Raw genomic sequence first — 57029 nt, 5'->3', positions numbered from 1 at the left:
CTCCATTGAATTTGCATACTTAGTATGCGAATTCAGGAGGTGTTTTTTTCATGTGCCACTATTCGGGTTCACTTCAACCTTTCGTTCAGGTAATAGAGCTTTTTTTATCCCTATATTTTCATTCGTACAACTACCCTGCGTAAAAACTCTCTTAATTAGGCCGACTTACTCGTCTTTCCAATTAAACGATGTAATATAAGTAACTGATATGCATTACATAATAAAAGTGGTATCACCATTAAATATAACCAATCTGTATCATTAATTCGAAGTGCTGGTACCCACTCAAGAATTGTTACAACCACCATAAAGAACAAAGCTGGCACAAATGCCTTTTTATTCGTTTCCTTACTTTTTATATAAGCAACGATGGCACCAAACATAAATAACACACCAGCAACAAGTATGTTATTCCCTAATGAAATTTCCCCATTTGCAATCAATACCGATCTTAAATACACAAAATCAAATAAAACGAATGCAATGAAGAAGAGCTGGACTATATTCCATAAAGAAGGTGACCTGAACATCCCTAATCCAAAACGATGGATTGTTAAATAGGCAAAGAACCCCATTTGACTTATCACACTAAAAATAAATCCTACACCCATCAACCAGAAGGAAACTGCCAAAATTTCCTTTCCGTCGAAATTTTGAAAAAATTTAACATACTTGTCCCACTCTAAAACAAATCCAATAATGACTGTACTAACCCCACCAAGAAACAACGTCGTAAAAAATAGTCGAACCCACTTGCGGCTATTCACAACACATCCCCCATTATCCTTATATTTCTAATTAAATTGTATCAATGACAATTTCAAAAAGCTAGCCATGTTCATGTATAAATTCCTTAAAGATATTTATATTAAAAAGAGAGAACTGTGCTGAAAGGAGTTCCAACTTATGAAACGGATGCTGCTCGTTTTGACTTCTTCTTTTCTATTTCTTGTACTTGTAGCATGTGCACAAGAAAAAGAAGCAAAGTCCGAACTTGATTATGATCAAACGAAGAAAATGATTGTTGATATTTTAAAAACCGATCAAGGTAAGAAAGCCATTCAAGATGTGTTAACTGATGAAAAAATGAAACAAGCACTCATACTAGATGAAACAGTAGTAAAGAAAACGATTGAAGATGCAATGGTATCCGATAAAGGGCAACAATTCTGGGAAAAGCTCTTTAAAGACCCTGAGTTCTCATCGAAATTCGCTAAAAGTATGGGAAAAGAACAAACAGCCTTAATGAAAACATTACTAAAAGACCCTGAATACCAAGCAGGCGTTATAGAAATTATGAAAAACCCTGAAGTAGAAAAAATGATGTTACAAACAATGAAGAGCAAAGAATACCGTCAATATTTACAACAAGTATTAACAGAAACTGCTGAAAGCCCACTCTTCCAAGCTAAGATGATTGATATTATTAGTAAAGGTGTCCAAAAAGCCGAAAAAAGTGGTTCTGATAAAAAGGAAGCCGGCGGTGAAGGTGGTTCCCAAGAAGGTAAAAAGGAACAGCAGTAAAAATAATAACGATAATAATGAGTGGACAATACATGTATCATCCACTCATTATTATTTTATTTTTGCGCAACAGTTGTTTTATCAATTACCGCTTCAGCTATTGTGCGATAAATAAGACCTGTCGTATGCGTATCTTCATATACTGACGGCGCAAAATCTTCTTTATTCCAATCAGGTTGTTGAAGCGGGATTCGGCCAAGTACTTCTGTTTGAAGTTCTGTAGCTAATTTATCTCCACCACCTCTTCCAAACACATATTCTTTTTCGCCAGTTGTTTTACTTTCAAAATAAGCCATATTTTCAACAACACCAAGAATGCAATGTTCTGTACGTAAAGCCATTGCTCCAGCACGTGCTGCTACAAATGCCGCTGTTGGATGCGGTGTTGTGACAATAATCTCTTTACAAGCCGGCAACATCGAATGTAAGTCTAGCGCAACATCACCTGTACCTGGTGGTAAATCTAAAACTAAATAATCTAAATCGCCCCACTCTACTTCCGTAAAGAAGTGATTTAACATTTTCCCGAGCATAGGCCCTCTCCAAATAACCGGTGCATTATCTTCTACAAAGAATCCCATTGAGATTACCTTTACACCTAGACGCTCCACTGGAATGATTTTATCTCCTCTTACTACAGGGCGTTTTTCTATCCCCATCATATCAGGTACGCTAAAACCATAAATATCAGCATCAATGATACCAACTTTTTTCCCTAGACGAGCTAAAGCAATAGCAAGGTTAACAGAAACTGTTGATTTCCCTACTCCACCTTTTCCACTCGCCACTGCTAAAAATGTCGTTTTCGAATTTGGTGACAATAAAGATTCAGTTTGCTCTTCTTCTTGTTCTGGTGCAAACTGAGCTAATTCCTCTTCTGTAAATTCTGCAAAGCGAAGCCCTACTGTTGCTGCTCCTAGTTCTTTTACTAACTTTACAATTCCAGATTGCAATTGCATTTGTTCCGCGGTACCAGTTTTTACGATTGCAATTTTAACACTTACATGTTCCTTCTCAGGCTTGACTGTTACCTCTTTAATTGCCCCTGTTTCTTTTAACGTTTTATGTAAAAACGGATCTACAATCCCTTCTAACGCTTCCACTACTTGCTCTTTCGTTACCATAATTAGCCCAGCCCCCTGTATGAAAAATAACATAATGTTAATTAAATATATCTCTCTTTACTTTTGAAATAAATGCGTTTACATTTCCAGTATAACATATTTTCGGAAAACTTCGTTAACGAGAGGAACGCAAAAAAATCCTCCTTATTCTGGAGGATTTCCTTTTTCCGTGAAATAACGTAATATACCACGATATACAGCAGCTGCTACCTTTTGCTGATATTTCTCCGAATTTAACATATACCTTTCATTTACATTCGATAAAAAGCCAGCTTCAATTAAAGCACCTGGGTTTTTCGCATACTTTAATAAATACACATGAGAAATTGTTTTAGCAGAACGATTTGTATTCTCTAAACTCGTTCTCAACTCAGCTTGTATAAATTTCGCAGCACGTTCATTTTCAATTGAAGAACGGTAATAGAACGTTTGTGCGCCTTTTGATCCACTACTAGTTAAAGCATTTAAATGGATACTTGCAAAAAAATCTACATCGGGTTTATTAATAATCTCTACACGTTTTTTTAAATCTTCTGCTTTACGTCTACTATATGACTTTGTATCTTTCTGGGCTAAATCATAATCTCCCTCACGCGTTAAAATAACTAGTGCACCTTGCTCTTGTAAATAATCTTGCACCTTCTTTGTAATCTCAAGCGTAATATCTTTTTCTACAATATCCTTGCCACCAACAGCCCCTCCGTCTGGTCCACCATGCCCAGCATCTAATACGATTACTTTCCCTGATAAGGGTAAATTCCAAGCTCGCCACGATTTTGTAATTTGAAATTCTTGTTTGACTAAAAAAAACAAAATAACCGCAGCGAGTGCAAAAGAGATAATTCGAATTCTCTTCATACCTTTCCTCCTCCAGCTAGTCCCTCTAATTACTTATATGGGACAAGAGGAAAGTTTATGCTTGTCTTAATGAAGCTTTAATCGATATCTTCTTTCACCTTTTTCATATCCTTCCTGCCACCATAAGCCGATAAACTGCTGGCAAGATTCAAAAAGTAATTCCTCATCTTGTAACTTAATCTCCCGCATAGTCATGCTCGTTAAAAATTGAAATAGTGTTTCCGTTAATTGTTGCTCTTCTTCTAAGGCCCTATATTTCACATCAAAGAACGATTCGCCATAATAACCAAATTTGCTATATCTCGCTCCTAATAAATACGATTCTATCCCTAATTCAATGCAGTAATCTTCATACTGACGATGAAGTTCCTGCATCTGAAAGGCATCTCTAATATTTGAACGTAATGTTTTTAATGATAATTCCCGCAGCATCTTCCGCTCATATTTCAACTGCTTTTCTTTTTGTTTTTCTTGTAAGCTGACAATGACATTCATAGTACTTATAAACCTCCCTAATACGTATTAGTCTAAACTTCTAAAGAAGAAGCATACGCGAGAGGATAGCACTAAAATATTCCAAACTACAAAAATTTCAAAAGAGGAATGAAACATAAAAAACCCCAACCAAAATGGTTGGGGTTTGTAGTTCGCAAAAATTAACGTTTTGAGAACTGAGGTGCACGACGTGCGCCTTTAAGACCGTATTTTTTACGCTCTTTCATACGTGCGTCACGAGTTAATAGACCTGCACGTTTTAGTGTTAGACGGTATTCTGGATCAGCTTTTAATAAAGCGCGAGAAATACCGTGACGAATAGCACCAGCTTGACCAGTGTATCCACCACCATTTACGTTTACAAGTACATCGTAGTTACCTAAAGTTTCTGTTGCAACTAGAGGTTGTTTCACTACTTCACGTAATGCAGCAAATGGGATATAGTTTTCAAAATCACGACCGTTAATGATAACGCGTCCTTCGCCTGGAACTAGGCGTACGCGCGCTACTGAACTCTTACGACGTCCAGTGCCATAGTATTGAACCTGTGCCAAAGTAAGCCCTCCTTTAATTGATTATCCGCGAAGTTCGTAAACTTCTGGTTTTTGTGCTTGGTGTGGATGCTCTGCTCCAGCATACACGTTTAGTTTCTTAGAAACTTGACGGCCTAAGCGTCCTTTTGGAAGCATGCCTTTAATTGCAAGCTCTAACATTTGTACAGGGTAGTTTGTACGCATTTCAAGAGCTGTTCTTTGTTTAAGTCCACCTGGGTGGTTAGTGTGACGGTAGTAAATTTTATCGTTTAATTTATTACCTGTTAAATGAATTTTCTCAGCGTTAATAATAATTACATGATCACCCGTGTCAACGTGTGGTGTAAATGTAGGTTTGTTTTTACCACGTAAAATGGATGCTACTTCACTAGCAAGGCGACCTAAAGTTTGACCTTCAGCATCAACCACATACCATTTACGCTCAACTTCGTTAGCTTTTGCCATAAAAGTCGTACGCATGTGTTTCCCTCCTCGTTATCTTTTCCATAGAAAAAATCTATTGTTTATCTTAAACACGATTTCCTTCCGGGGCTAATCGTGGTTTTAGAAACAATACCATATGTTATGATATACTTTTGAGTTTCTAATGTCAAGCAAATGTTACACCAGGATTAGTTGTTATAGTTTACCTGCCATAAATAAAGCCCATGACCAGGAGCCATCTTTCCAGCAAACTGACGATTTTGTTTCGCTAAAATCTCTGGAATGCTATCCGGATCAAGCTTTCCTTGCCCTATGCTCAGTAACGTACCAACAATAATCCTGACCATATTATATAAAAATCCATTACCTACAAAACGAAAAATTAATTCGTCGTCCTGCTCAATTAGCTCGATTTCATAAATTGTTCTCACTTTATCTTTTTTGTCAGTTTTTGCCGAACAAAAAGAAGTGAAATCATGCGTTCCAATAAAATAAGGGATCGCTTTTCTTATAGCATTTATTTCGAGCGGATATGGATATTGATATACGTAATTTCTACGGAATACATCCGCAGTCTTTGATAATAATACACGATAACGATATTCTTTTCTCTCGACACCGTAACGTGCGTGAAATTCTTCTGTTTTTTTCTCTACCTGTGTGATAACAATATCATCTGGTAACATAGTGTTTAATGCATTGCTCCATTGCCACTCTTCAAGAGACAACGGTGTATCAAAGTGTATCACTTGTCCTTTAGCATGAACAGTAGAATCTGTTCTGCCCGATGCCTGAACACGAACAAGTTCCCCTTTATGCAATTTCTGCAAAGCTTTCTCTATCTCTTGTTGAACAGTACGATGCTGCGGTTGAATTTGATAACCACAAAAATGCATGCCATCATATGCAACCGTACATTTTATTCTATCCATTTCTTTATTCTCCATTACGATCGCACCCATGCCAAAATACAAGCTAAACAAAGTAAGCTTATAATCGTTACTGTATCGCTTGTTTTCCAGCGTAGTTGCCTAAATTTAGTACGTCCTTCGCCACTTTGATATCCACGGGCTTCCATAGCAATTGCTAAGTCTTCTGCACGCTTAAAAGCACTGATAAATAGAGGAACGAGTAGTGAAATGATAGCTTTCATCCTATCTTTTATCGGTCCCCCTGCAAAATCAATACCACGTGACGATTGTGCCTTCATTATTTTACTCGTTTCATCCATTAATGTCGGGATAAAACGAAGAGAAATTGACATCATTAATGCGATTTCATGAACAGGAACTTTTATACGCTTCAACGGCTTTAATAACGTCTCCAAACCATCTGTAATCTCAATGGGTGTCGTCGTTAACGTTAATAATGTCGTCATTAAAATAATAACGAAGAATCGTATAGAAATGTATATTCCTTGCTCTAATCCTTTTTCATGTATCGAAAACCAACCAAGCTGGAATAGTACTTCCCCTTCTTTATTTGTTAAAATATGCAGGAAAAATGTAAAAAGAAAAATCCATAGAATTGGTTTTAAGCCCGAAAGTACATAACGAATCGGCACTTTTGCAAAAAATAAAGCAATGAGTGCATATAAAAATAAAAATCCATATGAAATCGCATTATTTGCTAAGAAAACAACAAATACATATAAAAAGACAATCAGCAGCTTCGTACGTGGATCAAGTTGATGAATAAGAGAATTCCCTGGAATATATCTTCCAATAATCAACTGCTGCATGATTCATGACCACCTTTTCGTAACACCTGCACAACTTCATGAGTAAGATCCTCTAAAGATAAGGTAGCCTTTGGGATTGAAATGCCAAACTTCTCTTCAATTGCACGTTTATACTTTAAAGACATAGGAAGATCCACACCAATTTTCTCTAGTTCATCAGCATGTGAAAATACTTCCTCTGCACTTCCTTGCAAAAAGACCGTTCCTTTATGCATGACTACAATCTGCTCGGCATATTTAGCAGCATCCTCCATATTATGCGTTACAAGGATAACTGTAAGGCCTTTCTCCTTATGTAGCTTATAAAACATCTCCATAAGTTCATTTTGCCCTTTTGGATCTAGTCCTGCTGTAGGTTCATCTAATACAAGCACTTCGGGTTCCATCGCTAATACGCCTGCTATCGCAACACGCCTCATTTGCCCACCACTTAACTCAAATGGTGAACGTACTAACAGTTCTGGTTCTAACCCTACAAGTTGAATTGCCTCTCTTGCCTTTTGCTTCGCTTCTTCTACAGATACACCAAAATTAGTAGGTCCGAAGCAAATATCTTTCTCCACAGTCTCTTCAAACAACTGATGTTCTGGGAATTGAAAGACAACACCTACCTTTTTACGTAGTGGCTTTAGCTTTTTTTCTTTCTTTCCTGCCGAAATGAAATGTTCACCAATTTGAACTGTGCCATTTGTCGGCTGCAATAAACCATTTAAATGTTGAATCATCGTCGACTTACCTGAACCAGTATGACCGATAATGGCATAATAGCCCCCACTTGGAAACGACACGTCTACATCATAAAGTGCGCGTCTTTCAAATGGAGTTTTATATTGATAACGATGTTCTACTTTTTGGAATGTAATCTCCAAAGTTCGTTCACCAAGCTTTCCATTGTAAGATGCGTATTTTGCAAGAGAATTTCATTTCTTTTTAATAATTCTGCTATTTTCACTGAAAATGGTACATCTAATCCAATTTCTTGGAGCATATGAGAGGACTTGAAAATTTGTTCTGGAGTCCCTTCCTCTAATATCTCTCCCTTATTTAAAATAATGACACGGTCTGACTGTGCCGCTTCTTCTAAATCGTGCGTAATTGATAACACAGTAATACCTTTTTCATTAACAAGTTGTCTAACCGTTTCTACCACTTCACGTCTCCCTTGAGGGTCTAGCATTGACGTTGCTTCATCTAATATCAAAATAGACGGCTGAAGTGCTAAAACGCCTGCTATTGCTACTCGCTGCTTTTGCCCACCAGATAACGAATGTGGCTCATCATTAAGAAAACCTTCCATACGGACTAGTCGTAAGGCCTGATCTAATCTTTCTACCATTTGCTCTCTTGGCATTCCGATATTCTCTAAACCAAAGACAACGTCATCTTGCACTGTCGTTCCAACAAATTGATTATCTGGATTTTGAAATACCATCCCAATTTGTTTTCGAACATCCCATACCGTTTCCTCTGACAAAACCATTGTATCATTTACTGTAATTGTCCCTGCTTCCGGCAAAAACAAACCATTCAATAATTTTGCAAGTGTAGACTTCCCAGAACCGTTTTGTCCAATAACAGATACCCATTCTCCTTCATATAAGGAGAATGAAACATCTTTTAATGCATAAGTGGCTGCACCAGGATATTGAAATGATATATTTTCTGTCCGAAGTTTCTCTTTTTTCAATACAAGGCACCCTTTCCTTCGCCAAGTAAGCCTATTTTTATATTTAAAAAAAAGGGCCATGACCAGTTTCTTGAAAAGAACTGTCCTGCCCTTTTAATTATCATTATACTAACTCGATAATTACCATTGGTGCTGCGTCTCCGCGACGTGGACCAATTTTTGCAATACGAGTGTATCCGCCTTGGCGCTCAGCATAGCGTGGAGCTACATCAGCGAATAGTTTTTGAAGTGCATCTTGACCAGTCTCAGCGTTAGCTACTTCATTGCGAATGAAAGCTGCTGCTTGACGACGAGCATGAAGATCTCCGCGTTTACCTAAAGTGATCATTTTTTCCACTACAGAACGAAGTTCTTTTGCACGAGTTTCTGTCGTTTGGATGCGCTCGTTGATAATTAAATCAGTAGCTAAGTCACGTAACATAGCTTTACGTTGCGCACTTGTACGGCCTAATTTTCTGTATGCCATTCGTAGTTCCCTCCTTTGTTGATGGGTTTAAATCCTCAGTCGTCTTTACGTAAACCTAAACCTAATTCCTCAAGTTTATGTTTAACTTCTTCTAAGGATTTACGTCCTAAGTTACGAACTTTCATCATATCTTCTTCTGTTTTGTTCGCAAGCTCTTGTACAGTATTAATTCCTGCACGTTTTAGGCAATTATAAGAACGAACAGAAAGGTCTAGTTCTTCGATAGTCATCTCAAGAACTTTCTCTTTTTGATCTTCTTCCTTCTCGACCATAATCTCAGCATTTTGTGCTTCATCAGTTAAACCAACAAAGATATTTAAATGCTCAGTTAAGATTTTGGCACCTAAAGAGATAGCTTCTTTTGGCCCGATGCTTCCATCCGTCCATACATCAAGCGTAAGCTTATCATAATTAGCCACTTGTCCGACACGTGTCTTTTCCACTTGGTAAGTCACACGTGATACTGGAGTATAAATAGAATCAATAGGAATTACTCCTATTGGTTGATCTTCGCTTTTATTTGCATCAGCTGGCGTATACCCACGGCCACGCTTTGCAGTTAAACGCACGCGGAAATGCGCATCTTTTGCTAACGTTGCAATGTGTAAATCTGGATTTAAGATTTCTACATCACTATCGTGAGTAATATCAGCAGCTGTGACAATACCTTCGCCCTGCACATCAATTTCCAACGTCTTCTCTTCTTCAGAGTAGATTTTAAGAGCTAACTTTTTCAAGTTTAAGATGATCGTTGTAACGTCTTCTACTACGCCCTCAACTGTTGAAAATTCATGTAATACGCCATCGATTTGGATAGCAGTAACAGCGGCACCAGGGAGTGAAGATAAAAGAATACGACGTAAGGAGTTACCCAACGTAGTACCATATCCACGCTCAAGCGGTTCAATTACGAATTTACCATATTTAGCATCTTCGTTAAGTTCAACCGTTTCGATTTTCGGCTTTTCGATTTCAATCATTAACTAAACCCTCCTTCAAAACGTCGAAACCCCGGTTAAACAAAGGTATAACCCCTGTCTAACCGAAAGTCCCCCTTAGGCAGTTCCCGATTGTGCACAACAAGCGATGTTTCTGTACGAAATTTCTCGATAATGCATCATATCCATTATAGACAAAAGGGAAAATTCTATACAGAAAAATTACACACGACGACGTTTTGGTGGACGACATCCATTATGAGGAACTGGAGTAACATCTCTAATTGCTGTTACTTCTAGACCTGCAGCTTGAAGAGCACGAATTGCAGCTTCACGACCAGCACCAGGACCTTTAACAGTAACCTCTAAAGTTTTTAAACCGTGCTCCATTGCAGCTTTAGCAGCAGTTTCAGCAGCCATTTGCGCAGCGAATGGAGTAGATTTACGAGATCCACGGAAACCAAGTGCACCAGCACTAGACCAAGAAAGCGCGTTACCGTGAGTATCTGTAAGTGTTACGATTGTGTTGTTGAAAGTAGAACGAATATGAGCTACACCAGCTTCAATATTCTTTTTCACACGTTTTTTACGAGTGTTTGTTTTACGTGCCATTGTTAGTTCAACCTCCTTTACTTATTATTTCTTTTTATTTGCTACTGTACGACGTGGACCTTTACGTGTACGAGCATTGTTTTTAGAGTTTTGACCACGAACTGGTAAACCACGACGGTGACGAAGACCACGGTAAGAACCGATCTCCATTAGACGTTTGATGTTAAGAGATACTTCACGACGAAGGTCTCCCTCAACTTTAATACGATCGATGATATCACGGATACGTCCTAATTCGTCTTCCGTTAAATCACGAACTCGTGTTTCTTCAGAAACACCAGCTTCAGCAAGAATTTTTTCAGCAGTTGTGCGACCAATGCCGAATACGTAAGTTAAAGAAATAACAACGCGTTTGTCACGAGGAATATCTACACCTGCGATACGTGCCATTCCGAATGCACCTCCTTCTGATTAACCTTGTTTTTGTTTATGTTTAGGGTTTTCACAAATAACCATTACTTTTCCACGTCTACGAATAACTTTACATTTTTCGCAGATTGGTTTAACTGACGGTCTTACTTTCATGTCTCGAACCTCCTTAAAGATTACGGAGTGCTATATTATTTAAAACGGTACGTAATACGACCACGATTTAAATCGTACGGAGATAATTCTACCGTAACTTTGTCTCCTGGTAAAATACGAATGAAGTTCATACGGATTTTACCAGAAACGTGAGCCAATACGACATGCCCATTCTCTAATTCTACTTTGAACATAGCATTTGGCAACGTTTCAAGAACGGTACCTTCGACTTCAATTACATCATCTTTAGCCATTCAATAGTTCTCCCTTCTTCAAATCAGTAACATTTTACACTGCTCTGAAATCCCGGAGAGCCAGCTACTTATAAAGTGGTAAGGATTTCGTATCCTGCTTCTGTAAGAGCAATCGTGTGCTCAAAATGGGCACACCATTTACCATCTACCGTTACCACTGTCCAGTCATCAGATAGTGTTTTTACATATCGTCTTCCTTGATTCACCATCGGCTCAACACAGATGACCATTCCCGGCTTTAATCTAGGGCCTCTATTTGGTGGACCATAGTGCGGGATTTGAGGGTCCTCATGTAAGTCTTGCCCGATTCCGTGACCAACATACTCCCTAACGATCGAAAATCCATTCTCTTCAGCATGGGTTTGAACCGCATGTGAGATATTTGATAATCTCTCGCCTGGTTTTACTTGTTCTAGACCAAGATACAACGATTTTTCTGTGACATCAAGTAGCTTTTGAACAGATTCAGAAATGTTTCCAACTGGATACGTCCATGCAGAATCTCCATGGTACCCATTGTATTTCGCACCAATATCGATACTGATGATATCGCCCTCTTTGAGCTTGCGCTTCCCTGGAATTCCGTGTACAAGCTCTTCATTTACAGAAGCACATATGCTCCCCGGAAATCCGTTGTATCCTTTAAAAGATGGCGTAGCACCATATTTTTGAATCGTCTTTTCCGCTATTTGATCGAGCTCTTTCGTTGTAATTCCTGGAGTAATGTGCTGTTTTAACTCTTGATGAGTCAAAGCAACGATCCTGCCCGCTTCTCGCATGATTTCTATCTCGCGAGGAGTTTTGCAGATTATCATTACGCTAAGCCTCCGATGAGAACATCGATATCAGCAAATACTTTATTGATATCTTGCTCACCATTAATGCTTTGTAAGTAACCAAGCTCCTCGTAGAAATCAAGCAAAGGTTTAGTTTGCTTAATATTTACATCTAAGCGATTTGCTACAGTTTCTTCATTGTCATCAGAGCGTTGATATAACTCGCCACCACATTTATCGCACACGTCAGCTTTTGCTGGCGGATTGAATTCTAAGTGGTAAGTCGCACCGCACTCTTTACAAATGCGACGGCCTGTAAGGCGTTTTAATAACAATCCTGAATCCACATTAATGTTTAAAACATAGTCGATTTTTTTGCCAAGATCTTTCATAATCTCTTCAAGAGCTGATGCTTGTGCAACAGTTCGTGGGAAACCGTCTAATAAGAAGCCTCTTACGCAGTCTTCTTGACTTAAACGTTCACGAACGATTCCGATTGTAACTTCATCTGGAACAAGTGCACCTTTATCAATAAAGGATTTTGCTTGTAAACCCATTTCAGTTTCAGCCTTCATAGCTGCACGGAACATATCTCCTGTTGAGATGTGAGGGATGTTATACTTGGCAACAATCTGTTCGGCTTGTGTACCTTTACCAGCACCAGGAAGCCCCATTAAAATTAAGTTCATCCTTGTTCCCCCTCAGAGTACATGAGCATGTAGGGAAGACAATACTTCCCACTTACTCACTGCTTGATAAACCCTTTGTAATGGCGTTTTACCAGTTGGCTTTCTAGTTGCTTCATTGTTTCTAAAGCAACGCCGACAACGATTAACATACTCGTTCCACCGATCTGTGCAGATGGAGGAAGATTTCCCAGCTTCGTAAAGATAACTGGTAAGATTGCAATCGCTGCTAGGAAAATTGATCCTACAAAGGTCAAACGATACAAGATTTTTGTTAGATATTGTTCTGTATTCTTACCCGGACGAATACCTGGAACATATCCACCTTGTTTGTTTAGATTCTCTGACATTTGCTCTGGATTAACCTGAACAAACGCATAGAAATATGTGAAGGCTACAATGAGCGCAACATATATGATCATTCCCACTGGGTGAGAATAGTTAAAGTTTGCAATAATCCACTGCGATACATCATGTTTCGGGAAGAACTGCGCAATAGTCGGAGGAGTAATTAAGAATGAAACAGCAAAAATTACTGGAATAACACCAGCACTATTTACCTTAAGCGGTAAATGTGTGTTTTGTGCTCCAGCATAACCACCATTTCCTCCTGTTACACGCTTCGCATATTGAATTGGGATCTTTCTAACAGCCTGTTGAATGAAAATAACACCCACAATAACTGCTAACACAGCTAGTAAAATCAATGCAACTTTAACGATACTCATGAACAATTGATCTCCGATATTTTGAAACTGTTGCTGATACACTTGAGATATAACACTTGGGATCGCTGCGGCAATACCACCAAAGATTAGGATGGAAATACCATTACCTACACCTTTAGCTGTAATCTGTTCACCTAACCACATTAAAAATGCAGTACCAGCAGTCAGTACCGTAGCAATGTATAAATAAGTGCTCCAACCAGGATTCAAAATTAATTGTCCACCTACCATACCGTTAAAACCGATTGACATACCAAACCCCTGAATAAACGCAAGAACAATTGTAAAATAACGCGTGAATTGCGTTAATTTACGACGGCCCATTTCACCTTGCTTCGCCCATTCCGAAAATTTAGGAACAACATCCATCTGCAATAATTGCACGATGATGGATGCTGTAATATACGGCATGATTCCCATCGCAAAGATGGAGAAGTTTTTCAAGGCTCCACCGCCAAATGTATTTAGAATACCTAAAGCATTTAATTGATCTTGTGCCTTCAGTACGTCTCCATTTGTAAATGGCACGGGGATAAACGTGCCAATCCTGAATACGATTAACATCGCTAAAGTGAATAATATTTTACGTCTTATCTCAGCAACGCGCATAAAGTTGGAGATTGTACGAAACATTAGATCACCTCAACTGATCCGCCAGCTGCTTCAATTGCTTCTTTAGCACTTGAAGAGAACTTGTGCGCTTTAACAGTTAGTTTTTTCTCTACTGCGCCGCTTGCAAGAATTTTAACACCGTCGTTTAATTTGCTGATAACGCCAGTTTCCAGCAATAATTCAGGTGTTACTTCTGTACCATCTTCAAAACGATTTAACGTTGATAAGTTTACAATAGCAAACTCTTTACGGTTAATGTTTGTGAAGCCGCGTTTTGGTAAACGACGGAATAATGGAGTTTGACCACCTTCGAAGCCAAGACGAACACCGCCGCCAGAACGTGCGTTTTGTCCTTTATGACCTTTACCAGCAGTTTTACCGTTACCAGAACCGATACCACGACCGACACGGTTACGTACTTTACGAGAACCTTCTGCAGGTTTTAATTCATGAAGTTTCATTCCCAGGCACCTCCTTATATTAATGAGTTATCCTTAAGCTTCTTTTACAGTTACAAGGTGAGAAACTTTGTTGATCATACCAAGAATAGCAGGAGTTTCTTCCTTAACTACAGTTGAATTCAACTTTTTAAGACCTAAAGCTTCTACCGTCGCACGTTGATCTTGTGGACGACCAATTACACTACGAGTGAGGGTAATTTCTAACTTTTTCGCCATTTGTTTTCCCTCCTTAACCTAGTAGCTCTTCTACAGATTTACCGCGTAATTTTGCAACATCTTCAGCGCGCTTAAGTTCGCTTAATCCGTTCACAGTAGCGCGAATCATGTTGATTGGTGTGTTAGAACCAAGAGATTTCGAAAGAATATCTTGTACACCTGCTAATTCAAGGACCGCACGAACAGGTCCACCAGCAATAACACCAGTACCCTCAGCAGCAGGCTTTAAGAATACTTCACCAGCTCCAAAATGACCGTTGATTGTGTGTGGAATTGTTGTACCAACTAATGGTACAGCGATTAAGTTTTTCTTAGCGTCTTCGATAGCTTTGCGGATTGCGTCTGGTACCTCTTGTGCTTTACCAGTACCGAATCCAACATGACCGTTTTTATCGCCAACTACAACTAGTGCAGCAAAGCGGAAACGACGACCACCCTTAACAACTTTCGCGACACGATTTATCGTAACTACACGTTCTTCAAGTTCTAATTTACTTGGGTCAATGCGATGCATCAATTTTCCCTCCTTTGACCATTAAAATTGTAATCCAGCCTCACGAGCAGCTTCAGCTAGAGCTTTAACACGGCCATGGTATAAGTAACCACCGCGATCAAATACTACTTCTTTAACGCCTTTCTCTACAGCACGCTTAGCAACTGATTCTCCAACTTTCGTAGCAGCTTCAATATTGCTAGTACCGTTAAGAGCAAGGTCTTTATCAAGAGTAGATGCACTTACTAACGTTACACCATTTACATCATCAATAACTTGAGCGTAAATATGTTGGTTAGAACGGAACACGTTTAAACGTGGACGTTCTGCAGTACCAGTAAGTTTAGCACGTACACGCGCATGTCTTTTCTTACGAGTCGCATTTTTATCAGCTTTAGTGATCATTCTTGTCACTCCTTTCTCTCACCTAACGGGTTTACTTAGCAGTTTTACCTTCTTTACGACGAACAACTTCGCCTTCGTAACGAATACCTTTACCTTTGTAAGGCTCAGGAGCACGTACAGCGCGGATGTTAGCAGCGAATTCGCCAACACGTTGCTTGTCGATACCTTTGATTACGATCTTAGTTGGTGCAGGTACTTCAACTTCAAGACCTGCTTCCGGAGTCATTTCTACTGGATGAGAATAACCTACGCTTAATACAAGTTTATCACCTTGTTTTTGAGCACGGTAACCAACACCGACTAATTCAAGTCCGCGTGCGAAACCTTCAGTTACACCTTCAACCATGTTTCCGATTAAAGCACGAGTTGTACCGTGTAATGCACGGTGTTCCTTCTGTTCAGATGGACGCTCAACTGTTAATGTATTCTCTTCAATTTTGATAAGCATATCAGCATTGAAAGTACGAGTTAATTCACCTTTAGGGCCTTTTACTGTTACAGTATTGTCTTCTGCAACTGTAATAGTAACACCTGCAGGGATTTCAAGAATCTTTTTACCAATACGAGACATGTGGTCACACCTCCGTTCGTTTTAAATATATATTACCAAACGTATGCTACTACTTCTCCACCAGTTTGTAATTGACGAGCGTCTTTGTCTGTCATTACTCCCTTAGATGTAGAAACAAGAGCGATACCTAATCCGTTAAGTACACGTGGTACTTCGTCAGCTTTAGCGTAAACGCGTAAGCCAGGTTTACTGATACGTTTTAATCCAGTGATTACACGTTCGTTGTTTGCACCATATTTCAGGAAAATACGAAGGATACCTTGTTTGTTATCCTCGATGTATTCTACATCACGAATGAAACCTTCACGTTTTAAAAGTTCAGCGATCTCTTTTTTGATTTTAGAAGCAGGAACCTCTAATTTCTCATGACGTACCATGTTCGCATTACGGATGCGAGTAAGCATGTCTGCAATTGGATCTGTCATCACCATGTGTTTTACCTCCTTCCCATTTGTGGGTTTTACCAACTAGCTTTTTTAACACCAGGAATTTGACCTTTATATGCAAGTTCACGGAAACAAATACGGCAAAGTTTAAATTTGCGGTATACAGAATGCGGACGACCGCAGCGTTCGCAACGTGTATACTCTTGTACTTTAAACTTAGGAGTACGCTTTTGTTTCGCAATCATAGATTTTTTAGCCACGTTTTCGCCTCCTCTACTTAGCGTTGGCTTCCATTATTTTTGGAATGGCATACCGAATTGTGTTAAAAGTTCACGAGCTTCTTCATCAGTGTTCGCTGTAGTAACGATTACGATGTCCATACCGCGGACTTTGCTTACTTTATCATAATCAATCTCAGGGAAAATAAGTTGCTCTTTAACACCTAATGTATAGTTTCCACGACCATCGAATGATTTCTTAGAAACACCACGGAAATCACGTACACGTGGTAAAGAAACTGATACTAATTTATCGAAGAACTCATACATTTGCTCGCCGCGTAAAGTTACTTTCGCACCGATTGGCATACCTTCACGAAGACGGAAACCAGCGATTGATTTTTTAGCACGAGTTACAACAGGTTTTTGACCTGCGATTTGTGTTAATTCTTCTACTGCGTTGTCTAAAGCTTTTGAGTTAGATACCGCGTCACCAACACCAGTGTTGATTACGATCTTTTCGATTTTTGGTACCTGCATTACAGATTTATAGTTAAACTTGCTCATTAGAGCAGGAGTAATTTCCTTTTGGAACTTCTCTTTAAGGCGATTCAATGAAGTGACCTCCTTTCTTAAGAAAATTATTTATCTAATAATTCACCAGATTTTTTTGCAATACGAACTTTTTTACCATCTTCTACCTTGAAGCCTACGCGAGTAGGTTCACCTGTTTTCGGATCTAAAATCATAACGTTAGAAACGTGAATAGGTGCCTCTTTAGTAATAATTCCACCTTGTGGATTTAATTGAGATGGCTTAGAGTGCTTCTTAACGATGTTAACACCCTCAACGATAACACGGTTTTGCTTTGGGAAAGCCACAAGGATAACGCCTTGTTTTCCTTTGTCTTTACCAGTGATTACCTGTACTTTATCACCTTTTTTTACATGCATCTTAATTCTGCACCTCCTTAGCAAGGCAATACCTTAAATTATAGAACTTCTGGAGCTAAAGAAACGATCTTCATGAAGTTGCTATCACGTAATTCACGAGCTACTGGTCCGAAGATACGAGTACCACGTGGGCTCTTATCGTCTTTAATGATAACCGCTGCGTTTTCATCAAATTTGATGTAAGAACCATCCGGACGACGAGCACCGCTCTTCGTACGTACTACTACTGCTTTAACAACGTCACCTTTTTTAACAACGCCACCTGGTGTTGCTTGTTTTACCGTAGCAACGATAATGTCACCAATGTTAGCATATTTACGACCAGAGCCGCCTAATACTTTAATTGTTAAAAGTTCACGTGCACCAGAGTTGTCAGCAACTTTCAAACGAGATTCTTGTTGGATCATGTTATGAAACCTCCCTTCGGACTAAAAATTCCGATTCGTCTATTTAGATAATAACCGCTTCTTCAACGATTTCAACTAAACGGAAACGCTTAGTAGCAGAAAGCGGGCGAGTTTCCATGATTTTTACGATATCGCCAAGTTTCGCTTGGTTTTGCTCATCATGGGCTTTGTACTTCTTAGAATACTTAACACGTTTTCCGTACAAGGAATGAGTTTTGTAAGTTTCAACTAAAACTGTAATCGTTTTGTCCATTTTGTCAGACACTACACGACCAGTATAAACTTTGCGTTGGTTACGTTCGCTCACTATGCAAACCTCCCCTCAATTTATCGATTAATTCCGATCTCTCTTTCACGAACTACAGTTTTCATACGAGCAATTGCCTTACGCACTTCACGAATGCGAGTTGGATTCTCTAATTGTCCTGTAGCAAGTTGGAAGCGAAGATTAAACAACTCTTCCTTTAAAGCTTTAACTTTTGTTTCGATTTCGGCAGTGGTTAATTCACGAATATCATTAGTTTTCATTAGATTCACCACCATTTTCTTCACGTTTTACGAATTTACATTTCACAGGTAACTTGTGAGCTGCAAGACGTAATGCTTCGCGTGCTACCTCTTCAGATACACCCGCGATTTCGAACATAATTTTCCCAGGTTTTACTACTGCTACCCAGCCTTCTGGTGCCCCTTTACCGGAACCCATACGTACTTCTAGAGGTTTTGCAGTGTAAGGTTTAGAAGGGAAAATTTTAATCCATACTTTACCGCCACGTTTCATGTAACGAGTCATTGCACGACGAGCAGCTTCGATTTGACGGTTTGTAATCCATGAAGCAGCTTGTGCTTGTAAACCGAATTCACCGAAAGCTACTTCAGTTCCACCTTTAGCACGACCACGCATTTTACCACGATGCTCTCTACGATATTTTACGCGTTTTGGCATTAACATATTATTTTCCTCCTTCCTCAGAAGCTTTCTTTTTTGTAGGAAGGACTTCTCCACGGTAGATCCATACTTTTACGCCTAATTTACCGTATGTTGTATCAGCTTCAACTGCTGCATAGTCAATATCAGCGCGAAGTGTATGAAGTGGAACAGTTCCTTCACTGTAAGATTCTGCACGAGCGATATCAGCTCCGCCAAGACGACCAGAAACCTGTGTTTTAATACCTTTAGCACCTGCACGCATAGCACGTTGAATAACTTGCTTTTGTGCACGACGGAATGATACACGGTTTTCTAATTGACGAGCGATGTTTTCGCCTACTAATTTAGCGTTAAGATCAGCTCTCTTAACTTCTAAAATGTTGATGTGTACACGCTTGCCTGTTAATTGGTTAAGAGCTTTACGAAGTGCTTCAACTTCAGTACCACCTTTACCAATTACCATACCAGGTTTTGCAGTGTGAATTGTAACATTTACACGATTTGCTGCACGTTCGATTTCTACTTTAGCAACAGCAGAATCTTTTAAGCGTACATTAATGTACTCACGGATTTTGATGTCTTCATGTAATAATGTAGCGTAATCTTTCTCAGCGAACCAACGAGATTCCCAGTCACGGATAACGCCGACACGAAGACCAATTGGATTAACCTTTTGACCCATCGATTATCCCTCCTTCTTTTCTGATACCACAACTGTGATGTGGCTTGTGCGTTTGTTAATTTGGCTTGCACGACCCATTGCACGTGGACGGAAACGTTTTAACGTTGGACCTTCGTCAACGAAAACTTTCTCAACAACTAGGTTGTTAATGTCCATTTCATAATTGTGCTCTGCATTTGCGATTGCAGATTTTAAAACTTTTTCTACAACTGGAGAAGCAGTTTTTGGTGTGTGGTTAAGGATAGCAATCGCTTCACCCACTTGCTTACCTCGGATTAAGTCTACAACTAAACGAACTTTACGAGGAGCAATACGAACTGTTCTCGCTACTGCTTTAGCTTGCATTGAAGTGCCTCCTCTCATTATCTTCTAGTTTTCTTATCGTCAGCATCATGACCTTTATACGTACGAGTTGGTGCGAATTCACCTAACTTGTGGCCTACCATGTCTTCAGTAACATATACAGGTACATGTTTACGACCGTCATATACAGCGATTGTGTGACCGATGAACTGAGGGAAGATCGTTGAACGACGAGACCAAGTTTTAACAACTTGCTTTTGCTCAGTTTCATTTAGCTTTGCAATTTTACTCATTAAATGATCATCGACAAATGGTCCTTTTTTCAAGCTACGAGCCATTTTGGTGCCTCCCTTCGTGATTGCCGTACGGTTCTCAAAGTGAACCGTACTACAATCCCATTATTTTTTACGACGACGAACGATGAATTTGTCAGACGCTTTGTTTTTCTTACGAGTTTTGAATCCAAGAGTTGGTTTACCCCATGGAGACATTGGAGACTTACGTCCGATTGGTGAACGTCCTTCACCACCACCGTGTGGGTGATCAACTGGGTTCATTACAGAACCACGAACAGTTGGGCGCTTACCTAACCAGCGAGAGCGACCAGCTTTACCGATCTTGATAAGTTCGTGTGACTCGTTACCAACTTGACCTACAGTTGCACGGCAAGCAGATAATACAAGACGCACTTCACCAGAAGTTAAACGTACAAGAACGTATTTACCTTCTTTACCAAGTACTTGTGCAGATGTACCAGCAGAACGAACTAATTGTCCACCACGACCTGGTTTAAGCTCGATGTTATGAACAACAGTACCTACTGGAATGTTGATTAATGGTAATGCGTTACCGATTTTAATGTCAGCTTCAGCGCCAGACATAATTTCCATACCTACTTCTAAGTTCTTAGGAGCAAGAATGTAACGTTTTTCACCGTCAACGTAGTTAATTAATGCGATATTCGCAGAGCGGTTTGGATCGTATTCGATCGTAGCAACGCGTCCTGGAATTCCATCTTTGTTACGTTTGAAGTCGATGATACGGTATTGACGCTTATGTCCGCCACCTTGATGACGTACAGTGATTTTACCTTGGTTATTACGACCAGCCTTTTTGCTTAAAGGAGCAAGTAAAGACTTTTCGGGTCTGTCAGTCGTGATTTCAGCGAAATCATTCGTAGTCATGTTACGACGACCGTTAGTAGTTGGATTATACTTTTTAATTCCCATCTCAATTTCCCTCCTTCTTTAGTAAGAATTAAACGCCTTGGAAGATTTCGATTTCTTTGCTGTCAGCAGTTAGCTTAACGATTGCTTTACGACGACGGCTAGTAAAACCAGCGTGACGACCAACGCGTTTTGCTTTCGGCTTGTAGTTCATGATGTTCACTTTTTCTACTTTAACACCAAAGATCGCTTCTAGAGCATCTTTAACTTCTGTTTTATTAGATTTAACGTCCACATCGAACGTGTATTTTTTTTCAGCCATCATTTCCATAGAACGTTCAGTGATAACTGGGCGCTTAATGATATCACGAGGATCTCTCATTATGCAAGCACCTCCTCTACTTTTTCCACTGCCGCTTTTGTCATGATTAGCTTATCATGATGAAGCACGTCTAAAACGTTTACGCCATCAGCAGTGATTACTGTTACTCCAGGGATATTGCGAGCAGATAACTCTACAGATTCATTTGCATCAGCAGTTACGATAAGAGCTTTCTTCTCAACAGTTAATCCTTTAAGTACTGCTAGCATATCTTTTGTTTTTGGTGCATTTAACACTAGGTCTTCAAGAACTACAATGTTGTTCTCAACTACTTTAGTAGCTAATGCAGATTTGATTGCTAAACGACGAACTTTCTTAGGAAGTTTGTACGCATAGCTTCTTGGTGTAGGTCCGAATACCGTACCACCACCACGCCATTGAGGAGAGCGGATAGACCCTTGACGAGCACGTCCAGTTCCTTTTTGACGCCATGGTTTACGACCACCACCGCGAACTTCAGAGCGAGTTTTTACTTTGTGTGTACCTTGACGTAAAGATGCACGTTGCATCATTACAGCTTCGAAAAGTACAGCTTCATTTGGTTCGATACCGAAAATAGCTTCAGCTAATTCGATTTCACCAACCTGTGAACCAGTTTGGTTATATACAGTAACTTTTGGCATTGGAATTCCTCCTTCCTATTGTGAATTATTTGCTAACCTTCACAGCGCCTTGAACAACTACAAGAGATTTCTTAGCACCTGGAACGTTACCTTTTACTAGTAATAAGTTGCGCTCAGTGTCAACTTGAACGATTTCTAAGTTTTGGATAGTAACTTGGTCTCCACCCATACGTCCAGCAAGTTTTTTGCCTTTGAATACACGGTTCGGAGCAACTGGGCCCATTGAACCTGGACGACGGTGATAGCGAGAACCATGAGACATAGGTCCGCGAGATTGTCCGTGGCGTTTGATAACACCTTGGAAACCTTTACCTTTAGAAATTCCTGTTACATCAACGATTTCACCTGTAGCGAATACGTCAACTTTTACCTCTTGACCAACCTCTAATCCGTCCACGTCTGCATCGCGGATTTCGCGAATGAAGCGCTTAGGAGTTGTAGATGCTTTAGCAGTGTGGCCTTGTTCAGGTTTGTTAGTTAACTTTTCACGCTTATCTTCAAATCCTAACTGAATTGCGTTGTAGCCATCAGTTTCAGTTGTTTTCTTTTGAAGAACAACGTTTGGATTAGCAGCGATAACTGTTACTGGGATTAACTCACCGTTCTCAGCAAATACTTGAGTCATACCGATCTTTCTTCCTAAGATTCCTTTGGTCATGAGTTACACCTCCTACATTTTTAAGTTATATAAATTATAGTTTGATTTCGATATCTACACCAGATGGTAAGTCTAAACGCATTAATGAATCTACTGTTTGTGGAGTAGGACTCACGATGTCGATTAGACGTTTGTGCGTGCGCATTTCGAATTGCTCACGAGAATCTTTGTACTTATGAACAGCACGAAGAATTGTGTAAACAGTTTTTTCAGTTGGTAATGGGATCGGACCAGAAACTGTTGCCCCAGAACGCTTAGCTGTTTCTACAATTTTCTCAGCTGACTGATCAAGAATACGGTGATCGTAAGCTTTTAAACGGATACGAATTTTTTCTTTTGCCATTATTTTCCCTCCTTCGTTCGCCTATTTCTAAAATAGACCTTCTCCATGGAAATTTCCTCACACCATGCCATGGCAAAGCGGCCGGGTGTGTCAGCAACCTTCCACTTCATCGCAGTCAAAGACCAACATTGTCTATTATACAATGTTATTCGTCTAGATGCAAGCATCTTTTTGTTTGCATCTGCTTTTCTCTACTTTTGCTATTATACATGGCACTTTAAAGAATTTCAAGTTTTCATCTAGCAGAATTCATTTTACAGTTTCTGGATTTCGGTTTTAATGATTTCACATTATTATAGAAGAAACTCGTCAAAACATGAAACAATCATTTTGTTCATTATATAAATGCAAACAAAAACCCCAAGGGAAAATCCCTCGGGGTTTTTTATATCAGTTAAGATTACTCAACGATAGTAGCAACTACGCCGTAACCTACTGTACGTCCACCTTCACGAATAGAGAATTTAGTTCCCTCTTCGATAGCGATTGGAGCGATAAGTTCGATAGTCATTTCTACGTTGTCACCAGGCATTACCATTTCAGTACCTTCTGGTAATTGGATGATACCAGTTACGTCAGTTGTACGGAAGTAGAACTGTGGACGGTAGTTAGCGAAGAATGGAGTGTGACGTCCACCTTCTTCTTTAGATAATACGAAAACTTCAGCTTTGAATTTAGCGTGAGCTTTTACAGAACCGCTTTTTGCAAGTACTTGTCCACGTTGGATGTCTTCACGAGCAACCCCACGAAGTAAAGCACCGATGTTGTCACCAGCTTGAGCTTGGTCAAGAAGTTTACGGAACATTTCTACACCAGTTACAGTTGTAGAAGCATTTTCTTCAGCAAGACCGATGATTTCTACAACGTCACCAACTTTAACGATACCGCGCTCAACACGACCAGTAGCAACTGTACCACGACCTGTGATAGAGAATACATCCTCTACAGGCATTAAGAATGGTTTGTCAGTTTCACGTTCTGGAGTTGGGATGTAAGCATCAACTTCAGCCATTAATTCAATGATTTTTGCTTCCCAATCAGCTTCTCCTTGAAGAGCTTTAAGAGCAGAACCTTTGATTACAGGAATGTCATCGCCTGGGAATCCGTATTCAGATAATAGGTCGCGAACTTCCATTTCTACTAATTCTAATAATTCTTCGTCGTCTACCATGTCACATTTGTTTAAGAATACAACGATGTAAGGTACACCTACTTGACGAGAAAGAAGGATGTGCTCACGAGTTTGAGGCATTGGGCCATCAGCAGCAGATACTACTAAGATACCGCCGTCCATTTGAGCAGCACCAGTGATCATGTTTTTAACATAGTCAGCGTGACCTGGGCAGTCAACGTGTGCATAGTGACGAGTTTCAGTTTCGTACTCAACGTGTGCAGTTGAGATTGTGATACCGCGCTCTCTTTCTTCTGGAGCAGCATCGATTTGATCGTATCCGCGTGCTTCAGCACCACCAGCTTTTGCAAGTACTGTAGTGATCGCAGCAGTTAATGTAGTTTTACCATGGTCAACGTGGCCGATTGTACCGATGTTAACATGGGGTTTAGAACGTTCGAATTTAGCTTTAGCCATTCTAAATTCCTCCTTAGTTTATATAGGTTATTTTATATTTAGGCTAGAAAGCGAAACTTGCGTCCCACTTTCTAAGCTTACATAAGTAGTTATACGTGAAGAATCGATAAAAATCAATTATTCACCTTTATTTTTTTTGATAATTTCTTCAGAAACAGACTTTGGTACTTCCTCATAGTGATCAAACACCATAGAGAATGTTCCGCGTCCTTGAGTGTTAGAACGTAATGACGTTGCATAACCGAACATTTCAGAAAGTGGAACCATAGCGCGAACAACTTGAGCGTTACCGCGAGCTTCCATACCTTCTACACGTCCACGACGAGATGTTACGTCACCCATAATGTCACCCATGTACTCTTCAGGAATTACAACTTCAACTTTCATCATTGGCTCAAGAATTACTGGGTTACATTTAGAAACCGCAGCTTTAAGTGCCATAGATGCAGCGATTTTGAACGCCATCTCAGATGAATCGACATCATGGTAAGATCCGTCAACTAATGCAGCTTTAATGTCTACTACTGGATATCCAGCAAGTACACCATTTTTAAGTGCATCTTCAAGACCTGCGCCTACAGCTGGGATGTATTCACGTGGAACAACACCACCGACGATCTTGTTTTCGAATTCGAATCCTTTACCTTCTTCATTAGGTTCAAACTCAATCCAAACGTGACCGAATTGTCCACGTCCACCAGATTGACGAGCGAACTTACCTTCAACTTTCGCAGCAGAGCGGAAAGTCTCACGGTATGCTACCTGAGGAGCACCAACGTTTGCTTCAACTTTGAACTCACGGCGCATACGGTCAACGATGATATCAAGGTGAAGTTCACCCATACCAGCGATGATTGTTTGGCCAGTTTCTTGGTCAGTGTGAGCACGGAATGTTGGATCTTCTTCAGAAAGCTTAGATAATGCTGTACCCATTTTATCTTGGTCAGCTTTTGATTTTGGTTCGATAGCTACAGAGATAACTGGCTCTGGGAATTCCATAGACTCAAGGATAACAAGGCTCTTCTCGTCACAAAGAGTATCACCAGTAGTAGTATCTTTTAAACCTACAGCAGCAGCGATATCACCAGCGTAAACTGTTGAGATCTCTTCACGGCTGTTAGCGTGCATTTGTAGGATACGACCTACACGCTCACGCTTACCTTTAGTTGAGTTTTTCACGTATGATCCAGAGTTTAACACACCAGAGTACACACGGAAGAATGTTAACTTACCAACATAAGGGTCAGTCATGATTTTGAATGCTAGAGCTGAGAAAGGCTCTTCATCGCTAGACTTACGTTCTACTTCTTCATCTGTATCCGGAAGAGTACCTTTGATTGCAGGTACATCTAATGGAGATGGTAGGTAGTCGATAACTGCGTCTAACAGAATTTGAACACCTTTGTTTTTGAATGCAGAACCACAGATTACTGGGAAGAATTCTACAGAAGTTGTAGCCTTACGGATACCAGCTTTAAGCTCTTCTACAGTGATTTCTTCACCTTCTAGGTACTTCATCATCATTTCTTCATCAAGCTCAGCTACCGCTTCAATAAGTTTTCCACGGTATTCTTCAGCTAGTTCTTTATGCTCTTCAGGAATTTCAACACGTTGAATGTCTGTTCCTAAATCGTTACCGTACATGTAAGCACATTCTTCAACAAGATCAATGATACCATTGAACTCATCTTCAGCACCGATTGGTAACTGAATTGGGTGTGCGTTTGCTTGTAAACGATCGTGGATTGTTCCTACAGAGTATAAGAAATCTGCACCGATTTTATCCATTTTGTTAACGAATACGATACGAGGTACGCCGTAAGTAGTAGCCTGACGCCAAACAGTTTCTGTTTGTGGTTCTACACCAGATTGTGCATCAAGTACTGCTACTGCGCCATCAAGTACGCGTAAAGAACGTTCTACTTCTACTGTGAAATCTACGTGACCTGGAGTGTCAATGATGTTTACACGGTGACCTTTCCATTGTGCTGTAGTTGCAGCAGAAGTAATTGTGATACCACGCTCTTGCTCTTGCTCCATCCAGTCCATCTGAGATGCACCTTCGTGAGTTTCACCGATTTTGTGAATACGTCCTGTGTAGTACAGAATACGCTCAGTAGCTGTTGTTTTACCAGCATCGATGTGAGCCATGATACCAATATTACGAGTGTTTTCTAAAGAGAACTCTCTTGCCATTTGGTGTCTTGCTCCTTCCATATATGGATTGGATTTTTTATTTTAAGTAGCAAAAAAGCCACTTTATATTGTTACACATGTCAGTATGTCCAGTACCCTCATTATGTAAAACGAGCGCCCAACGAAAGGGAGAGGCATTCTCCCTCTCCACACTTCCATAAGCGACAAATAAAGCGGTTTATGCTTACATTTATTTTACGTTGAATCCTACCAACGGTAATGAGCAAATGCTTTGTTAGCTTCTGCCATTTTATGAGTGTCTTCACGTTTCTTAACAGATGCACCAGCGTTGTTAGCTGCATCTAAGATTTCGTTAGCAAGACGCTCTTCCATAGTTTTTTCACCACGAAGACGAGCGTAGTTTACTAACCAACGAAGACCTAAAGTTGTACGGCGTTCTGGACGAACCTCAACTGGAACTTGGTAGTTAGCACCACCAACACGACGAGCGCGTACTTCAAGAACAGGCATAATGTTCTTAAGAGCTTGCTCGAATACTTCCATTGGCTCTTTACCAGTACGTTCGCTTACGATATCGAACGCATTATAAAGAATTGTTTGAGATTTACCTTTTTTACCGTCAACCATCATTTTGTTGATAAGGCGTGTTACTAGCTTCGAATTGTACATTGGATCTGGTAACACGTCACGTTTTGCAACAGGTCCTTTACGAGGCATATTGAGTTCCTCCTTTCATTAAAAAGTTATTATTTCTTAGCCGCTTTAGGCTTTTTAGTACCGTATTTAGAACGACCTTGCATACGCTTGTCAACACCAGCTGTATCAAGCGCACCACGAACGATGTGGTAACGTACCCCTGGTAAGTCTTTTACACGACCACCGCGAATTAATACTACGCTGTGCTCTTGTAAGTTGTGACCGATACCTGGGATGTATGCTGTTACCTCAATACCATTTGTTAAACGAACACGAGCATATTTACGTAACGCTGAGTTAGGTTTCTTTGGAGTCATTGTACCAACACGAGTACATACACCACGTTTTTGAGGTGCAGAGATATCAGTTGATTTTTTCTTTAAAGAGTTAAAACCTTTGTTTAACGCAGGTGATTTAGATTTCCATACTTTATCAGTACGACCATTTCTCACTAATTGGTTAATAGTAGGCATTTGATTATCCTCCCTTCGCATGTTTGTATGACCACATATCCAGGTGGTTCATTATTAGTTGAAAACAAAGTTTTTGCAAGGGAGAGCAAATGCTCTCTCCTCACAAAAACAGTTTTAACTTATTATTCCTATTGCTGAAGCTCCCACTTGAATCCCCGCAACTTTTCCAAGTTTACGAACTGATTCAACTTTGGTTATGGGTATGTTATGTTGCAATGCAGTGCGAATGATAACATGGGTTAACCGCATATCAGCATCTTCTGCAATGACAACTTCTTTAACTATACCATTTTTGATTGCTTCCAATGTACGTTTATGACCAACGACTACATTTTCAGCATTTGACACTTTTTGATAAGACATATAAATATCCTCCAAAGCATCGTTCAGGAGCAACCTTGCTTATAGTAACATTTTGACTCATACAATGTCAACTAGGATTAACTGTTTTTATACAAAATTTACGACGGAAAATTTTACTGTTCCACATAAACTTCATCGTTTTCTACATTCATGTCATCTTGTGTTGTTTTAACAAGATCCACTTTGCGATAACGATTCATACCTGTTCCAGCAGGAACAAGTTTACCGATAATAACATTTTCTTTCAATCCTAGAAGCTCATCGCGTTTACCCTTAATCGCTGCATCCGTTAAGACACGAGTTGTTTCTTGGAACGATGCTGCAGATAAGAATGAATCTGTTTCAAGTGAAGCTTTTGTAATACCAAGTAGAACTGGTCTAGCTGTTGCTGGTTGTTTACCTTGCAGTAACACCTTCGCATTCGCATCAGTAAACTGATGGATATCTAGTAATGTTCCTGGTAATACATCTGTTTCACCTGCATCACTCACACGTACTTTACGTAACATTTGGCGTACCATTACTTCTACGTGTTTGTCACCAATTTCTACCCCTTGCATACGGTATACTTTTTGAACTTCACGTAATAAGTATTCTTGAACTGCCGTAATGTCCGTTACTTTTAGTAATTCTTTCGGATCGATAGAACCTTCTGTTAACTCTTTACCGTGGCTAATTTTCTGTCCTGGAATTACTTTCAGACGAGCACCGTAAGGAATAGCATACGTACGAGCTTCAACTTCACCCTGTACAACTACTTCTTGGCGATCTTTAACATCGTTGATCGCTGCGATAACACCGTCGATTTCACTGATAACAGCCTGACCTTTCGGATTACGAGCTTCGAAGATCTCTTGGATACGAGGTAAACCTTGAGTAATATCATCTCCGGCAACCCCACCTGTATGGAACGTACGCATCGTTAACTGTGTACCTGGCTCACCGATAGATTGAGCTGCGATAATACCTACCGCTTCCCCTACTTCTACGTCTGTTCCAGTTGCTAAGTTACGACCGTAACACTTCTTACATACACCATGGCGAGTGTTACACGTAAACGCTGAACGAATGTTTACAGTTTCAACACCCGAATTTTCAACGATATGAGCGATATCTTCAGTAATTAATTGATTTTCAGCAACTAATACTTCACCTGTTTCAGGATGTTTTACAGTTTTTCTTGCAAAACGTCCAACAAGACGATCATATAATGACTCAATAACTTCATTACCCTCTTTAATCGCACCAATTAATAAACCGCGATCTGTTCCACAATCATCTTCACGAACGATTACATCTTGTGCAACGTCAACAAGACGACGTGTTAAGTAACCAGAATCGGCAGTTTTCAGTGCTGTATCGGCAAGACCTTTACGCGCACCATGCGTAGAGATGAAGTACTCAAGTACTGTTAAACCTTCACGGAAACTTGATTTGATTGGAAGTTCGATGATACGACCAGATGGATTGGCCATCAGACCACGCATACCAGCAAGCTGAGTAAAGTTCGATGCGTTACCACGGGCACCGGAATCACTCATCATGAAGATTGGGTTGCGTTTATTCAAGGACTTCATCAGTTTTCCTTGGATAACATCTTTTGCATTACTCCAAATAGAGATAACGCGATCGTAACGTTCTTCTTCCGTGATTAAACCGCGACGGAATTGTTTAATTACATTATCTACTTTTGCTTGTGCTTCGTGGAGAATTTCATCTTTTTCACCTAATACAAGAATGTCAGATACCCCAACTGTAATACCAGCTTTTGTAGAGTACTTGAATCCTAAGTTTTTCATACGGTCAAGCATGCGAGACGTTTCTGTAATTTTGAAACGTTTAAACACTTCCGCAATGATGTTACCAAGGATTTTCTTGCTGAATGGCGCCACTTCTTCGCGACTAGCAATAATCTCTTTAATGTTCGCACCTTTTTCAACGAAATATTTCGCTGGTGTTTCTTTTTCAAGGTTTGAATTTGTTGGTTCATTAATATAAGGGAACGACTCTGGTAAGATTTCGTTAAATATTAATTTACCAACTGTTGTTAATAGAAGCATACTCTTCTGCTCTTCAGTAAATGTTGCGTTGTTTACTGCGCTTGCAGCTACTGCAACACGTGTATGAAGATGTACATATCCATTTTGGTATGCAAGTAATGCTTCGTTCGCATCTTTGAAGACCATACCTTCACCGATTGCACCTTCACGCTCAAGTGTTAAGTAGTAGTTACCTAATACCATATCCTGAGATGGAGTAACAACTGGTTTACCGTCTTTCGGGTTCAAGATGTTTTGTGCCGCTAACATAAGAAGACGAGCTTCTGCTTGTGCTTCTGATGATAAAGGTACGTGAACGGCCATTTGGTCACCGTCAAAGTCCGCGTTGTATGCAGTACATACAAGTGGGTGAAGACGGATTGCGCGACCTTCTACTAATGTAGGTTCAAACGCCTGAATACCAAGACGGTGAAGTGTTGGTGCGCGGTTTAGAAGTACTGGATGTTCTTTAATCACAGATTCTAAAACGTCCCAAACTTCAGGTTGTACACGCTCGATTTTACGTTTCGCACTCTTAATGTTGTGTGCTAATCCTTTTTCAACTAACTCTTTCATTACGAAAGGTTTGAACAATTCAAGCGCCATCTCTTTCGGTAATCCACATTGATACATCTTTAAGTTCGGTCCTACAACGATTACAGAACGACCAGAGTAGTCAACACGTTTACCTAATAAGTTTTGACGGAAACGTCCTTGTTTACCTTTAAGCATGTGAGATAGTGATTTTAATGGACGGTTACCTGGTCCAGTAACTGGACGGCCACGACGACCATTATCGATTAATGCGTCTACAGCTTCTTGTAACATACGTTTTTCGTTTTGAACGATAATGCTTGGTGCACCTAAGTCCAATAGACGTTTTAAACGGTTGTTACGGTTAATTACACGACGGTATAAGTCGTTTAAGTCAGAAGTAGCAAAACGTCCACCATCTAACTGTACCATTGGGCGTAGTTCTGGTGGGATTACTGGTAGAACATCTAAGATCATCCAAGATGGCTCATTTCCAGAGTTACGGAATGCTTCTAATACTTCTAGACGTTTAATAGCACGAGTACGGCGTTGTCCTTGTGCTGTTTTTAATTCTTCTTTTAAGAAGTCTACTTCTTTATCTAAATCGATGTCTTGTAATAGCTTTTTAATCGCTTCTGCACCCATAGCAGCTTGGAATGTGCTACCATATCGATCACGATATGCACGGTATTCTTTTTCAGAAAGTAATTGCTTCTTATCAAGTGGTGTATCTCCACTTTCTGTTACAACATAAGAAGCGAAATAAATTACTTCTTCAAGCGCGCGAGGGGACATGTCTAAGACAAGTCCCATGCGGCTCGGGATACCTTTGAAATACCAAATATGAGATACAGGAGCAGCTAATTCGATATGACCCATACGTTCACGACGTACTTTCGCACGCGTTACTTCAACACCACATCGATCACAAACTACACCTTTATAACGTACACGTTTGTATTTTCCGCAATGACATTCCCAGTCCTTTTGTGGTCCGAAAATACGCTCACAGAACAAGCCATCTTTTTCAGGCTTTAACGTACGATAGTTAATTGTTTCTGGTTTCTTAACTTCACCGTATGACCAAGAACGAATCTTGTCAGGTGAAGCAAGTCCAATCTTCATATATTCAAAGTTATTTACATCTATCAAGGGGCCTACCTCCCTTTTAGTCTACAGGTTATCCCAATTATTCCTTAGTTGTCTCAACTTCGACATTCAATTTGTCTGCTGATTGATGATCATCGTCATCTTCCGTATCACGCATTTCAATTTCTGTATCGTCGCTAGACATCATTTTAACGTCCATACCTAAACTTTGCAGCTCTTTAATCAATACTTTGAATGATTCAGGAACGCCTGGTTCTGGAACATTTTCGCCTTTAACAATTGCTTCATACGTCTTAACACGTCCAACAACATCATCAGACTTCACTGTTAAGATTTCTTGAAGAGTATAAGCAGCACCGTAAGCTTCAAGTGCCCAAACCTCCATCTCACCGAAACGCTGTCCACCGAACTGAGCTTTACCTCCAAGAGGCTGCTGCGTTACAAGTGAGTATGGTCCAGTAGAACGAGCATGAAGTTTATCGTCAACCATGTGCGCAAGTTTGATCATATACATGACACCAACAGATACACGGTTATCGAATGGTTCACCAGTACGTCCGTCATACAGGATTGTTTTCGCGTCATTTGCCATACCAGCTTCTTCAATTGTGCCCCAAACATCTTCCTCACGAGCACCATCGAATACTGGTGTTGCAATGTGAATGCCAAGGTATCTTGCTGCCATACCAAGATGAAGCTCTAATACCTGACCGATATTCATACGAGATGGTACCCCTAATGGGTTTAACATGATATCGATTGGCGTACCGTCTGGTAAGTAAGGCATATCTTCTTCTGGTAAAATACGAGAGATAACACCTTTGTTACCGTGACGTCCGGCCATCTTGTCACCTTCAGAGATTTTACGTTTTTGAACGATATATGCACGCACAAGTTGATTCACGCCTGGTGGCAATTCGTCGCCATCTTCACGGTTGAATACTTTTACGTCTAAGATAATACCGCCACCACCGTGTGGTACACGTAGTGATGTATCACGTACTTCACGCGCTTTTTCTCCAAAGATAGCATGTAATAGACGTTCTTCAGCTGTTAATTCTGTTACACCTTTAGGTGTTACTTTACCAACAAGTAAATCTCCATCTTTTACTTCCGCACCAACGCGAATGATACCGCGCTCGTCAAGGTTACGTAATGCATCTTCCCCAACGTTTGGAATATCACGTGTGATTTCTTCTGGTCCAAGCTTCGTATCACGAGCTTCTGACTCATATTCTTCAATATGAATAGAAGTATACACATCATCTTTTACAAGGCGCTCACTCATAATGATCGCATCCTCGTAGTTATAACCGTCCCAAGTCATGAAGCCAACAAGCACGTTACGTCCAAGTGCTAGTTCACCTAATTCCATAGAAGGACCATCCGCAAGGATTTCACCTTTTACAACTTCATTTCCAACACTTACGATTGGACGTTGGTTGTAGCAAGTTCCTTGGTTAGAACGAATGAATTTTTGCATTTTGTAGCGATCTAAGTCGCCTTTTACTGTTTGACCGTCAACTTCTACATAGCGACGTACCCAAACTTCACGTGCTTCTACGCGCTCAACAATACCAGGGTGTTTACAGATTACTGCAGCACCTGAGTCTTTTGCTGATACGTACTCCATACCTGTACCTACAATCGGTGATTCCGGATTCATTAACGGAACCGCCTGACGTTGCATGTTCGCTCCCATAAGTGCGCGGTTAGAGTCATCGTTTTCTAAGAACGGAATACAAGCTGTCGCTGCCGACACTACTTGTTTTGGTGATACATCCATGTAGTCGATGCGTTCTTTATTTGTGACAATGTTTTCACCACGGAAACGAGCTACGATATCTTCATCAAGGAATTCTCCTTCTTCAGATAATTTCATATTCGCTTGGGCTACAACATAATTATCTTCTTCATCTGCTGTTAAATAATCAACATGCCCTGTTACAAGACCAGTTTCTGGGTCAACACGACGGTATGGTGTTTCAATGAAACCAAACTCATTTACTTTCGCGAATGAAGATAATGAGTTAATCAAACCGATGTTTGGTCCCTCTGGTGTTTCAATCGGACACATACGACCATAGTGAGAGTAGTGAACGTCACGTACTTCAAAGCCTGCGCGCTCACGCGTTAAACCACCAGGTCCTAATGCAGATAGTCTTCGTTTGTGAGTTAACTCTGCTAATGGGTTTGTTTGGTCCATGAACTGAGATAACTGAGAACTTCCGAAGAACTCTTTAATAGATGCAATAACAGGACGAATATTAATTAATGCCTGTGGTGTAATTGCATTTGTATCTTGGATCGACATTCTCTCACGAACAACACGTTCCATACGAGAAAGACCGATACGGAATTGATTTTGTAATAGTTCTCCAACAGAACGCAGACGACGGTTTCCTAAGTGGTCGATATCATCTGTATCCCCTACTTTGTATAGTAGGTTGAAGAAGTAACTGATAGAAGCAAGGATATCACCTGGTGTGATGTGTTTTACATCGCGAGTAATATTTGCATTACCAATTACGTTAATTACGCGCTCGCCTTCTGACTCAGGAGCATAAATCTTAATAGATTGCAGCTCAACATCGCCTTCTACCACTCCACCCATTGGTTTCGCTGTTTTGAATCCAATGTTTTTCTCTAAGTAAGGTAAAATGCGATCAAGTGTACGACGATCTAAGATTGTTCCTTCTGCCGCTAAAATTTCACCAGTTTCTGGATCCACTAATGTTTCAGCTAAACGTTGATTAAACAATCTGTTTTTAATGTGTAACTTTTTGTTGATCTTGTAGCGACCTACATTTGCTAAATCGTAGCGCTTTGGATCAAAGAAACGAGACACAAGTAAGCTCTTAGCATTTTCTACTGTTGGTGGCTCACCAGGACGTAGACGCTCATAAATTTCAAGCAATGCTTTTTCTGTGCTATCTGTGTTGTCTTTTTCTAATGTGTTGCTTAAGTATTCGTTATCACCTAAAAGCTCGGTGATTTCTTGATCAGAGCCAAACCCTAATGCGCGTAACAAAACAGTTACAGGAAGTTTACGCGTACGGTCAATACGCACATATACAACATCCTTAGCATCTGTCTCATACTCTAACCAAGCTCCGCGGTTTGGAATTACAGTAGCAGTAAAACCACGTTTTCCGTTTTTATCCACTTTGCCACTATAGTATACGCTTGGAGAGCGAACTAACTGGGAAACGATAACACGTTCTGCACCGTTAATTACGAATGTTCCAGTCTCTGTCATGAGTGGGAAATCTCCCATGAACACATCTTGTTCTTTTACTTCACCAGTTTCCTTGTTGATTAGACGCACTTTTACACGAAGTGGTGCTGCATACGTCACATCACGCTCTTTGCATTCGTCTACAGAGTATTTAGGTTCACCTAAGCTGTAGTCGATAAATTCAAGCGATAGATTTCCCGTAAAGTCTTCAATCGGAGAAATGTCTTGGAACATTTCTCGCAAACCCTCATCAAGAAACCACTGATAAGAAGAGGTTTGAATTTCGATAAGATTTGGTAACTCTAATACTTCACTAATACGGGCATAACTTCTTCGTTGGCGGTGGCGTCCGTATTGAACTAGTTGACCTGTCAACTGCTTCACCCCTCAAATCATGAGTATTATAAATGCACAAAAAAATTTGTGCAAAATCACAAATAAATACAACTACTGCTATTTAGCGTAGTCTTTTTCTCTTAAAGATAAATACGTTGAGTCTTTCTACCTGTTCAAAAAAGAAAAATGGCTTCTATAAGAAAACCATCATTCTGTTTCATAATCTGCTGATTTTACTATCTTTTCCAAGAGAAACAAAAATATACATCTTTCTCAACGCAGAAAATCATATATTGGCATTGTATAATGTTAACATAGCCAAAAATAACCGTCAACGTTTTTTTGATTTTATGATATAATATCCTTTTTTCTTTTCTACAACTTCGACTTCAGAAAATACTTCTTCTAGTTTCTTCAGCGCAGATGGTGCACCTTGTTTCTTTTGAATAACAATCCACAACTCCCCACCTGGAACTAAATGTTCTATAGCTTTTTCTAAAATCTCATGCACGATATCTTTACCTGCACGAATTGGAGGATTAGATAGAATAGCAGCATACATACCATCTACATTTTCATAGACGCTACTTTGAAAAATGTGCACATTTCCAACTCTATTGTTAGCGGCATTTTCTTTCGCAAGCTCAAGTGCCCTTTCATTCACATCCACCATGTGAACTTTACGGTCTTGAGACTCTTTCGCCAACGATAAACCAATTGGTCCATATCCACAACCTACGTCTAATATGTCACCTTTAATATCTGGCACTTGAAACGCTTCAATTAAAAGACGAGAACCAAAGTCCACTTCGTTTTTCGAGAACACCCCACGGTCAGATAAGAAAGTAAATTGAGATCCACGAAGCGTAAATTCCCATCGCTTACGATCACTTTTACTAGAAGGGTCATTAGAAAAATAATGGTCTGCCATATGGCCACCTCTTTTCTTTACAGTTAAAAAAAAAGCTCGCATGAGAGCGAGCTTTTTTTAAAGCATCAAAAGTTAATTACTTAACTTCTACAGCAGCGCCAACTTCTTCAAGTTTAGCTTTGATTTCTTCAGCTTCTTCTTTAGCAGCAGCTTCTTTGATTACTTTTGGAGTGTTGTCAACTAATTCTTTAGCTTCTTTTAAGCCAAGACCAGTGATTTCACGAACAACTTTGATAACTTTGATTTTTTGTGCACCAGCGCTAGTTAGTTCCACATCAAATTCAGTTTTCTCAGCAGCAGCTTCTCCAGCGCCACCAGCAACAGCTACAGGAGCAGCAGCAGTTACGCCGAATTCTTCCTCGATAGCTTTTACTAAGTCGTTAAGTTCTAATACAGTCATAGATTTAACTGCTTCAATGATTTGTTCTTTAGTCATTGTAAATATCCTCCCTTAAATAGGTTTGTATTGTTTTATCGATAATACGTAATTATCTTTTAAAAAATTAAGCGCCTTGCTCTTCCTTTTGGTCTGCAACTGCTTTAGTAGCAAGTGCAAGGTTACGGATTGGAGCTTGAAGAACGCTAAGAAGCATAGAAAGTAAGCCTTCACGTGATGGAAGAGTAGCGATAGCTTTAACCTCATCAAGTGTTACAAGTTTACCTTCGATTACGCCTGCTTTAATTTCTAAAGCTTCATGATCTTTAGCGAAGTCGTTTAATACTTTCGCAGGAGCAACTACATCCTCGTTACTGAACGCGATTGCGTTTGGTCCTGTTAAGAATTCATTTAACTCAGCCATTTCAGCAGATTCTGCAGCACGACGAGTTAGAGAGTTTTTGTAAACTTTGAACTCAACGCCAGCTTCACGTAATTGCTTACGTAATTCTGTTGCTTCAGAAACTGTTAAACCACGGTAGTCAACAACGATTGTAGATTTACTAGCGCGAAGTTTGTCCGCGATTTCAGTTACAACTTGTTGTTTAGTTTCGATTACTTTGCTCATGTTATTACACCTCCTGTAGATTATATAGAAGATGTACCGAAAGTGCACTAAAAACCTCCATGCCCAACTTGTAGACATGGAGGCATATAGTCACAGAAAAAAATTCCGCTTCGTATATTAACACCTAGGTAGGAAATTAAGTCTATTGACACCTACTGTCTACGGTACACTAATTAAATTCACAACATAAATGATTATATTAAAACTTCTTTATGAAGTCAACTTCCAAAATTTACGCTAATGTAGAAACGTCTACACGTACGCCAGGTCCCATTGTAGAAGCAACTGTTACGTTCTTCATGTAAGTACCTTTTGCAGCAGCTGGCTTAACTTTTTGTAAAGTGTCAGCGATTGTTCTGAAGTTTTCTACTAATTTAGCATCTTCGAAAGATACTTTACCGATTGGAACGTGGATGTTACCAGCTTTATCAACGCGGTATTCAACTTTACCAGCTTTGATTTCGTTAACAGCTTTAGTTACATCGAAAGTAACTGTTCCAGTTTTAGGGTTTGGCATTAAACCTTTAGGTCCTAATACGCGACCAAGTTTACCAACTTCACCCATCATGTCAGGAGTTGCTACTACTACATCGAAATCGAACCAACCTTGTTGGATTTTACCGATGTAATCAGCATCGCCTACGAAGTCAGCTCCAGCAGCTTCAGCTTCTTTAGCTTTTTCACCTTTAGCGAACACTAATACACGTTGTACTTTACCAGTACCGTGTGGAAGAACAACTGCACCACGGATTTGTTGGTCAGCTTTCTTAGGGTCAACACCTAAACGGAATGCAGCTTCTACAGTTGCATCAAATTTAGCTGTGTTTGTTTTCTTTACTAATTCTACTGCTTCTGTTGCAGAGTAAGCAGCTGCACGATCAACAAGCTTTGCAGCTTCTACGTACTTTTTACCTCTTTTAGCCATTTTTATTTCCTCCTCGAATGTGGTTTTAGCGGAATAACCTCCCACGTTTACGCTTATTTTCAGGTATAACCTGAGGATGCGCGCCACCCATTTATTTAAAAACGATAATCATTTACGATAATAAAGGTTGCGAATTGGAATTCCAGACCCGCAACCTTTTTTAAAAAACAAATCGAATTAGTCTTCGATAACGATGCCCATACTGCGTGCAGTACCTTCAACCATACGCATTGCAGCTTCTACGCTAGCAGCGTTTAGGTCAGGCATTTTAGTTTCAGCGATTTCGCGTACTTTATCACGCTTAACAGTTGCCACTTTATTACGGTTTGGTTCACCAGAACCAGACTCAATACCAGCTACTTTCTTAAGAAGAACAGCAGCAGGAGGAGTTTTAGTAATGAAAGTGAATGAACGGTCCTCAAATACCGTAATTTCAACAGGGATGATAAGACCAGCTTGATCTGCTGTACGAGCGTTAAACTCTTTACAGAAGCCCATGATGTTAACACCTGCTTGTCCTAATGCTGGACCAACTGGTGGAGCTGGGTTAGCTTTACCTGCAGGAATTTGAAGCTTTACCATTTTAATTACCTTTTTAGCCACGAGACACACCTCCTTAAGTCCGTGATGTGGTCAATTGGACAGTGATTTGCCCTCCCACGTCATATTTTATCTCTAAGGATAAAATCTTTCAAAAAACGTCTCCGATAACGAAGACGTACTGACTTAAAAGATATTATCACTTTTTACAATTCATTTCAAGTTTCATTTTATAATTTTTCAATTTGATGGAAGTCAAGTTCAACTGGAGTCTCGCGACCAAACATGTCCACAAGCACGCTAACCTTCTTCTTCTCCACATCAATTTCTTCGATAGCACCTGTATAATCTGCGAATGGTCCCTCATTTACACGTACTGTCTCATGAAGTTCAAAGTCGAAATCAACCACTTCGTTGTCCATTCCCATATGTTTCATAATGGTAACAACTTCCTCTTCTAATAGAGGTGATGGTTTAGATCCAGAACCAGAAGAACCAACGAACCCAGTTACACCTGGCGTGTTACGTACAACATACCAAGAGTCATCAGTCATGATTAATTCTACTAATACATAACCTGGGAACACTTTTCTTTTCATTAATTTTTCTTTACCGTTTTTCATTTCTACTTCTACTTCTTCCGGGACAACAACACGGAAAATTTTATCTTGCATACCCATTGATTCTACACGTTTCTCTAGGTTTGCTTTTACTTTATTTTCATATCCAGAATAAGTATGGACAACATACCAACTTTTTTCCATTCATTTAGGACGAGCGTCCTTCCCTCCCTGACGTACATTTTTTTGCGCAAATGAAAAAACCCGTTCACCGGGCTTTTACACAGTTCTTATAAATAACATTATATCATGGATAAGTGCTTCTTATTCAAGAATTAACCAAGAATTAACCGAATTAAAGAAGAAATGCCCATATCAACTACTGCGAAGAAAATCGCAAAGAAGACAACTGTAGCGATAACAGTCGCTGTTGAACGGAGTAATTCATCTTTTTTAGGCCAACTTACTTTTTTCATTTCGCGACCTACATCGCCGAAAAAGTTCGTTAAACGCATCTACGGGACCTCCAGTGTATTATTTCAATTATTTATTTTGTTTCCTTGTGAACTGTATGCTGATTGCATGTTTTACAAAATTTCTTTATTTCAAGTCGCTCTACTGAGCTCGTATCTTTCATCGTAGAGTAGTTTCGATTTTTACACTCTTCACATGAGAGTACAACTTTTTTCCTCATTAGTTACACCAACCTTGTAACATTATGTCCCTAAAAATGTATCATACAATAAAAGACAATGTCAATGACATGCCTTTTGTACTCGCTACAAAAAGAAAACAGGTGATTTTTTACACCTGTAGCTCTTGTTATTAATTTGAAGTGGTACTCTCTCTCATTTCCATATATCGTTCCAATTTCCGCTTCACTCTCTGTAAAGCGTTATCAATAGATTTCACATGTCTATTTAACTGTTCCGAAATCTCTTGATAAGAACGACCGTCTAGATATAAAGAAAGCACTTTTCTTTCTAAATCGCTTAATAATTCAGATATTTTAGATTCTATGTCGGTATATTCTTCCTGACTTATAATCATTTCTTCAGGATCAGTTACCTTCGCTTCCGAAATAACATCTAATAATGTCCGATCAGATTCCTCGTCATAAATCGGTTTATCTAAAGACACATATGAATTTAACGGAATATGTTTTTGCCTGGTTGCTGTTTTAATAGCGGTAATAATTTGTCGAGTGATACACAGTTCAGCAAATGCTTTGAATGAAGACAGCTTGTCCTCTTTATAATCACGAATCGCTTTAAACAATCCAATCATACCTTCTTGAACAATATCTTCTCGATCGGCACCCACTAAGAAATAAGATCTCGATTTCGCGCGAACAAAGTTCTTATATTTGTGAATCAAATATTCTAGAGCGTCAGTATTACCTTTTCGAACTAACTCAACGATTGCCTCATCTTCTAAATCACGAAATGTAACGTCGCCTACACTTACGAAGCCTGCTTCCACCTTGATCCCTCCGACCGCTATTTATTTAGAAATATTATACAGTAAAAAGACAAAGAGCGTCAATGCTTCAACGCTCTCCTCTTCTTAATTTTTCTAACTTTTCTGTAATATCTTTACTAAATATCTTTCGCATAGCAGGTTGCTTTTCTTTTGTGTCTTGTGTACGCCTTCTTACTTGTTGCTCCATCGCTTGTACTTCCAACTCTAATTCCCGCGCAGATTTCCGGAGCGCACCTTGAGCAAATATAACCCATTGTTCCGTATAATCAGAAGTCGCAACATATATTTGCGTATTTATATTTCTAAGCTCAATTGCAAGTTGCTCTATCTTTTCATCTGCAGTTTGATTCTTCCTCGTGAATATAACTTCCACACGTGATTGTTTCATCTTTTTTTCAATACCGTGGACTGTATAAGCATCAAAAACGATCATTACCTTTGTACCTGTGTAACCTTGGTAATCCGCCATCTTATCAATCAGTGCATCTCTTGATGATTGCAAATCTACATCCCGTAGTTTTTTCAAGTCTCCCCAAGCTCCAATAATGTTGTAACCGTCAACGATTAAAATATCGTTCATTTTTTATTTACCAATTTCGTTACGTTTACGATATACCTCATACATTAACAAACTTGCGGCCACTGAAGCATTTAAGGATGTAACTTTACCAACCATCGGTAAAGTAATTAAGAAATCACATTTTTCACCAATAATACGACTCATACCTTTTCCTTCACTTCCAATTACTAATCCAATTGGCATTTTACCATCTAAATTACGGTAATCCGTTTTTCCTTTTGCATCTGTACCAGCAATCCAAAGTCCACGTTCTTTTAATTCATCGATTGTACGAGATAAATTCGTTACACGTGCAACAGGAATATATTCAATTGCCCCAGTAGATGCTTTCGCAACTGATGCAGTAAGTCCCACAGCTCTTCTTTTCGGAATTATAATTCCATGAGCTCCTGTCGCGTCCGCAGTACGCATAATAGAACCGAGGTTATGCGGGTCTTCAATTTCATCTAAAATTAAGAAGAATGGATCTTCATTACGCTTCTCTGCTACTTTGAATAGATCTTCTAGCTCAGCATATTGATATGCGGCCACTTGAGCAATTACACCTTGATGGTTCCCCTCAACTAATTGATCTAACTTCTTTTTTGGTGCATGTTGCAAAATAATTTTATTTTCTTTCGCTAGTGCTAGTACAATTTGTACTTGTCCTTTGGCAGCACCTTCTGCAATCCAAATTTTATTAATATCTCTCCCTGATCGTAACGCTTCAATTACAGGGTTACGTCCGATAATATATTCACTACTCATGATGATGTGCCCCCTTCCTTTTCTTCTAGAACAGCAATTGCCTTATATACAATTTCGTCTAATCTTTCACGATTATTTAATAAGTGATGATAGCCAATTAACGCTTCAAAGGCTGTACTATGTCGATATGTTTGTACATCTGTATTTTTCGGAACAGTACCTGAATTTGCATTACGCCCTCTTCTTAGTACTGCCTCTTCTTCCTCAGTTAAAAACGCTGTCTCTAATAAATGATAAACAACTTTCGCCTGTGCTTTTGCCGAAACAAAGCTTGTCCCTAATCGATGCAACTGATTAGGACGAACCTTCCCTTTTTGAAGTAGGTGATAGCGGATATATTGTTCATATACCGCATCACCCATATATGCTAACGCTAAGCTGTTTAATTGCTTTGCATCAATCATTCTTATCCTCTTTTCCATCTTGTACCTTGAGCGGTATCTTCTAAAATAATATTACGATCTTTTAAATCATCGCGAATTTGATCTGATAATGCAAAATCACGATTTTTACGAGCTTCAATACGTTTTTGAATAAGCGCTTCAATTTCTTCATCTAGTAACTCTTCTTGCGCTAATTCTAACCCTAGAATATCAAATAATGTTTCAAGTTGTTTTACGTATGCTTCAATTACCACTGTAGACGTATGTTCTTCCAGTAAATATTGATTTGCATGATTTGCTACATTATATAACTCAGTGATTGCATTGGCAGTATTGAAGTCATCATTCATCGCTTCTTCAAATGCAGTTTGGAATTTTTTCAGGTCAGCTAACCACTTCTCATCATGATCTGTTAAATCCGTACTACTTTCCATACGGTGTTTTAAATTACCGTAAGCTGTTTTAATTCTTTCCAGTCCGTTATTTGTGCTTCGTAATAACTCTTCACTGAAATTAATTGGGTGACGGTAGTGTACTGATAGCATAAAGAATCTAATTAACTGCGGATCATATTGCTTAATGATATCGTGAACTAAAATGAAGTTCCCAAGTGACTTAGACATTTTCTCATTATTAATATTAATATATCCATTGTGCATCCAATAACGTGCAAATGTTTTTCCTGTTAACGCCTCAGACTGCGCGATTTCATTCTCGTGATGAGGAAATGCCAAGTCTTGACCACCAGCGTGAATATCAATTGTATCCCCTAAGTATTTACGCGCCATTGCCGAGCACTCGATATGCCAGCCTGGGCGACCTTGACCCCAAGGGCTTTCCCAGAAGATTTCTCCTTCTTTCGCAGCTTTCCATAGTGCAAAATCAAGAGGGTCTTGTTTCTTTTCTCCTACTTCAATACGCGCACCGTGACGTAAGTCCGCGATCGGTTGATGTGATAACTTACCGTACCCTTCGAATTCCTTCGTTCTAAAGTACACATCCCCTTCTGATTCATATGCATATCCTTTATTCACAAGTTCTTGAATAAATTCAATAATGATATCCATATTCTCTGTTACACGCGGATGAACTGTTGCATGTTTGCAACCTAGTGCCGTTACATCTTCAAAATATGCTTCCACGAAACGGTCCGCAATTGTCGGCACATCTTCACCTAATTCATTTGCCGCTTTAATTAATTTATCATCTACGTCAGTAAAGTTAGATACATACTGCACATCGTATCCTTTATATTCTAAATAACGGCGCACTGTATCAAATACCATAGGTGGTCTTGCGTTCCCGATGTGAATATAGTTATAAACTGTAGGTCCGCATACATACATCTTTACCTTATTTTCTTCTAATGGAATAAACTCTTCCTTTTGACGTGTTAACGTATTATAAATGTGAATAGTCATTTTTATCCTTCCTTTCTACCTTTACTTCAAGTTGTTTTTTCAATTTATCAAGTTCTACTTCCATGACCTTTAATTTATCAAAAATTGGGTCTGGAAGGTCGGAATGATTCAATTCTTGACCAATCTTTACGCCATTTTGAATAACGACTCGGCCAGGTATACCTACAACTGTAGAATGTGCAGGGACTTCTTTTAATACGACAGAACCTGCTCCAATTTTAGAATTCTCTCCAACTGTAATAGAACCCAGTACTTTAGCACCTGTGGCAATTAATACATTATCCTGAATTGTAGGGTGCCTCTTTCCCTTTTCTTTACCCGTACCACCTAATGTAACTCCTTGATAGATCGTTACATTATCACCAATTTCGCACGTTTCTCCAATTACAACTCCCATTCCATGGTCAATGAAAAAACGACGACCAATTGTTGCTCCTGGATGAATCTCAATGCCAGTAAAGAAACGACTAACTTGTGAGATCCAACGTGCAATAAAGAAGAAATTCTTTTTATAAAAAGCATGTGCAATTCGATGGGCCCAAACTGCATGTAATCCAGAGTAAGTCAAAATGACTTCGAAATAACTTCTTGCCGCTGGATCCTGTTCAAAAACGACTTCAATATCTTCCCGAAGCCTCTTAAACATCGACGTTCCCTCCCCTTTATGGGCTGCTTTTTCGAGTGAACTAACTCCCTACTTATCCCCCTAAATCTTTATACACGTGGATAAAACTTATACTCATACCCAATTTTACGGTATAAAAAAAGGCGTCTCTGTCATATTGACAGAGACGCCTTATAAGCGCGGTTCCACTCTGTTTAGGCTAAAAAAAGCCTCAAACTCATCTCTGATAACGGTGTACACCGCTTCTGCTTACTTTACGTCCTAAGACGTTTCGCAAAACAATTTGCTGTTCAGCAGAAGACTCGAAGGGGCATTTCAAAAATCCGCTTATAAACCACTTCCAGCCTAAGGTGGTTCTCTCTGTAAAAAGCCTGATTTTCTACTTCTCCTTCTCGTCGCTTTTCCTTATTAGGTTTTAAGTATACTTATTATATTTCTAAACCTAGAAAATGTTAACCAATTACTTTTTGAAGACGATTTAAAACTTTTTCTTTTCCAAGAAGTGCAATAGCATTAGGAAGCTCTGGACCGTGTGTTTGACCAGTAGTTGCAACACGGATTGGCATAAATAAATTTTTACCTTTATGACCTGTTTCCTTTTGAACTGCTTTAATAGCCGCCTTAATTGCTGCCGGTTCCATAGCTTCTAGTGCTTCTACTTGACCAGCAAATGCACGAAGTACTTCTGGTACTTGTTCACCTTTTAATACTTCTTGTCCTTCTTCTTCATAATCAACATGATCTTTGAAGAACATTTCAGAAAGCTCTACAATTTCAGCTCCAAAGCTCATTTGTTCATGATATAACGCAATTACATCACGAATCCAAGCTTGTTCTTGTTCACTTAAAGTTTCACCTATACGTCCAGCCTTCACTAAATGCGGTAAGCTTAATTCTACCACCGTATCTAAATCTTGCTTTTTCATATATTGGTTGTTCATCCATTTTAGTTTTTGAGAATCAAATAATGCAGGTGATTTTGATAAACGAGCTGCATCAAACATTTTGATAAACTCTTCTTGAGAGAAGATTTCTTCTTCTCCTACTGGCGACCAACCTAGTAGTGCAATAAAGTTAAAGATTGCTTCTGGAAGATATCCAAGCTCTTTATATTGCTCAATAAATTGAATAATAGATTCATCACGCTTACTTAATTTTTTACGGCTTTCATTTACAATTAAAGTCATATGACCGAATTGCGGAATATCCCAACCGAAAGCTTCATAAATCATCATTTGTTTTGGCGTGTTTGAAATATGGTCATCACCACGAAGTACGTGTGTAATTTCCATTAAGTGATCATCTACTGCTACTGCAAAGTTATAAGTTGGAATTCCATCTTTTTTCACGATAACGAAATCACCGAAATCATTTGAATGGAATGCAACTTCATCTTTTACAATATCTTTAAATGTGTAATCACGGTCAGCTGGTACGCGGAAACGAATACTTGGAATACGTCCCTCAGCTTCAAATTCTTTCACTTGCGCTTCAGTTAAATCACGGTGGTTACCTGCGTAACGAGGTGTTTCACCACGAGCAATTTGCCCTTCGCGTTCTGCTTCTAGCTCTTCTTCTGTCATATAACATTTGTAAGCTAAACCACGCTCTAATAAATCTTCATATAACTTTTTATAAATATCTAAACGCTCTGTTTGACGATATGGTCCAAATTCACCACCAACATCAACACCTTCATCCCAGTCCATACCGAGCCATTTCAAGTATTTTAATTGGCTTTCTTCTCCACCAGCAACATTACGTTTTACATCAGTATCTTCAATACGAATAATAAACTTACCATCTTGATGACGAGCAAATAAATAATTAAATAATGCCGTACGCGCATTTCCGATATGTAAGTGTCCTGTTGGACTTGGCGCATAGCGCACTCTCACTTGCTTTTCCATAATTGGTACACCTTCCATTCTTAATGTCAACACATTCTATAATTGTACACCAAAAAAATGTGATTATCCATCTTACGAATTAAAAACCATTATTTTTTCTGTAATAAAACAACTGCTTGAGAAGCAATTCCTTCTTCTCTACCTGTAAATCCTAATTTTTCTGTTGTTGTTGCCTTTACATTGATATTATCGATAGACGTTTCTAATAGCTCACTAATACGTTTGCGCATACTTTCAATATGTGGTGCCATTTTTGGCTTTTGAGCAATAATTGTACAATCTAAATTCCCTAATTCATAACCTTGTTCACGCACAAACTCCCAAACCTTTTGCAATAATACAGCTGAATCAGCATCTTTAAAGGCAGGGTCTGTATCAGGAAAATGTTTCCCAATATCTCCTGCTGCAATTGCACCTAAACACGCATCCGCGATTGTATGTAACAATACATCTGCATCAGAGTGACCGATTAATCCTTTCTCATGTGGAATTGTAATTCCGCCAATAATTAACGGTCTACCTTCCGCGAATTCATGCACATCAAAACCTTGTCCAATTCGAAACATTTTTTACATCCTCCTCGAGCTAAACTACTGAGCTTTATGATTCTATATTATATCGCTATCCTTATAAAGAAAAGCCCGGCCTTTGCCGAGCTTCTCTTCGCTATAATCATTGCTATCATTTCTTTTGAACGTGAAGAAAACTTTCAGCAATTAGTAAATCCTCTGGGGTCGTCACTTTAATATTATAGTAACTCCCCTCTACTACACCTACTTGCTTCCCGATACGTTCTACGAGACTTGCATCATCTGTACCAAGGAAACAACTCTGCTTCGCACTTCTATGAGCTTCTAACAAAAGAGAAACAGAGAACCCTTGCGGTGTTTGAACAGCTTTAAGTTGAGATCTTTCTACCGTTTCGACAACAACACCCTGCTCTACTTTCTTAACAGTATCTTTCACTGGCACCGCACAAATGGAAGCTCCATATTTTTCTGCTGCCGTTAATACATCTTGGATCACTTTATTCGTTACGAACGGGCGCGCACCGTCATGTACAAGAACATACTCAACATCACTCGTATGCTGAATCGCATTATATACACTATCTTGTCTTTCAGCTCCACCTTGAATAAATTGTACTGGCTTTGCAACCGGATACTTTTGCATTAACTCTTCAAAATACGGACGCTCTTCTTCGTTAATTGCCATAATAATATTTTTACATGCTTTATCCTGTTCGAAAGCACGTAACGTATGCACAATAATCGGTACTTCATTAATAAGTAAGAACAACTTATTTTTGCCAGCACCCATCCGCTTTCCTTGACCAGCTGCTGGAATAATTAATGTATACATATTAATAATCCTCTACTTATAATGCTTTTTCTAATAATTTACGTTTGGCAAAAATCATGCGCCCAGCCGACGTTTGTAACACACTCGTAACGAGTACATCGAGTTGTGAGCCTACATATTCTCTACCATCTTCTACTACAATCATCGTGCCGTCATCTAAATATGCTACACCTTGATTTTGTTCTTTTCCATCTTTTACAACATACACACTTAATTCTTCACCTGGGAGTACAACAGGTTTAATTGCATTAGCTAAATCATTAATGTTTAACACCGTTACCCCTTGTAATTCAGAGACTTTGTTTAAGTTGAAGTCATTCGTTACTACCGTTCCACCAGTGATTTTCGCCAACTTTACAAGTTTGCTATCCACTTCCTGAATATCATCGAAATCGCCTTCATAAATTTCTACCGGGATCGGCATCTCTTTTTGAATACGATTTAAAATATCTAATCCTCTGCGACCACGATTACGTTTTAAAGCATCAGAAGAATCGGCAATGTGCTGAAGTTCTTCTAACACGAATTGCGGAATGACAATTGTTCCTTCTAAAAACTTTGTTTGGCAAATATCAGCAATACGTCCATCGATAATTACACTTGTATCGAGAATTTTCCAATGCGCTAAAGATTCTTCTACCTCATTTTCTGGTTCTTCATTCTCACTATTATTATTTTTCTTCTTCCCACGTTGTGGTAATGTAAATAATCCTAGCAATTCATTCCTCTTTTTAAACCCTACTTGGAATCCTAAATATCCTAGTAAAAGAGTAAAGAACACTTGCAACACTGTACTAATAACTGGAATTGTAAATTCACGAATTGGTATTAAAATTAAATACGCAACAATAAGCCCAGAGATTAAACCTAATGTACCAAACAAAACATCTGCTACAGGCGCTTTTACAAGAGCCTCTTCAATATGCTTAATAAGTTGAACAATATAATCTACAAGCCAAAATGTTGTTAAAAATAAAATAATTGCACCAATAATTGCACGAACATACGATCCTTCCAATAAAGGAACGGCACCGATGTCTAATACATTAATAACTTTTGGGATTAAGTAAATCCCTAACGCTCCCCCGATTACTAAAAAGAAGAGCTGTACAATCCGTTTTAACATCCAACCACCTCCTACTCATTATTAACCATTGTTTCGCTAATCAAAACGCCGAATGCAAAAGCGGACGTGTTTTTTTATAAATAGTTTTATTTACCAATATATCATATCATATACCAAAAATGTTCTAGTGTCGTTATATTATGGAATCAATGTAATATTCTTAATTGTGTCTACTCATATAGAGATGCTCTTGAATTCTTTTTAGGCCTTCTCGTATTTTCTTCGCCCTGACTTCTCCAATTCCTTCCACATCATCTAATTCATTAATAGTTGCACGACAAACACCTTGCAAAGTTTTAAATCGATTAATTAAATTTTCAATGATAAGTGGTGGAACACGCGAAATTTTGCTTGTGATTCGGTATCCTCTCGGCGTCACACTTTCTTCTAAACTCGTTTGTCCTGGGTATCCAAGCAATTTAACTAAATCACTGTCCTCTAGAAGTTGTGTATTCGCAAGTTCTTGTAACTTTTTCAAAATTTGATGATGGTCTTGTGTTTTTTCTTGATAGTAATCTTTAATTAATAGCGCTGCCTCTGCTTCTAAGTCGGCTAATAGTTCCGTAAGTTGTAAACGAATTAACCTACCTTCTGTTCCCAATTCATGAATATAGCTCAATATTTCATTTTTAATACGTAGTACCATTTCAACACTATGTAAAACATGGACTACCTCGGACATTGTAACAACCTCTTCAAATTCTAGAATGCCCAAATTCGTAATCCCATCATTCCATACAGCCTTATATTTTTCTAACGTTTGGATAGCTTGATTCGCCTTTGTTAAAATAACGCCTATATCTTTTAGTGTATAACGTAAATTCCCTTGATATAGCGTAATTACGTTACGTCTTTGTGAAATAGCCACAACAAGGCTGCCTGTCTGCTTTGCTACACGCTCCGCCGTTCGGTGGCGCATACCTGTCTCAATAGAGTCAATAGATGACTCTGGAACTAACTGTGCGTTCGAAATCAAAATTTTACTTCCCGTTTCATTTAAAATAAGTGCCCCATCCATTTTTGCTAATTCATATAAACTAGCTGGAGAGAATGCACAATTAATATGAAAACCTCCATCAACAATACTTTTAATCTGCTCATTATATCCAAGAACAATTAATCCCCCTGTTTGTGCGCGAAGTACATTATCTATCCCTTCGCGCAGTGGTGTTCCCGGGGCCACAAGTTGTAAAATATTAATCATACTTTTGACACGTTGCTTGTTTTCTTCCATAGCCTAGCCTCCTAATGTCAAACGAAGTGCTTCTCCTAAATTAGATACACCAACTACCTCAATCCCATCTGGAATTGTCCATCCTCCCAAATTTTTTCTAGGAATAATAGCGCGTTGAAATCCTAATTTAGCTGCTTCTTGTACACGTTGTTCAATTCTTGATACTCTTCTTATTTCTCCAGTTAATCCTACTTCTCCTATTACTGCATCGGTTGGTGCCGTAGATTTATCTCTAAAACTTGAAGCTATACTTAAGGCGACAGCTAAATCAATTGCTGGTTCATCTAACTTCAAACCACCTGCTACTTTTAAATATGCATCCTGATTTTGCAATAATAAGCCTGTTCTTTTTTCTAGCACTGCCATAATAAGCGATACACGGTTATGATCAATTCCCGTTGCCATTCTTCGAGGGTTTCCAAAACTAGTAGGGGAAATTAATGCTTGTATTTCTACTAAAACTGGTCTTGTTCCTTCCATTGAAGCAACCACTGTTGATCCTGCAACCCCAACTGGTCTTTCCTCAAGAAAAATTTCAGAAGGGTTTAATACTTCTGCAAGGCCAAGCTCTTTCATTTCAAAAATACCCATTTCATTCGTAGAACCAAAACGATTCTTTACTGCTCGCAAAATGCGGTATGTATGATGACGGTCTCCTTCAAAGTAAAGAACTGCATCGACCATATGTTCTAACATACGAGGTCCTGCAATCGCTCCCTCTTTTGTCACATGTCCAACGATAAAAATAGGGATTCCTTTCGTTTTTGCAAGTTTCATTAATTCCGCTGTACATTCACGAACTTGTGCCACACTTCCCGGTGCTGATGTTACTTCAGGTAGATGTATTGTTTGAATAGAATCAATAACAACAAAGGCTGGGTTCACCTCTTCAATATGTGTTGCAATTCGCTGTAAGTCCGTCTCTGATACAACAAATAGATTACTACCATTTACATGTAAACGATCCGCACGCAGTTTAATCTGTTTTGCTGATTCTTCACCCGATATATATAGGACATCATATGAAGAATCCGCTAATTGTGATGATATTTGTAATAGTAACGTTGATTTTCCAATCCCGGGGTCTCCACCAATCAGTACTAAGGATCCATCTACAATCCCGCCACCAAGTACACGGTTAAATTCTTGAAATTTTGTTTCAATACGCGCCTCAGACTTTGTTTCCACTTCTGTTAGACGTCTTGGTTTTGTTACTTCTGTTTGAATTGCATTCGCATAATTAAGGCGCCTTGATGATACAACCGGTTCCATCTCTTCAACAAGCGTATTCCATTGACCACATCCAGGGCATTTCCCCATATATTTTGGTGACTGATACCCACACTCTTGACATGTGAATTTTGTTTTCTTTTTAGCCATATCGTTTTATATCTCACTTCACTTTCATCTATAAACAATTTATCCTTATCGTACAAGAAAGAGGGCTATCTCGTAGCCCTCTTAGTTTGTCTATACTTATTTTACCTTTTCAGCACTATGAATGACAAATGATTCTCCTTCAACATCAAAGATAACTTTTTGTCCTTTCTCAATAGCACCTTTTAAAAGTTCTTCCGATAGTCTATCTTCTACATGTTTCTGAATTGCTCTACGAAGCGGACGAGCACCGTACTCTCGGTCAAACCCTTTATCAGCAATAGCCGAAATCGCTCCTTCTGTTAAATGCAATTCAATTTCTTGCTCTTTTAAGCGATTTACTAACTGATTTACCATAAGTGTTACAATCTCTTGAATATGTTTTTTCTCAAGCATATGGAACACGATAATTTCATCAATACGGTTTAAGAATTCTGGACGGAATGCCTTTTTCAGTTCATCCATTACTTTACCTTTCATATCTGAATAATCGCGGCTCTCATCTTGTACGTTAAATCCAAGATGTTTATTACGTTTTAACGCTTCTGCACCAACGTTAGATGTCATAATAACAATTGTATTACGGAAATCAACTGTACGCCCTTTAGAATCTGTTAAGCGACCATCTTCTAATACTTGTAGTAAAATGTTAAACACATCAGGATGAGCTTTCTCTACTTCATCTAATAAGACAACTGAATATGGCTTACGGCGAACCTTTTCTGTTAATTGTCCACCTTCTTCATATCCAACATATCCTGGAGGAGATCCAACTAAACGAGAAGTAGAATGCTTCTCCATGTACTCAGACATATCGATGCGAATCATTGCATCCTCATCACCGAACATAGATTCTGCCAACGCTCTTGCTAGCTCCGTTTTACCTACACCTGTTGGTCCTAAGAAAATAAATGAACCAATCGGACGTTTCGGATCTTTCAAACCTGCTCTAGCACGACGAACAGCTTTCGCCACAGCTACTACCGCTTCATCTTGACCAATAACACGATCGTGAAGAATCGATTCTAAGTTTAATAATTTATCAGTCTCTGTTTGTGCAAGCTTAGAAACCGGGATACGAGTCCACGTAGAAACAACATTTGCAATATCTTCTACTGTCACTTCTGAGTTTTCTTTTCCTTGTTGCTCTTTCCATTGACGCTTCGTATCTTCTAACTTCTCACGTAAACGTTGTTCCATATCACGTAAGGAAGCAGCTTTTTCAAACTCTTGACTTTGTACAGCTGCATCTTTTTCTTTTCTAATTTCCTCAAGCTTCACTTCAAGCTCTTTTAGATTTGGTGGTGTTGTATAAGAGCGTAAGCGAACCTTTGAAGCAGCTTCATCAATTAAATCAATTGCTTTATCTGGTAAGAAACGATCTGTAATATAACGATCTGAAAGCTTTACAGCTGCATCAATTGCATCATCTGTAATAGATACGCGGTGATGTGCCTCATAACGATCGCGTAAACCTTTCAAAATTTGAGTTGATTCATCTAAACTTGGCTCATCAACGTGAATTGGTTGGAAACGTCTCTCTAAAGCTGCATCTTTTTCAATATATTTGCGATATTCATCTAACGTTGTCGCTCCAATACATTGTAATTCCCCACGAGCTAAAGATGGTTTTAAAATGTTCGATGCGTCAATAGCACCTTCTGCTCCACCTGCACCAATTAATGTATGAAGTTCATCAATAAATAGAATGATATTTCCTGCTTGGCGGATTTCATCCATTACTTTCTTCAAACGGTCTTCAAATTCACCACGGTATTTCGTTCCGGCTACCACTGTACCCATATCTAGTGTCATAACACGCTTATCTCTTAAAGTTTCAGGAACTTCATTATTTACGATTTGTTGTGCTAATCCTTCTGCAATTGCCGTTTTACCTACACCAGGCTCCCCAATTAATACAGGATTGTTTTTCGTTCTACGGCTTAAAACTTCAATTACACGTTGAATTTCTTTACCACGTCCAATAACAGGGTCTAAACGATTTTCACGTGCAACAACTGTTAAATCACGTGCTAAGCTATCAAGTGTTGGTGTATTTGCATTTGTTGAAGAACCACCTTGATGACCTGAACTTGCTTCATTACTTCCAAGAAGTTGCAATACTTGTTGTCTTGCCTTATTTAAGCTAACACCTAAGTTATTTAAAACACGTGCTGCTACCCCTTCACCCTCGCGGATTAAACCAAGTAAAATATGTTCTGTTCCAACGTAAGAATGACCTAATTTACGAGCTTCATCCATAGACAGCTCAATAACCTTTTTAGCACGCGGTGTATAATGTACGGTTTGAGAAGCTTCTGTTCCGCGTCCAATTAACGCTTCTACTTCTTTTTGAACTTTCTCCGGGCTTAATCCAAGAGCAATCAACGCTTTTGCTGCAATTCCTTCAGCTTCGCGTACAAGCCCAAGTAAAATATGTTCTGTTCCAATATTGTTATGCCCAATACGAATCGCTTCCTCTTGAGATAAAGCTAATACTTTCTGTGCTCTTTCTGTAAATCTTCCAAACATCATAGAAATCGCCTCCTACTTGCGCTTAGTTTTTTTCAATACGTAATCGCTCACGGATTAAGGTTGCTCTTCGATAATCTCTTTCTTCTGGCCCTAAAGGTCCTCCCGCATATTGTTGTAAAATGCCTGGTTGTGTAAGAACCATTAGCTCAGTCAAAATATTTCTCGATATACCTTTTATATATCCTAAATCAATACCAAGTCGTAAATCTGATAAGCAATTTGCTGCTTCCGTAGATTGAATTAAACGACTGTTGGCTAGTATGCCATAAGAGCGATAAACTTTATCTTCAAGCTCAATACTTGAATTTTGTACAATTAATTCTCTAGCCATCTTTTCTTGCTGTATGATTTGTTGAATGACACTCTTTAAATCTGCAATAATATCTTCTTCAGATTTTCCTAGCGTCATTTGGTTTGACACTTGAAATATATTACCTAACGCTTCGCTACCTTCACCGTATATTCCTCTTACTACTAACCCTAATTTTTGAATTACTTGTATAATACGGCTAATTCTTTTCGTTAAAACGAGCCCTGGTAAATGGATCATTACGGAAGCCCTAAGTCCTGTACCAACGTTAGTAGGGCAGCTCGTAATATATCCAAGTGATTCATCAAAAGCATATTCAACCTCTTTCTCAATCCAATTATCTATTTGATTGGCACTTTGAAGTGCCTCTGATAACTGCAATCCTGAAAATAAGCACTGAATCCGAATATGGTCTTCTTCATTCAGCATAACACTAATATGTTCGTTTTCTGACAATAGACACGCTCCATATTCTGTTCCTGCAAGGTTGGGACTAATTAAATGCTTTTCAACTAATACTCTCCTTTGAAGAGGCGTTAATTCATTCATTTTTAATAGTTCAAACTCTCCAAAAGGTTCTACTGTTTTATTTATAAATTCCTTTTTAAATAATTCTTGAATCTGTTTAGCTTCTTCTTCGTTTTGCATAGTAGAGAATTGATATTTTTTAAAATTACGAGCCAAACGAATTCGACTACTTAAAACAATATCAGAATCAGGGCCATCTCCCTTCATCCATGGACTAATCGCTTCATTCATAATTTTGTCCAGTGACATAGAACTATTCCCCCTCTCTATGCTCACTAAGCTGAGTTTCAATATTTCTAATTTTATCCCTTACTCCAGCAGCTTTCTCAAATTCCTCTTTCTGTACGTATTGTTTCAAAATGAGTTTTAGTTCATCTAATTCTTTCTTTAAGTGAATATTTCCTTCTATACGCTTCGGAATTTTTCCACAATGATCTGTATGCCCGCCGTGAAGGCGTTTTAATAACGGCTTTAAATGTTCCTTAAATGTATCGTAACAAGAAGCACATCCAAAGCGTCCTACCTTTGTAAGTTGCTCATATGTCATTTTACAATTTGGACATCTTAATATATTTGTGTTCGAAAATCCGCTTTTTTCTTCTTCAAACATTGTTGATTCACCGTGTAATAACCCAGCAAATAAATCATGGAATGAAAAGTTAGACTGCGATGATTGAAAGAAAGACGTATAGCCACTTTGTTCTGCACATTGCTCACAAAGATGAACTTCCGCCTTCTTTTCGTTAATTACTTTTGTATAATGTAAAGTTGCTGGTCTTATATTACAGTTTTGACAAGTCATCACTATCCCCACCTTTACAACAGGAACGATCTATCTCATAGTACTTTTCATACATTACTAGACTGTTCACTTTCCTTTATTCGTTTACATAAAAGTGCGTGTTCTTTTTTCAAAACTTCTACAATATTTAACTGCCTTATCTTTTAGTTATTATTCTTTTACAAAAGCTGTATTTATTTATATTTCAGTGTTCTTAACATTGCGCATAATATTCGAGCCCTAAGTTCATCTCGAGAAGGAACATCCATTGATAATACAGAACGATCTAGTACGCTTAACATAAGTTTAGCTTCACGATTCGTTATGATTCCCTCTTCTATTAAACGTATAATCATACTCTCTGCATTTCCTTGCGCAACGCTATGATCAATCATATGAAGCATTTGATCAATAATGTCTATATCGTCATGCAGTTTGACTTTTATAATGCGAATGTAACCTCCTCCACCACGTTTACTTTCTACTACAAATCCTCTTTCTAACGTAAAACGGGTATTGATCACATAATTGATTTGAGATGGTACGCACTCGAATCGATCCGCAATCTCATTTCTCTTGATTTCAATCACATTATTATTACTTAAGTCAATAACTTGCTTTAGATATTGCTCAATGATATCAGATATATTTCTCATTTATCCGCCACCTTTATTGACTTTGACTATCTTTGACTTTAATTATATACGTATTAATAAAATTTGCAACTCTTTTGCTTATTTACTATCCTAGCCACATTCCCCTGTATTTAATCAAAATAATAATGATTTAAATACATTTTTTATTACTATGGATTATAAAAGAAAACACGAAAAAACACGAGTCATTTGACTCGTGCTTAGTTGCTTGGCGACGTCCTACTCTCACAGGGACAAGGTCCCAACTACCATCGGCGCTAGAGAGCTTAACTTCCGT

72 protein-coding genes and 2 other annotated features are annotated in these 57029 nt (G+C 39.0%); of the genes, 1 reads left to right on the top strand and 71 read right to left on the bottom strand.

Annotated features, from left to right (window positions below; translation table 11 throughout):
• Window positions 1-155: 155 nt before the first annotated feature.
• Window positions 156-767 (bottom strand): KinB signaling pathway activation protein KbaA, encoded by a 612-nt coding sequence (gene kbaA / locus PDQ33_RS13130; RefSeq protein ID WP_001088520.1) that lies wholly within the window; start codon window positions 765-767, stop codon window positions 156-158.
• 139 nt (window positions 768-906) lie between these two features.
• On the opposite strand from kbaA, the gene gerD reads away from it, so the two are divergent.
• On the top strand, window positions 907-1524 hold the full coding sequence (gene gerD, locus PDQ33_RS13125; protein WP_000827519.1) for a spore germination protein GerD: 618 nt from the start codon (window positions 907-909) through the stop codon (window positions 1522-1524).
• A gap of 56 nt (window positions 1525-1580) precedes the next feature.
• Here the strand turns inward: gerD and PDQ33_RS13120 are convergent, their stop codons facing one another.
• From PDQ33_RS13120 to ctsR, 70 genes are all read right to left on the bottom strand, one after another.
• Window positions 1581-2648 carry an Mrp/NBP35 family ATP-binding protein gene (locus PDQ33_RS13120; protein ID WP_061131950.1) on the bottom strand — a complete coding sequence of 356 codons (1068 nt, stop codon included), beginning with the start codon at window positions 2646-2648 and terminating at the stop codon, window positions 1581-1583.
• A gap of 144 nt (window positions 2649-2792) precedes the next feature.
• The gene (gene cwlD / locus PDQ33_RS13115) at window positions 2793-3506 is read right to left on the bottom strand and encodes an N-acetylmuramoyl-L-alanine amidase CwlD (protein WP_000822435.1); all 714 of its coding nucleotides are present in this window, start codon (window positions 3504-3506) and stop codon (window positions 2793-2795) included.
• A 66-nt stretch (window positions 3507-3572) separates the two neighbouring features.
• Window positions 3573-4001: a YbaK family protein gene (locus tag PDQ33_RS13110; protein ID WP_001101006.1), complete on the bottom strand. Its 429-nt coding sequence runs from the start codon at window positions 3999-4001 to the stop codon at window positions 3573-3575.
• 161 nt (window positions 4002-4162) lie between these two features.
• Window positions 4163-4555, bottom strand: coding sequence for a 30S ribosomal protein S9 (gene rpsI, locus PDQ33_RS13105; RefSeq protein ID WP_000079986.1), 393 nt, complete (start codon window positions 4553-4555; stop codon window positions 4163-4165).
• 21 nt (window positions 4556-4576) lie between these two features.
• On the bottom strand, window positions 4577-5014 hold the full coding sequence (gene rplM, locus PDQ33_RS13100) for a 50S ribosomal protein L13 (RefSeq protein WP_001260793.1): 438 nt from the start codon (window positions 5012-5014) through the stop codon (window positions 4577-4579).
• 152 nt (window positions 5015-5166) lie between these two features.
• Window positions 5167-5910 carry a tRNA pseudouridine(38-40) synthase TruA gene (gene truA / locus PDQ33_RS13095; RefSeq protein WP_048553564.1) on the bottom strand — a complete coding sequence of 248 codons (744 nt, stop codon included), beginning with the start codon at window positions 5908-5910 and terminating at the stop codon, window positions 5167-5169.
• Window positions 5911-5924: 14 nt separating this feature from the next.
• Window positions 5925-6719 carry an energy-coupling factor transporter transmembrane component T family protein gene (locus PDQ33_RS13090; protein WP_001186536.1) on the bottom strand — a complete coding sequence of 265 codons (795 nt, stop codon included), beginning with the start codon at window positions 6717-6719 and terminating at the stop codon, window positions 5925-5927.
• Window positions 6707-7588, bottom strand: a complete 882-nt coding sequence (locus PDQ33_RS13085; RefSeq protein WP_000406520.1) for an energy-coupling factor ABC transporter ATP-binding protein — start codon at window positions 7586-7588, stop codon at window positions 6707-6709. The genes PDQ33_RS13090 and PDQ33_RS13085 overlap by 13 nt, the downstream gene beginning before the upstream one ends.
• Window positions 7564-8406, bottom strand: coding sequence for an energy-coupling factor ABC transporter ATP-binding protein (locus tag PDQ33_RS13080; RefSeq protein ID WP_061131949.1), 843 nt, complete (start codon window positions 8404-8406; stop codon window positions 7564-7566). Before PDQ33_RS13080 ends, PDQ33_RS13085 begins: the two co-directional genes overlap by 25 nt.
• A gap of 103 nt (window positions 8407-8509) precedes the next feature.
• Entirely contained in the window at window positions 8510-8872 is a 363-nt protein-coding gene (gene rplQ, locus PDQ33_RS13075) for a 50S ribosomal protein L17 (RefSeq protein ID WP_000331490.1), read from the bottom strand.
• Window positions 8873-8907: 35 nt separating this feature from the next.
• Window positions 8908-9852, bottom strand: coding sequence for a DNA-directed RNA polymerase subunit alpha (locus PDQ33_RS13070; protein ID WP_000569643.1), 945 nt, complete (start codon window positions 9850-9852; stop codon window positions 8908-8910).
• 180 nt (window positions 9853-10032) lie between these two features.
• Window positions 10033-10422 (bottom strand): 30S ribosomal protein S11, encoded by a 390-nt coding sequence (rpsK, locus tag PDQ33_RS13065; RefSeq protein WP_000101799.1) that lies wholly within the window; start codon window positions 10420-10422, stop codon window positions 10033-10035.
• A 24-nt stretch (window positions 10423-10446) separates the two neighbouring features.
• Complete coding sequence (rpsM, locus tag PDQ33_RS13060; RefSeq protein WP_000090789.1) at window positions 10447-10812, bottom strand: 30S ribosomal protein S13; 366 nt, start codon at window positions 10810-10812, stop codon at window positions 10447-10449.
• Between the two features lie 21 nt (window positions 10813-10833).
• A complete protein-coding gene (rpmJ, locus tag PDQ33_RS13055) occupies window positions 10834-10947 on the bottom strand; it encodes a 50S ribosomal protein L36 (RefSeq protein WP_000868344.1) in 114 nt (37 codons plus the stop codon).
• A 35-nt stretch (window positions 10948-10982) separates the two neighbouring features.
• Window positions 10983-11201 (bottom strand): translation initiation factor IF-1, encoded by a 219-nt coding sequence (infA, locus tag PDQ33_RS13050; protein WP_001029884.1) that lies wholly within the window; start codon window positions 11199-11201, stop codon window positions 10983-10985.
• Window positions 11202-11269: 68 nt separating this feature from the next.
• Window positions 11270-12016 (bottom strand): type I methionyl aminopeptidase, encoded by a 747-nt coding sequence (gene map, locus PDQ33_RS13045; protein ID WP_000582539.1) that lies wholly within the window; start codon window positions 12014-12016, stop codon window positions 11270-11272.
• Entirely contained in the window at window positions 12016-12666 is a 651-nt protein-coding gene (locus PDQ33_RS13040) for an adenylate kinase (protein WP_001048996.1), read from the bottom strand. The genes map and PDQ33_RS13040 overlap by 1 nt, the downstream gene beginning before the upstream one ends.
• Window positions 12667-12722: 56 nt before the next feature.
• Window positions 12723-14024 (bottom strand): preprotein translocase subunit SecY, encoded by a 1302-nt coding sequence (gene secY, locus PDQ33_RS13035; RefSeq protein WP_000490114.1) that lies wholly within the window; start codon window positions 14022-14024, stop codon window positions 12723-12725.
• A complete protein-coding gene (gene rplO, locus PDQ33_RS13030; RefSeq protein ID WP_000766080.1) occupies window positions 14024-14464 on the bottom strand; it encodes a 50S ribosomal protein L15 in 441 nt (146 codons plus the stop codon). Before rplO ends, secY begins: the two co-directional genes overlap by 1 nt.
• Before the next feature lie 33 nt (window positions 14465-14497).
• On the bottom strand, window positions 14498-14680 hold the full coding sequence (gene rpmD, locus PDQ33_RS13025) for a 50S ribosomal protein L30 (RefSeq protein WP_001085234.1): 183 nt from the start codon (window positions 14678-14680) through the stop codon (window positions 14498-14500).
• 13 nt (window positions 14681-14693) lie between these two features.
• Window positions 14694-15194, bottom strand: a complete 501-nt coding sequence (rpsE, locus tag PDQ33_RS13020; RefSeq protein ID WP_000554646.1) for a 30S ribosomal protein S5 — start codon at window positions 15192-15194, stop codon at window positions 14694-14696.
• Window positions 15195-15215: 21 nt separating this feature from the next.
• On the bottom strand, window positions 15216-15578 hold the full coding sequence (rplR, locus tag PDQ33_RS13015; protein WP_000628816.1) for a 50S ribosomal protein L18: 363 nt from the start codon (window positions 15576-15578) through the stop codon (window positions 15216-15218).
• Window positions 15579-15609: 31 nt separating this feature from the next.
• Complete coding sequence (gene rplF / locus PDQ33_RS13010) at window positions 15610-16149, bottom strand: 50S ribosomal protein L6 (RefSeq protein WP_000086558.1); 540 nt, start codon at window positions 16147-16149, stop codon at window positions 15610-15612.
• A 32-nt stretch (window positions 16150-16181) separates the two neighbouring features.
• The gene (gene rpsH, locus PDQ33_RS13005; RefSeq protein WP_000245511.1) at window positions 16182-16580 is read right to left on the bottom strand and encodes a 30S ribosomal protein S8; all 399 of its coding nucleotides are present in this window, start codon (window positions 16578-16580) and stop codon (window positions 16182-16184) included.
• Window positions 16581-16609: 29 nt separating this feature from the next.
• Window positions 16610-16795 carry a 30S ribosomal protein S14 gene (gene rpsN, locus PDQ33_RS13000; RefSeq protein WP_001085700.1) on the bottom strand — a complete coding sequence of 62 codons (186 nt, stop codon included), beginning with the start codon at window positions 16793-16795 and terminating at the stop codon, window positions 16610-16612.
• Between the two features lie 33 nt (window positions 16796-16828).
• Window positions 16829-17368 carry a 50S ribosomal protein L5 gene (rplE, locus tag PDQ33_RS12995; RefSeq protein WP_001080827.1) on the bottom strand — a complete coding sequence of 180 codons (540 nt, stop codon included), beginning with the start codon at window positions 17366-17368 and terminating at the stop codon, window positions 16829-16831.
• A gap of 26 nt (window positions 17369-17394) precedes the next feature.
• A complete protein-coding gene (gene rplX / locus PDQ33_RS12990; protein ID WP_000558200.1) occupies window positions 17395-17706 on the bottom strand; it encodes a 50S ribosomal protein L24 in 312 nt (103 codons plus the stop codon).
• Window positions 17707-17744: 38 nt separating this feature from the next.
• Window positions 17745-18113: a 50S ribosomal protein L14 gene (rplN, locus tag PDQ33_RS12985; RefSeq protein ID WP_000615912.1), complete on the bottom strand. Its 369-nt coding sequence runs from the start codon at window positions 18111-18113 to the stop codon at window positions 17745-17747.
• A 43-nt stretch (window positions 18114-18156) separates the two neighbouring features.
• The gene (gene rpsQ / locus PDQ33_RS12980) at window positions 18157-18420 is read right to left on the bottom strand and encodes a 30S ribosomal protein S17 (RefSeq protein ID WP_000004106.1); all 264 of its coding nucleotides are present in this window, start codon (window positions 18418-18420) and stop codon (window positions 18157-18159) included.
• A 20-nt stretch (window positions 18421-18440) separates the two neighbouring features.
• On the bottom strand, window positions 18441-18641 hold the full coding sequence (gene rpmC, locus PDQ33_RS12975) for a 50S ribosomal protein L29 (RefSeq protein ID WP_000855718.1): 201 nt from the start codon (window positions 18639-18641) through the stop codon (window positions 18441-18443).
• Entirely contained in the window at window positions 18631-19065 is a 435-nt protein-coding gene (gene rplP / locus PDQ33_RS12970) for a 50S ribosomal protein L16 (RefSeq protein WP_000928971.1), read from the bottom strand. The genes rpmC and rplP overlap by 11 nt, the downstream gene beginning before the upstream one ends.
• Window position 19066: 1 nt before the next feature.
• The gene (gene rpsC, locus PDQ33_RS12965; protein WP_000529956.1) at window positions 19067-19726 is read right to left on the bottom strand and encodes a 30S ribosomal protein S3; all 660 of its coding nucleotides are present in this window, start codon (window positions 19724-19726) and stop codon (window positions 19067-19069) included.
• Window positions 19727-19729: 3 nt separating this feature from the next.
• Entirely contained in the window at window positions 19730-20071 is a 342-nt protein-coding gene (rplV, locus tag PDQ33_RS12960; RefSeq protein ID WP_001148024.1) for a 50S ribosomal protein L22, read from the bottom strand.
• Between the two features lie 17 nt (window positions 20072-20088).
• Window positions 20089-20367, bottom strand: a complete 279-nt coding sequence (gene rpsS, locus PDQ33_RS12955) for a 30S ribosomal protein S19 (RefSeq protein WP_000124453.1) — start codon at window positions 20365-20367, stop codon at window positions 20089-20091.
• A gap of 60 nt (window positions 20368-20427) precedes the next feature.
• Complete coding sequence (rplB, locus tag PDQ33_RS12950; protein ID WP_000511580.1) at window positions 20428-21258, bottom strand: 50S ribosomal protein L2; 831 nt, start codon at window positions 21256-21258, stop codon at window positions 20428-20430.
• A 28-nt stretch (window positions 21259-21286) separates the two neighbouring features.
• Window positions 21287-21577: a 50S ribosomal protein L23 gene (rplW, locus tag PDQ33_RS12945; RefSeq protein ID WP_001205558.1), complete on the bottom strand. Its 291-nt coding sequence runs from the start codon at window positions 21575-21577 to the stop codon at window positions 21287-21289.
• Complete coding sequence (gene rplD, locus PDQ33_RS12940) at window positions 21577-22200, bottom strand: 50S ribosomal protein L4 (protein WP_001127258.1); 624 nt, start codon at window positions 22198-22200, stop codon at window positions 21577-21579. The genes rplW and rplD overlap by 1 nt, the downstream gene beginning before the upstream one ends.
• A gap of 25 nt (window positions 22201-22225) precedes the next feature.
• Window positions 22226-22858, bottom strand: a complete 633-nt coding sequence (gene rplC / locus PDQ33_RS12935; protein WP_000160207.1) for a 50S ribosomal protein L3 — start codon at window positions 22856-22858, stop codon at window positions 22226-22228.
• 34 nt (window positions 22859-22892) lie between these two features.
• Window positions 22893-23201, bottom strand: coding sequence for a 30S ribosomal protein S10 (gene rpsJ, locus PDQ33_RS12930; RefSeq protein WP_001040596.1), 309 nt, complete (start codon window positions 23199-23201; stop codon window positions 22893-22895).
• A 400-nt stretch (window positions 23202-23601) separates the two neighbouring features.
• Complete coding sequence (gene tuf / locus PDQ33_RS12925) at window positions 23602-24789, bottom strand: elongation factor Tu (RefSeq protein WP_001029615.1); 1188 nt, start codon at window positions 24787-24789, stop codon at window positions 23602-23604.
• A gap of 117 nt (window positions 24790-24906) precedes the next feature.
• Entirely contained in the window at window positions 24907-26985 is a 2079-nt protein-coding gene (fusA, locus tag PDQ33_RS12920) for an elongation factor G (RefSeq protein WP_000090373.1), read from the bottom strand.
• A gap of 207 nt (window positions 26986-27192) precedes the next feature.
• A complete protein-coding gene (gene rpsG, locus PDQ33_RS12915) occupies window positions 27193-27663 on the bottom strand; it encodes a 30S ribosomal protein S7 (RefSeq protein WP_001137493.1) in 471 nt (156 codons plus the stop codon).
• A 29-nt stretch (window positions 27664-27692) separates the two neighbouring features.
• Window positions 27693-28115, bottom strand: a complete 423-nt coding sequence (gene rpsL / locus PDQ33_RS12910) for a 30S ribosomal protein S12 (RefSeq protein WP_001142340.1) — start codon at window positions 28113-28115, stop codon at window positions 27693-27695.
• Window positions 28116-28229: 114 nt separating this feature from the next.
• Entirely contained in the window at window positions 28230-28478 is a 249-nt protein-coding gene (locus tag PDQ33_RS12905) for a 50S ribosomal protein L7ae-like protein (protein WP_000121830.1), read from the bottom strand.
• A 113-nt stretch (window positions 28479-28591) separates the two neighbouring features.
• Window positions 28592-32203: a DNA-directed RNA polymerase subunit beta' gene (rpoC, locus tag PDQ33_RS12900; protein WP_000567937.1), complete on the bottom strand. Its 3612-nt coding sequence runs from the start codon at window positions 32201-32203 to the stop codon at window positions 28592-28594.
• A 37-nt stretch (window positions 32204-32240) separates the two neighbouring features.
• A complete protein-coding gene (rpoB, locus tag PDQ33_RS12895) occupies window positions 32241-35774 on the bottom strand; it encodes a DNA-directed RNA polymerase subunit beta (protein ID WP_000147554.1) in 3534 nt (1177 codons plus the stop codon).
• A gap of 292 nt (window positions 35775-36066) precedes the next feature.
• The gene (locus tag PDQ33_RS12890; RefSeq protein WP_061131948.1) at window positions 36067-36666 is read right to left on the bottom strand and encodes a class I SAM-dependent methyltransferase; all 600 of its coding nucleotides are present in this window, start codon (window positions 36664-36666) and stop codon (window positions 36067-36069) included.
• A 76-nt stretch (window positions 36667-36742) separates the two neighbouring features.
• Window positions 36743-37102, bottom strand: coding sequence for a 50S ribosomal protein L7/L12 (gene rplL / locus PDQ33_RS12885; protein WP_000159736.1), 360 nt, complete (start codon window positions 37100-37102; stop codon window positions 36743-36745).
• 67 nt (window positions 37103-37169) lie between these two features.
• Window positions 37170-37670: a 50S ribosomal protein L10 gene (rplJ, locus tag PDQ33_RS12880; RefSeq protein WP_000048716.1), complete on the bottom strand. Its 501-nt coding sequence runs from the start codon at window positions 37668-37670 to the stop codon at window positions 37170-37172.
• A 39-nt stretch (window positions 37671-37709) separates the two neighbouring features.
• Window positions 37710-37853, bottom strand: a sequence feature (ribosomal protein L10 leader region).
• Window positions 37854-37902: 49 nt separating this feature from the next.
• On the bottom strand, window positions 37903-38595 hold the full coding sequence (rplA, locus tag PDQ33_RS12875; RefSeq protein ID WP_002020168.1) for a 50S ribosomal protein L1: 693 nt from the start codon (window positions 38593-38595) through the stop codon (window positions 37903-37905).
• A 177-nt stretch (window positions 38596-38772) separates the two neighbouring features.
• On the bottom strand, window positions 38773-39198 hold the full coding sequence (gene rplK, locus PDQ33_RS12870; RefSeq protein ID WP_001085872.1) for a 50S ribosomal protein L11: 426 nt from the start codon (window positions 39196-39198) through the stop codon (window positions 38773-38775).
• A gap of 167 nt (window positions 39199-39365) precedes the next feature.
• Window positions 39366-39899: a transcription termination/antitermination protein NusG gene (nusG, locus tag PDQ33_RS12865; protein ID WP_000415794.1), complete on the bottom strand. Its 534-nt coding sequence runs from the start codon at window positions 39897-39899 to the stop codon at window positions 39366-39368.
• A gap of 131 nt (window positions 39900-40030) precedes the next feature.
• Window positions 40031-40210: a preprotein translocase subunit SecE gene (secE, locus tag PDQ33_RS12860; RefSeq protein WP_001241321.1), complete on the bottom strand. Its 180-nt coding sequence runs from the start codon at window positions 40208-40210 to the stop codon at window positions 40031-40033.
• A gap of 32 nt (window positions 40211-40242) precedes the next feature.
• A complete protein-coding gene (gene rpmG, locus PDQ33_RS12855; RefSeq protein ID WP_002070160.1) occupies window positions 40243-40389 on the bottom strand; it encodes a 50S ribosomal protein L33 in 147 nt (48 codons plus the stop codon).
• Window positions 40390-40520: 131 nt separating this feature from the next.
• Window positions 40521-41177: an RNA polymerase sporulation sigma factor SigH gene (locus tag PDQ33_RS12850; protein ID WP_000387199.1), complete on the bottom strand. Its 657-nt coding sequence runs from the start codon at window positions 41175-41177 to the stop codon at window positions 40521-40523.
• A gap of 67 nt (window positions 41178-41244) precedes the next feature.
• Entirely contained in the window at window positions 41245-41757 is a 513-nt protein-coding gene (locus tag PDQ33_RS12845) for an NYN domain-containing protein (RefSeq protein ID WP_000997883.1), read from the bottom strand.
• A gap of 3 nt (window positions 41758-41760) precedes the next feature.
• Window positions 41761-42504: a 23S rRNA (guanosine(2251)-2'-O)-methyltransferase RlmB gene (gene rlmB, locus PDQ33_RS12840; RefSeq protein WP_000093759.1), complete on the bottom strand. Its 744-nt coding sequence runs from the start codon at window positions 42502-42504 to the stop codon at window positions 41761-41763.
• Window positions 42501-42908 carry a Mini-ribonuclease 3 gene (locus PDQ33_RS12835; protein ID WP_000564261.1) on the bottom strand — a complete coding sequence of 136 codons (408 nt, stop codon included), beginning with the start codon at window positions 42906-42908 and terminating at the stop codon, window positions 42501-42503. Before PDQ33_RS12835 ends, rlmB begins: the two co-directional genes overlap by 4 nt.
• Window positions 42909-42910: 2 nt before the next feature.
• Entirely contained in the window at window positions 42911-44308 is a 1398-nt protein-coding gene (gene cysS / locus PDQ33_RS12830) for a cysteine--tRNA ligase (RefSeq protein WP_000152257.1), read from the bottom strand.
• Window positions 44289-44954, bottom strand: coding sequence for a serine O-acetyltransferase (gene cysE / locus PDQ33_RS12825; RefSeq protein ID WP_000476500.1), 666 nt, complete (start codon window positions 44952-44954; stop codon window positions 44289-44291). Before cysE ends, cysS begins: the two co-directional genes overlap by 20 nt.
• A gap of 138 nt (window positions 44955-45092) precedes the next feature.
• Window positions 45093-45338: a binding site (T-box leader), on the bottom strand.
• Between the two features lie 47 nt (window positions 45339-45385).
• Complete coding sequence (gene gltX, locus PDQ33_RS12820) at window positions 45386-46843, bottom strand: glutamate--tRNA ligase (RefSeq protein WP_000415154.1); 1458 nt, start codon at window positions 46841-46843, stop codon at window positions 45386-45388.
• A gap of 89 nt (window positions 46844-46932) precedes the next feature.
• Window positions 46933-47409, bottom strand: coding sequence for a 2-C-methyl-D-erythritol 2,4-cyclodiphosphate synthase (gene ispF, locus PDQ33_RS12815; RefSeq protein WP_000488386.1), 477 nt, complete (start codon window positions 47407-47409; stop codon window positions 46933-46935).
• A gap of 115 nt (window positions 47410-47524) precedes the next feature.
• Entirely contained in the window at window positions 47525-48205 is a 681-nt protein-coding gene (gene ispD / locus PDQ33_RS12810) for a 2-C-methyl-D-erythritol 4-phosphate cytidylyltransferase (RefSeq protein WP_000288304.1), read from the bottom strand.
• Between the two features lie 16 nt (window positions 48206-48221).
• The gene (locus PDQ33_RS12805; protein WP_000919684.1) at window positions 48222-49331 is read right to left on the bottom strand and encodes a PIN/TRAM domain-containing protein; all 1110 of its coding nucleotides are present in this window, start codon (window positions 49329-49331) and stop codon (window positions 48222-48224) included.
• 160 nt (window positions 49332-49491) lie between these two features.
• On the bottom strand, window positions 49492-50565 hold the full coding sequence (gene disA / locus PDQ33_RS12800; RefSeq protein ID WP_000392171.1) for a DNA integrity scanning diadenylate cyclase DisA: 1074 nt from the start codon (window positions 50563-50565) through the stop codon (window positions 49492-49494).
• 3 nt (window positions 50566-50568) lie between these two features.
• A complete protein-coding gene (radA, locus tag PDQ33_RS12795) occupies window positions 50569-51945 on the bottom strand; it encodes a DNA repair protein RadA (protein WP_001085212.1) in 1377 nt (458 codons plus the stop codon).
• 96 nt (window positions 51946-52041) lie between these two features.
• Window positions 52042-54477, bottom strand: coding sequence for an ATP-dependent protease ATP-binding subunit ClpC (gene clpC, locus PDQ33_RS12790; RefSeq protein WP_270393358.1), 2436 nt, complete (start codon window positions 54475-54477; stop codon window positions 52042-52044).
• Between the two features lie 22 nt (window positions 54478-54499).
• Window positions 54500-55564, bottom strand: a complete 1065-nt coding sequence (locus PDQ33_RS12785) for a protein arginine kinase (RefSeq protein ID WP_061131947.1) — start codon at window positions 55562-55564, stop codon at window positions 54500-54502.
• A 4-nt stretch (window positions 55565-55568) separates the two neighbouring features.
• Window positions 55569-56117, bottom strand: coding sequence for a UvrB/UvrC motif-containing protein (locus tag PDQ33_RS12780; RefSeq protein ID WP_000128381.1), 549 nt, complete (start codon window positions 56115-56117; stop codon window positions 55569-55571).
• Window positions 56118-56290: 173 nt separating this feature from the next.
• On the bottom strand, window positions 56291-56752 hold the full coding sequence (gene ctsR / locus PDQ33_RS12775) for a transcriptional regulator CtsR (protein WP_001244563.1): 462 nt from the start codon (window positions 56750-56752) through the stop codon (window positions 56291-56293).
• Window positions 56753-57029 lie beyond the last annotated feature (277 nt).

Source organism: Bacillus cereus group sp. Bc031 (genome assembly GCF_027716265.1).
In the GTDB taxonomy this organism is placed as follows: Bacteria; Bacillota; Bacilli; order Bacillales; family Bacillaceae_G; genus Bacillus_A; species Bacillus_A paranthracis.
This window is presented reverse-complemented; position numbering and strand designations above follow the sequence as displayed.

Coding starts and splice junctions, on each gene's coding strand:
- rplX (WP_000558200.1), bottom strand. CDS start 17,706: ATGCATGTAAAAAAAGGTGATAAAGTACAGGTAATCACTGGTAAAGAC.
- rpmG (WP_002070160.1), bottom strand. CDS start 40,389: ATGAGGAAAAAAGTTGTACTCTCATGTGAAGAGTGTAAAAATCGAAAC.
- ispD (WP_000288304.1), bottom strand. CDS start 48,205: ATGTATACATTAATTATTCCAGCAGCTGGTCAAGGAAAGCGGATGGGT.
- tuf (WP_001029615.1), bottom strand. CDS start 24,789: ATGGCTAAAGCTAAATTCGAACGTTCTAAACCCCATGTTAACATCGGT.
- rpsS (WP_000124453.1), bottom strand. CDS start 20,367: ATGGCTCGTAGCTTGAAAAAAGGACCATTTGTCGATGATCATTTAATG.
- ctsR (WP_001244563.1), bottom strand. CDS start 56,752: ATGAGAAATATATCTGATATCATTGAGCAATATCTAAAGCAAGTTATT.
- rplQ (WP_000331490.1), bottom strand. CDS start 8,872: ATGGCATACAGAAAATTAGGCCGTACAAGTGCGCAACGTAAAGCTATG.
- secE (WP_001241321.1), bottom strand. CDS start 40,210: ATGCGTTTAACGAACTTTTTCGGCGATGTAGGTCGCGAAATGAAAAAA.
- cysE (WP_000476500.1), bottom strand. CDS start 44,954: ATGTTTAAGAGGCTTCGGGAAGATATTGAAGTCGTTTTTGAACAGGAT.
- gerD (WP_000827519.1), top strand. CDS start 907: ATGAAACGGATGCTGCTCGTTTTGACTTCTTCTTTTCTATTTCTTGTA.
- cysS (WP_000152257.1), bottom strand. CDS start 44,308: ATGACTATTCACATTTATAATACGTTAACACGTCAAAAGGAAGAGTTT.
- clpC (WP_270393358.1), bottom strand. CDS start 54,477: ATGATGTTTGGAAGATTTACAGAAAGAGCACAGAAAGTATTAGCTTTA.
- rpsK (WP_000101799.1), bottom strand. CDS start 10,422: ATGGCACGTAAAACAAACACTCGTAAAAAACGTGTGAAAAAGAATATT.
- rpsH (WP_000245511.1), bottom strand. CDS start 16,580: ATGGTGATGACAGATCCAATTGCAGACATGCTTACTCGCATCCGTAAT.
- rplP (WP_000928971.1), bottom strand. CDS start 19,065: ATGTTAATGCCAAAACGCGTAAAATATCGTAGAGAGCATCGTGGTAAA.
- PDQ33_RS12835 (WP_000564261.1), bottom strand. CDS start 42,908: ATGATTGATGCAAAGCAATTAAACAGCTTAGCGTTAGCATATATGGGT.
- rplJ (WP_000048716.1), bottom strand. CDS start 37,670: ATGAGCAAAGTAATCGAAACTAAACAACAAGTTGTAACTGAAATCGCG.
- rpmJ (WP_000868344.1), bottom strand. CDS start 10,947: ATGAAAGTAAGACCGTCAGTTAAACCAATCTGCGAAAAATGTAAAGTT.
- map (WP_000582539.1), bottom strand. CDS start 12,016: ATGATAATCTGCAAAACTCCTCGCGAGATAGAAATCATGCGAGAAGCG.
- PDQ33_RS13110 (WP_001101006.1), bottom strand. CDS start 4,001: ATGAATGTCATTGTCAGCTTACAAGAAAAACAAAAAGAAAAGCAGTTG.
- infA (WP_001029884.1), bottom strand. CDS start 11,201: ATGGCTAAAGATGATGTAATTGAAGTCGAAGGTACCGTTCTTGAAACG.
- PDQ33_RS12890 (WP_061131948.1), bottom strand. CDS start 36,666: ATGGCAGACCATTATTTTTCTAATGACCCTTCTAGTAAAAGTGATCGT.
- rplC (WP_000160207.1), bottom strand. CDS start 22,858: ATGACCAAAGGAATCTTAGGAAGAAAGATCGGTATGACTCAAGTATTT.
- rpsM (WP_000090789.1), bottom strand. CDS start 10,812: ATGGCACGTATCGCAGGTGTAGATATTCCTCGTGACAAACGCGTTGTT.
- rpsJ (WP_001040596.1), bottom strand. CDS start 23,201: ATGGCAAAAGAAAAAATTCGTATCCGTTTAAAAGCTTACGATCACCGT.
- rplM (WP_001260793.1), bottom strand. CDS start 5,014: ATGCGTACGACTTTTATGGCAAAAGCTAACGAAGTTGAGCGTAAATGG.
- rplL (WP_000159736.1), bottom strand. CDS start 37,102: ATGACTAAAGAACAAATCATTGAAGCAGTTAAATCTATGACTGTATTA.
- PDQ33_RS13090 (WP_001186536.1), bottom strand. CDS start 6,719: ATGCAGCAGTTGATTATTGGAAGATATATTCCAGGGAATTCTCTTATT.
- rlmB (WP_000093759.1), bottom strand. CDS start 42,504: ATGAGTAGTGAATATATTATCGGACGTAACCCTGTAATTGAAGCGTTA.
- PDQ33_RS13040 (WP_001048996.1), bottom strand. CDS start 12,666: ATGAACTTAATTTTAATGGGGCTTCCTGGTGCTGGTAAAGGTACACAA.
- rplO (WP_000766080.1), bottom strand. CDS start 14,464: ATGAAACTTCATGAATTAAAACCTGCAGAAGGTTCTCGTAAAGTACGT.
- rpsG (WP_001137493.1), bottom strand. CDS start 27,663: ATGCCTCGTAAAGGACCTGTTGCAAAACGTGACGTGTTACCAGATCCA.
- PDQ33_RS12805 (WP_000919684.1), bottom strand. CDS start 49,331: ATGTTAAAACGGATTGTACAGCTCTTCTTTTTAGTAATCGGGGGAGCG.
- fusA (WP_000090373.1), bottom strand. CDS start 26,985: ATGGCAAGAGAGTTCTCTTTAGAAAACACTCGTAATATTGGTATCATG.
- truA (WP_048553564.1), bottom strand. CDS start 5,910: ATGGATAGAATAAAATGTACGGTTGCATATGATGGCATGCATTTTTGT.
- rpmC (WP_000855718.1), bottom strand. CDS start 18,641: ATGAAAACTAATGATATTCGTGAATTAACCACTGCCGAAATCGAAACA.
- rplN (WP_000615912.1), bottom strand. CDS start 18,113: ATGATCCAACAAGAATCTCGTTTGAAAGTTGCTGACAACTCTGGTGCA.
- rplF (WP_000086558.1), bottom strand. CDS start 16,149: ATGTCTCGTATTGGTAAAAAGATTCTTGAAATCCCTGCAGGTGTTACT.
- PDQ33_RS12780 (WP_000128381.1), bottom strand. CDS start 56,117: ATGACTTGTCAAAACTGTAATATAAGACCAGCAACTTTACATTATACA.
- gltX (WP_000415154.1), bottom strand. CDS start 46,843: ATGGAAAAGCAAGTGAGAGTGCGCTATGCGCCAAGTCCAACAGGACAC.
- rpmD (WP_001085234.1), bottom strand. CDS start 14,680: ATGGCGAAAAAGTTAGAAATTACCCTCACTCGTAGTGTAATTGGTCGT.
- nusG (WP_000415794.1), bottom strand. CDS start 39,899: ATGGAAAAAAGTTGGTATGTTGTCCATACTTATTCTGGATATGAAAAT.
- PDQ33_RS13070 (WP_000569643.1), bottom strand. CDS start 9,852: ATGATTGAAATCGAAAAGCCGAAAATCGAAACGGTTGAACTTAACGAA.
- rpsE (WP_000554646.1), bottom strand. CDS start 15,194: ATGCATCGCATTGACCCAAGTAAATTAGAACTTGAAGAACGTGTAGTT.
- rpsC (WP_000529956.1), bottom strand. CDS start 19,726: ATGGGTCAAAAGGTTAATCCAATTGGTCTTCGTGTCGGCGTTATCCGT.
- PDQ33_RS12905 (WP_000121830.1), bottom strand. CDS start 28,478: ATGTCTTATCAAAAAGTGTCAAATGCTGAAAATGTAGTCGTTGGTCAT.
- rplV (WP_001148024.1), bottom strand. CDS start 20,071: ATGCAAGCTAAAGCAGTAGCGAGAACAGTTCGTATTGCTCCTCGTAAA.
- cwlD (WP_000822435.1), bottom strand. CDS start 3,506: ATGAAGAGAATTCGAATTATCTCTTTTGCACTCGCTGCGGTTATTTTG.
- PDQ33_RS12845 (WP_000997883.1), bottom strand. CDS start 41,757: ATGAACGATATTTTAATCGTTGACGGTTACAACATTATTGGAGCTTGG.
- rpsL (WP_001142340.1), bottom strand. CDS start 28,115: ATGCCTACTATTAACCAATTAGTGAGAAATGGTCGTACTGATAAAGTA.
- rplA (WP_002020168.1), bottom strand. CDS start 38,595: ATGGCTAAAAGAGGTAAAAAGTACGTAGAAGCTGCAAAGCTTGTTGAT.
- rplW (WP_001205558.1), bottom strand. CDS start 21,577: ATGAGAGATCCTCGTGATATCATTAAGCGCCCAGTTATCACTGAACGT.
- radA (WP_001085212.1), bottom strand. CDS start 51,945: ATGGCTAAAAAGAAAACAAAATTCACATGTCAAGAGTGTGGGTATCAG.
- rplR (WP_000628816.1), bottom strand. CDS start 15,578: ATGATCACTAAAGCTGATAAAAATGCGACTCGTAAGAAAAGACATGCG.
- rplD (WP_001127258.1), bottom strand. CDS start 22,200: ATGCCAAAAGTTACTGTATATAACCAAACTGGTTCACAGGTTGGTGAA.
- rplB (WP_000511580.1), bottom strand. CDS start 21,258: ATGGGAATTAAAAAGTATAATCCAACTACTAACGGTCGTCGTAACATG.
- ispF (WP_000488386.1), bottom strand. CDS start 47,409: ATGTTTCGAATTGGACAAGGTTTTGATGTGCATGAATTCGCGGAAGGT.
- secY (WP_000490114.1), bottom strand. CDS start 14,024: ATGTTTCGTACAATCTCCAACTTTATGCGCGTTGCTGAGATAAGACGT.
- disA (WP_000392171.1), bottom strand. CDS start 50,565: ATGGAAGAAAACAAGCAACGTGTCAAAAGTATGATTAATATTTTACAA.
- PDQ33_RS13120 (WP_061131950.1), bottom strand. CDS start 2,648: ATGGTAACGAAAGAGCAAGTAGTGGAAGCGTTAGAAGGGATTGTAGAT.
- PDQ33_RS12785 (WP_061131947.1), bottom strand. CDS start 55,564: ATGTCACTGGACAAAATTATGAATGAAGCGATTAGTCCATGGATGAAG.